Raw genomic sequence first — 50,156 nt, 5'->3', positions numbered from 1 at the left:
AAGAAGGCAGACATAAAGGAAATACGGGTTTAATCCCCCTTCCATTTTTCTTCCTTTTGTCCACGCCTTGAAACCAGCCAATCCTGGAATGGAATCATTGGCTATAATCTCAGGTGGACAAAAGAAGATAAACTGTGAAAATAACGTAATTTTAAGGAAAAGCTAGTTTAAGAGTGTTATTGTCCAAAATTCGGGGTCCGGTAATTGGTTCTTTAATTTAACAATCCAACCTAAAAAGTCGGTTCCTTAGCGTACAGGAATTCGACTTTTTTAGGTTAAGATTCATTCTTTTAACGTACAAAATTTCTGAAATGTGCGGTACCTCTTAAAGTGCAAAATAACACTTAAAACGGGTGCAAAATAACTTTTAAAGTGACAAATGGGCGATCCAACTTAAAAAAAGGATGTCCCACGTTTTGGTCATAGTGATACATTATTGCACTATTCTGATGGATTTTATCTCTGGGTGTTTTCGTGTGTAAAGGCCAATTTAAAATTTTATAATATAGCCGGTTTACTTTTTTAGAGTATAGCCAGAATTTTGGTGAAGGAGGTGGGCTAGCCCACCTCCTTCACCAAAATTTCGCCGCCGGCTGGCGGGGAGGGGTGGCTGTGGGTATATTGATTTATTAAAAGAACCCATCAATATGCTCATCCAGTTCTCTATTTTGTTCTTCTAATACTTCTATTTCTTTTTTCAGTTTTCGTAATCTCCTCCAATAATCTTGCGATCTTTGTTTGATCGTTAATTCCTGACTCATATACGGTTCCTTTCCATTTATACCAGTCGTTAAACCGGTGAAGATCATCCTTTACGACAATTAACTGCATGGCAGCGTCGCGACAAAAATGTAGGCCTTTAATCTCTCTCTCCGGTATCTCGATCAATAATGAAGGCTGTAGAACCCGCCCAATCAACTTCCATGATCTCACCAGGTTTTCTTCGAATGCGTAATGTAGCCTTATATTTATCCGCATATTTACTGTAGTGACGAACAAAGCTACAATAGGAATATGGAATTTTATGATTCGCACGGCATTCAATTTCATATTCATGATGAAGCAGCGATAGGGTCACATTGGGCTTCGCTAACTCTTTATGAATATATTCGAAATCTAATGGCTTTCGTCCTGATGCCTCCAACGTTGTCTCTGGATAAAGGAATTCCTCCAACCATTGATCTGACATTTCTTCTTCTAAATAACTTCTGTTACCTTCTGGCGAGAGTTGCCTGTACTTACTGAAATGCCTCTAAGGCTAATGCCTTCATCGTGCAATTCCAGTACCTTTCGATAGTGAATCATTAAAAAATACCTCCTATAATCATGTTACACCAAAGGCATGCTCATTAATTATATAGAAGGTATCGCGTAAGTGCTGCATTTATTTTCATTTGATGGTACATTTCTTGTCATTCGGTGGTAAATAACATATCACTAGTGGTACATTTTGTTGGCCGTAATCAATATTTTAATGTGAAACCTGGATTCCCGAAATGTATAACGAGACAGTCTACAATTGCTGACACAGCAACATTTTTACCTCGTTACACAAAAATTATATGTAACGAGGATCTGTATGTCTAAATCCCATTGCTATCCCATTCCTCGTTATAAAATAGTGTTTTTTCCGGGAATCCAGGGTGAAAGCGAAAAATATTATGTTGAAGATTGATTCTTTGTAATATTTTACAATAAAATTGATGCTTTCATGAATCAAAATTCAAATACTAGACCCTTGATATATAAGGAATATTATTTGTTCAGTAGTCCTATATAGCGAGCGTGATAACAATCTAAGAAACAGATTGAAGTGTTTACAAGAAGAAATGGAAATAAAACTACAACAAATTCACGTATTACATCAGCATCGTCGTAATAAAGGAGATAGTTCATTTAGACCGAAGGTGGACATATAAAAGGCTTTGTTAATGCATCTGGTAAAAAAGAGATTGCTCTATAATGGAAGGAAGTAATGTACTATGGAAATCCATTGTGGAAAGTGTCACTTACCATTGTGGCTGAATGATAATGTTGTAAGGATGTGTATAATACTTTGATCCATTGGTATTACTACGAGAAATGATATCATTGAAAATCGTATCCTTCAAAACACCATAAAATCAACTTTTTGCATAAAAATGATATCAAATGAAAAGGGAAAATGTTTAAGTTTGAGATGGAAGGTTCTATTTGTAAATCATTTAAAACTTTGTCACAACAATGTTTGTGACGAGGGTTTTTTCTTTAAAAAATTGTTTGTACCTATTCATCCCGATTCTTCCATTCTTTATCCAATAATTGTGTGTTTTTAGTATTACTTTGACTGTTTAACTTACAAATGCGTGGTCTAACTCGGAGCAGCCGTCAAGGCTGAGAATCTAATGGAGTGAAAGTCTCCTGTCATCAATTGATCGGTTCGGATGACCAGCATATCCAATGCGTGGGGAGGTAACAAACCACGTTCTGCTTGGAAGTAAAAGTCACTGCGGCTTAACTCTACACAGAGAGAGTAAGAGTCGGAATAGTTAGAGTGGCGAGCAAATCTGGGGGCCAAAAGGCTTTAACGAATACTGTAGCCCCGAAAACACGTACCTTTTAAAACTGTTTATAAGGGAGAATGTGAAGCGCCGACCTAGTGAGTTAGTGGGGAAGGCCGATGTTCTATGGGAAGAAACGGTCAAGTGCACCATAGAAGCTGCAGGGGTAGGGGTTTTGGCATCTAGAGAAAGATTTTCAGAGATAACGACGGGAAGGTCCTACTTCCAGCTGGGACGGCAACAACCAGCAAAGATCAACCATATAAGCTACCAGCGAAAGTGGTATGGAGGATTTAGGATTGACGCATGAGGTTGTAGTAGCGAAGAGGGAAGGGTAATGCCTTTCTAAATTTATGGAAAATAAACTTCTATAACGGTAACACCGGAATAGAGCAAAGAACCTCTGGGCGTCTGGGGCGCCATCGAGAAGCAATAGAACACCGAGTCTATAAAAAGTTAAAATCTTTTCCGATGGCTAGCGCATAAGTAAACTGACAAAATAATGGGTGAATATGTGTGTCGACATTTAAACCTGTGTTATGTGAGGAAAACTTATGTAGCGACAGTAATCCAGGGTCAGAACCGGACTCGGGAAATCCGACCGTCCGGGATCGTAGGGGGGCTACAGGAAACGTGGTTCAATGTTTGAATGCGCGCGCCTGTTTTCTACCCGACCACCGTCTTTAGACGGTATCCGCTTTTAGCCTTATCTTTATATGTTCATACTAAGGGTGAGGTGAAGGTATGGACGGATATAGAAAAAGTAGCCATGCAGTTTATGATATAAAGTATCACGTTATATGGGTAACAAAATACAGGTATAAGATGTTACAAGGCCCAATTGCAAGGAGAGCAAGGGATTTGATCAGGCAGGGATGTGAAGCAAGAAATGTAACAATCTTACAGGGCAGCGTGGGTAAGGATCATATTCATTTATTGCTGTCATGCCCACCAAGTATAGCCCCAAGTAAAATTTTGCAATATCTAAAAGGGCGTTCATCGAGGTTATTACAGGATGAATTCCCAGAACTAAAGAAAAGGTATTGGGGACAGCACTTATGGGCGAGAGGATACTTTTGTGCCACAGTTGGAACAGTGACTGAGGAAATAATAAGGAACTATATAGCTAATCAATTCAATGAAAGTAAGGATGAAATATTCAAGATTGAAGAATGAGTTTAGTCTAATTTTGAGTATGCTTCAGCTTATGGACTTTGAGCAGGTCTTCAGCCTGAAGAGCGACTTTAGTCGCCGACATTTATGTCAAAATCCACCTGCTTTAGCAGGTGGTCGTTTAAGTAGATGGATATTTTTTCTAGTTCGTGTGATTCATATTGTGGTGTTACATCTAAATAAGTGTCAGATCTTGTTTTAATTGTGCCAGTTCACATCTCTGCGATTGGTATTCCTTAATGTATTACCTTACCGTTTTACGGTCAACGCCAGTCCTTTTGGCTATTTCCCTATGTACCTTCCCTCCCTTAAATGCATTAATAAGACCTTTTGTTTCTTTTTCAAATCTATCATCTCCCCAGTCCCCCCACGTTGAAAATAATATTTTCCTTCATAGGTTATTATAAACTAGTGAGGGACTTCTCAATGACTATTGTGGTCCACTTTTAAGTTATCACCTACACTTCCATATGGAAATTTGTTCATATAATTAGTTTTCTGTTTTTAGAGTAATTTGTAAAAAAGTCAATTATATATTGCCGGAAACTGTTAGCTGCTTCGGAAAAATAATGGTTTTGTTTATAAGCTATCCCAATCGTTCGTTTACAGTTGGGAAAACTAATTGGAATAGGAGTAACCCCTGGAGGATCAGATAGAAATGACGTTTCGGGTGCAAAAGAAATTCCATATTTCGCTCTAACTAGTTTGAAAATTGCGCCCGAATCTTCCACCTCGATTAAGTAATTTGCCTTCATGCCGGCCCGCCTGCAAAAGCTCTCTGTAATATCTCGAAATCCGTATCCTGATACTAAACCGATAAACCTTTCATTTTCTAATTCTTTTAATGAAACGTTTTTTCGATTAGATAAATGATGGTTCTTCGGTACCGTTAAAAAGATTTCTTCATCTAATAATGGGATCCATTCAATATCTTGTTCGATGATTGGAGCAGTAGAAATACCAAAATCAATTTTATTGTTTTGTATCAATTGTTTCATATTTATAGAAGAAGCTTGAACTTGTTTTATTTTTACATTTGGATATTCCTTCAGATAATCACTCATTAAAGATGGAAAAAAATGCGGGAAAGTAGCTGCTACGGTAACATTTCCCTTTTCTAATCCAGCTAATTCCTTAATGATCTTTTCTCCTTGCTCTATCTCTAAAAAAGCACGATCAATATGTTCGAGCAAAACTTTTCCAAATTGATTTAATTCTATTTCTCTTCCTTTTCGATTAAATAATTTAATCCCCAAATTTTCTTCTAATTGGTTAATTGCTTTACTTAATGCGGGTTGAGATATATTTAGATCGTTGGCTGCTTTTGTCATATGACCCATATGAGCAACTGTCTGAAAATACTTTAATTTAAGAGTTTCCACTTAAAATCGCCTCCTATAGATAACTTATAGTTATCAATTTATAATTAATAGATATTATACATTATTAGTAGTGCCTGGTACAATTAAGACAATAGTTAATATTTAGATATTAACAGAAATAACGGTGGTGGTAATGTTAAAACTACCAGGCACCAATGCTCGTTGCTATCACCGGTCACGTATTGACTGGAGGGAAATGTTAGCGATTTATGTGACTTCGTATAATAATAATTTTCTCTAGGGAAAAGAGATTGTTAGAAAATAAGGCAGATAACCTTAAACTTGGTATCACAAAAAAGAATGATTTGGAAATGGCGGATGCAAAGGATATTAAAATGGTATCCAATTAAGTGAAGGCGGTTTCATTTATATCCCCACTTGCCAGAAAAGCAAAGGTGTAAAGGAAAATATCATTATACTTGTGAGTGTAAACAGGAGGACAATGTAATGAAGCTTATCTCCTATTATAATGGAAATCAAATACGTGCTGGAGTAATTCAAGATAACACCGTAATTGATATTGGTGATGAATTTAGCGATGTACTATCAGTTATAAAAGCTGGGAACTTAGGGCTTGAGAGGATTAATAAAATCCTTCATTCTGATGTTGATCGCAGGGAGATAAAAAGAGAGCGGCTAGTGTCTCCAATCCCAAAATTAGAACGCAACATTTTGTGTGTAGGATGGAATTATTTAGAACATTTTAATGAGAGAGAGCAGCAAGATATTGATTTACCGTCAAAACCAACTATCTTTACAAAAGCCACAGGTACAATAGCCGGACCTTATGAAAGGATTCCGCTACCGAATAACTATACAAATAAATTCGATTATGAAGCAGAGCTAGCTGTTGTTATAGGGTGGAAAGGTAAAAAGATTACAGAAGAAGAAGCCTTCGATTATATTTTTGGATTTATGTGTGCAAATGATCTATCTGCCAGGGATGTACAGCAGGCTCATGGCGGCCAATGGTTTATGGGGAAAAGTATAGATAAGTCTTGTCCAACAGGTCCTTGGTTAGTTACGAAAGATGAAATAGCAGATGTTCAAAACTTAGATATAATTTGTAAAGTGAACGGGAATATGGTTCAGTCCAGTAACACAAATCTGATGATGTTTTCTATTAAGCAAATTATTTCTGAAATTTCACAGGCCATGACACTTATGCCTGGGGATATCATTCTAACAGGAACACCACCAGGAATTGGTGCAAAACGTAATCCACCTATATTGTTAAAAAGTGGAGACGTTGTAGAAGTAGAAATTGATGGAATTGGAAGTATTAAAAATCATATCATTTCCGACATGCCCTGAGAATGACGGATGGATCATATTAGAATTTACCATAACTATTGATGGAGGGGAATGTATGTTTGAAAGAAAGGTGGATAACAGTAAACCTGGTAAGGTAAAAAAGAATGAGTTAAAAATTGTGGATAAAAAACAAAAAAAGCTTAAGTGGAAAGAGGGGGTATCTGGAGAGAAGATCTGGATGGGAGCGTTGACAGCTGAACCAAATGCCAAGTCGAATGCACAGCATCACGAGCAATCTGATACAGTTCACTATATTTTAAGCGGGGAAGCTATGTTCTTTTATGGTGAAGGATATAAAAATTCTGTACAGCTTAATGAAGGCGATTTTATTTACATCCCACCTTATCAGCCATATATGTATCAAAATAAGAGTGGTTCAGAAACGCTTCACATTATTACAACAATGGCACCATCTTACCAAGTAATATACGTGGACCCAAGTGAAACGGTTGTGAATCCGGAAGCTACCAACGTTCAAGAAGAAATTTCAGTTGTGAAAGCCTCCGATTTAGATAATTCAACCGATCAAACGATGAATATGCCAAGAAGAACCGCAGTTCAAGCACCAAATCTTTGGATTGGCCGTGTAACCGGTGAACCTGCCAAGGATTCAGGAGAGCATCATCACGGGGAAGCCGAAACAGCTGGATTTATTATTTGTGGTACTACGGAACTTTTATATGACAAAGGATACAAATCCTATGTTGACTTCTATCCAGGAGATTTCCTGCGGGTTCCAGCTTATTTGCCACATATCGAGCGTAACCCTAGCAAAACGGAACCAATTGAGTTTTTAACTGCACGTAACCCAAGAAACATTGTAGTTAATTTAGATTAAATTAAATTACAAATCAAATATAAAGAGGGTAAAAAGAAAAAAGGATGGTATTTCAGCTAAATATGGCAGCATACACTCCTTGGCAATACCGACGCAATACTGAATATTATGTATTTAGGAATTGAGAACAAGTGATTACATTTTAAGGGGGGGTAATATGACATTTCCTAAGAAGGTAATGATACGTGAAGTAGGACCTAGGGAGGGGATGCAGATTGAAAAGATACCTGTATCTACGGAGGATAAAATTCGAATCGTGGATATGCTTTCAGAATGCAATTTCCCTGTCATTGAAGTTACATCTTTTGTTAGTCCGAAATGGGTGCCTGAAATGGCGGATGCAGAAGAGGTGGCGAAGGGATTTACAAGGTATCCAGGAACAGAATACCAGTGTGTATATCTTAATGCGAAAGGGATTGAAAGGGCTCAAGCGACTGGGAAATTTGATTTGGAAGGTGTGCTAAGTATAACTGCAAGCGAAACCTTTTCCAAAAGGAATACAAATTTATTGATCGAAGGGACATTTGCAAAAATGGATGATCGTATGGATACACTGCATGCATTTAATATTCCTGTCCATACGATTGCGGTAATGACAGCTTTTGGCTGTACATATGAGGGGGATACCGATCCGGATCATGTGATTCGATTGATTGATCGATCGATGGAAAAAGCAAAAAGCTTTGGTGAAAACCCTGACCGTATTTTGCTCGGTGATACAGTTGGATGGGCAAACCCGGTTTCCACAGAGAAACTTGTTGGGAAGGTACAGGACAGGTGGCCGGATAAAGACATCATCTTACATTTACATGATACTCGAGGAATGGGAATGGCTAACGCGTATATTGGATTGAAAATGGGAGTCACACATTATGATTCTTCCGTTGGCGGACTTGGTGGCTGTCCATTTAGTGGAGCTGGTAGGGCTGCCGGAAATATAGCAACAGAAGATTTAGTTCATATGTGCAATGAACTCGGAATTCCGACTGGCATTGATCTCGAAAAACTATTGGAAGTAACGGAGGAAATTGAGCGAATTCTTGGTCGTTTACTTCCAAGTAAGGTATCTAAAGGGGGAAGTTTGAATTCCTACCGATTAACAATGAGTTAAATTGCTTGAGATAGTCCTTATTCATAAGTAATTATTGTAAGCGATTAACGAGAAAAATAAAACAATAAGGAAGTGATGGGTCATGAAACAGGATGTATTGTATAAAAAGAATGAACTGGATCAACAAGTATACGAAAAACTAGAAGAAATAAAAACAAAGTCAAATCGCCCTTACTACAGCAAATTAAAAGTACAGAATAAGATGTTCGTACGTGATAGAATTGAATATTTGATTGACGAGGGAAGTATTGAGATTGAAGATGGTGTGTTTGCGCGTGAAAATGATGAGCAATTTTTGCCTGCTGATGCGGTTGTAACCCTAGTTGCGAAAATCAATGGGCGTAAAGTGGCAATCATTGCTAATGATTTAACCGTAAAAGCTGGAACTTGGGGAGTTAAAACGATAGAAAAAATTATACGAATGCAAGAATTGGCGGAGAAGCGGAAAATACCTTTAATCTACATGATCGATTCTGCCGGAGCACGTTTAAATGAACAATTCGATACATTTATCGATCGTCGCCATGCTGGGAAAATCTTTTATAATACTGCACGGATTTCAGGGAATATTCCACAAATTTCACTTGTTTTTGGTGCGTCACCAGCTGGCAGTGCATACCTTCCTGCTCTATGTGACTTTGTTGTCATGGTGGATAAAAATGCAAGTGTATATCTTGGTTCCCCACGGATGGCAGAAATGGCAACAGGAGAGAAAGTTACCATGGAAGAAATGGGCGGGGCCCGTTTGCATAACGAAATTAGCGGATTAGGTGACATGCTGGCAGAAACAGAAGAAGAAGCTTTAGATGCTGCAAAACGTTTCCTGGATTTCATGCCGCAAAACTGGAAAGAGACCGTTCCTCTAGCTGAATCTGTGGAACCATTGCCAGGGAAAGATATTGTAGAGCTTGTACCAGCAAACCAGCGTGTGCCACTCGATATGCATGCAGTCATTAACCGGCTGGTAGATGCGGATTCTTTCTTTGAGTTTAAAAAGCTCTATGCCAAAGAAATGATTACAGGTTTTTCTAGACTTGGTGGAAGGGCAATCGGAATTGTAGCAAACCAATCCAAAGTTAAGGGAGGCGTACTTTTCCCTGAGTCAGCGGAAAAGGCGGCACATTTTATATCCTTATGCGATGCATATAATGTTCCAATCCTATTCCTGGTTGACTTACCTGGATTTATGGTTGGAAGCAAAGTGGAAAAAGAAGCAATTATTCGTAGAGGTGCAAGGATGCTATCTACCGTAGCAAATGCAACTGTACCGCGAATTTCAGTCATTGTGAGAAAAGCTTACGGTGCTGGGTATGTGGTAATGTCCGGTGCTTCGATGCAACCTGATGCATGTATAGCACTACCACAAGCACAACCAGCAGTAATGGGTCCTGAGGCAGCCGTTAACGCGATGTATTTTAATAAAATTCAATCCATCGAAGATCCACAGGAAAGACAAAAATATATTGTCGAACAGCGAGAAAAATATAACAAAGATATTAATGTGTGGAGTCCAGCATCACAATTATTTATTGATGATGTGGTACCAGGTGATCGACTACGAAATGATCTAATAAATCGCTTCGAGCTTTACAGTGAAAATCGGGATATTTTAGAGGGAATTGCCAATAAGAAAACAGTAGTGAGAAGGGGATAAGAAGTGCTATCAGATGGAGGAAGGAGGTTTACATTAAAAGTGGTCACTCTAAACGAGCGAAGAAAAACATTTGAACTAAAAAATAAAGAATGGACGCCGGAACCTGTTCACGAACTTTTCTTTCGGATGGCCAAGCAATATCAAAATAAAGCATTCATCATTTCCGATCAAAAAAAATGGTCTTATGCAGATACGGAAGATTTAAGCAAGAAATTTTCGACAGGCTTAATGGATCTTGGAATAAAACAGCATGATCATGTGGCATTAATTTTCCCGAATTATCCTGAATTTATTTTCACAAAATTTGGTGTAGCTGCCGCTGGTGGAATTACCGTTCCGCTCAATTACCGGTTAAAAAAAGAAGAATTTGCCTATTTAATCAAGCAGTCCGATTCTTCATTTATCGTTACGGTAGATGAGTGGAATGACATTAATTATGTTTCCATGCTGAAGGAATTATGCCCGGAAGTCTTCAAACGGAATCAGTCAGAGCAATTTCCCAATTTAAAAGGGATTATTGTTTTCTCTCCACAGGGGAAAAATTATCCGGGAACCACAGATTTTTATGATCTGGTATTCTCGATAGAAAGAGGACGAGCAGAGTCTGTCATGAATCGTATACCAAAGGCTCAAGCTTCAGATGTGACGGACATTATGTACACATCTGGAACGACCTCAATGCCAAAAGGTGTCCTTGTTACACATGATATGATTTGGCGTAGTGCATTTGGCAGTTGTATCAACCGTGGCTATCAAGAAGGAAGAAGTATTTTCATTCCGATTCCATTTTATCATTGCTTTGGTTACATTGAAGGGATTATTGCTGGAAGTATGGTCGGTGGAATTTTAATTCTTCAAATCAATTTCAATGAATCAGAGGCATTGGACTTAATGGAACAGCACCAGGCAACAGATATCCTCTGTGTCCCAACAATTGGATTAAAATTGGTGGATGTTCAGCAGCAACAACCACGTGATTTGTCTAAATTACAATCCATGTATTGTGCAGGGGCTGAGGTTTCCAATCAGATGTGGAAAGATATAAAGCACGAATTGAAAATCAAAGAATTAAATACAGGTTATGGGATGACAGAGTGTGCAGCTGGAGTATTGCAAACTGACCCAAATGATCCTATTTCTTATCTTTCAAAATATGTCGGGTGCGTCATTCCAGGAGGACATGTGGGGCCCGATGAATTAGACGGAAAAAATATTACATTCAAAGTCAGGGATATAGACACTGGAGAAGATCTCCCACTTGGAAAAGAAGGAGAATTGGTTTGCAGAGGGCCTTTAGTCACCGGTGGATATTACAACAAAGAAAAAGAAACCGCTGAAACGATTGACCATGACGGCTGGTTAAAAACAGGTGACTTAGCAGTAATAGATGAAAATGGATATATTTCTTTAACTGGAAGAATTAAAGAAATATACCGAATGGGTGCAGAAAATGTAGCACCTAAGGAGATTGAGGATGTATTAACAAGTCATGAACTGATTAATCAAGCATATGTGACAGGTGTACCCGATCCCGTAATGGGTGAAGTAGGGTTAGCCTGGATCGTACTTGAGCAAGAAGCGTCATTAAGTGAAAAGAAAATATTTGAATATGCTTCTAAACGTCTTGCTAGATATAAAGTTCCAAAGTATATAAAAGTTGTTGAAAAACATGAACTTCCAATGACACCTGTTGGAAAAGTGTTAAAACGACAGTTAAAAGATTGGTTTATTGATGAACAAGGGAAAGTGGAATCCCACTTTTAATATTTATAAAAAATTACTTTATGAGGTGATCATCATGGATGTAACTTCCAACATGACGGGAAACGTGTGGAAAATTGTAGTAAGTAATGGAGATAAGGTAACTGCTGGGCAGGAGGTTGCTATTTTAGAATCTATGAAAATGGAAATACCTATCTCAGCAGAAGTTTATGGAGAAGTGGAAGAAATTATTGTTAATGAAGGTGACTTTGTAAACGATGGAGATGTCATTTTGAAGTTAAAATAAGCTATTACGACAATCTTTAATTTAGAAAGGTAGATTATTTTGTTCAAAAAAATACTGATTGCTAATCGGGGCGAGATTGCAGTGCGAGTGATTCGTTCCTGTCATTCGATGGGAATTAAAGCAGTTGCCATTTACTCAGAAGCTGATGAAAATGCTCCTCACGTCAAAATGGCGGATGAAGCTTACTTAGTTGGTGGACCACGTGTGAATGAAAGCTATTTAAATGTAGATAAAATTATCGAACTAGCGAAGGAAGCTAAAGCGGATGCGATTCATCCTGGCTATGGATTGCTATCCGAGAACGCCAATTTTGCAAAGGAATCGAAGCGTAATGGAATAACTTTTATCGGGCCAACTCCTGAAGTGATGGAAAAAATGGGAAGCAAAATTGAAGCGAGAAAAACAATGGAAGCGGCAGGGGTTCCGATTGTTCCTGGTAATAGTACACCTTTATTACACTTAGAGGAAGCCGAGATAGTAGCAGGCCAAATTGGGTACCCACTTATGCTTAAAGCATCCGCAGGTGGTGGTGGCATTGGAATGCAAATTATTCATGATCTAGATGAATTGAGGAAAGCATTTAGTGGAAATCAAAAACGGGCAACAGATTTCTTCAGAGATGGTGCCATGTTTATCGAAAAGTTAGTTCAAAATCCACGACATATAGAAATTCAAATTCTAGCAGATCATGAGGGCAATACGATTTTTCTTGGGGAAAGAGAGTGCTCTATTCAAAGACGTCATCAAAAGGTCGTGGAAGAGGCGCCGTCACCGTTTTTAGATGAGCAAAACAGAAAAGAAATGGGTGAGACGGCAGTCCAAGCTGCTAAGGCCATTGGTTACAGAAACGCAGGAACCGTTGAGTTTATCATGGATGAAAATAAAAATTATTATTTTTTAGAAATGAATACTAGGTTACAAGTGGAACATCCAATTACAGAAGAAATAACCGGTTTAGATCTAGTAGAGCAACAAATTAAAATTGCTACTGGAGATGCCCTTACGTTAGATCAAACAGATATTGAATTAAATGGTCATGCGATTGAAGTAAGAATTTATGCGGAGGATCCGAAGACATTTTTCCCTTCTCCTGGAAAAATCACTAAGTTCAATATTCCAACTGGAGAACATATTCGCCATGAATTAGCTGTGGAGGAAGAGTCAACTGTAACACCATTTTATGATCCAATGATTGGAAAACTGATTGTAAAAGGGAAGGATCGCGAGGAAACGATTGGGAATTTAGTTTTGGCTTTAGAAGATTATGAAGTGGAAGGTATTAAAACAAATATACCAGTCCTGCTAGAGATTCTGACACATTTTGAATTTAAACGAGGAAATACGACAACGAATTTCATTAATGATTATTTATCCCATTCAAAGGTATAAAAATAGGCTTGTTTCATCTTTGGAAGCTTATTTCCAAGATGAAACAAGATACACATATATTTAACATGAAAGGGTGATGTTAAAATGACAGGTGAAGGAATTATCATCGAAAAACGTAATGGCGTGGCTACCTTACTGCTAAATCGACCTAAAGTTCATAATGCACTTTCAGGCGAAATGATGGAAAAGTTTATCCAAGCATGTGAAGAATTGTCCAACGATCCAGAGATAATTGTTGTCGTTTTAAAAGGAGCAGGTGAAAAGTCTTTCTGTTCCGGGGCTGACCTTGGAGGAATGAGTGATAATAACAGTGTTATAGAATTTAAAGGTCACGTTACGAAATATAGAGATTGTTTATTAGCTTTACGTAAAATGAAAAAACCTGTAATTGGTGCCATCAATGGTTATGCGTTAGCCGGTGGACTTGGACTCGCAGTTTCTTGCGATTTAGCATATGCAAAAGAGTCGGCTCAATTTGGAGCACCAGAAATTAATGTAGGTTTATGGGGAATGATGATCAGCTCTTCTTTAGTAAACAGCATCGGTTCCAAAAAGACGTTTGAGCTGATGTATACCGGAGATCGTATAAATGCAGAGAAGGCAAAGGAAATGGGATTGGTTAATGACGTATTTTCCGCAGAAGAATTTGAAGAAAAAATATATGAAATCGCAGAAAAATTAAGTGCCAAAAACCCTGTTGCTCTCAATCAAGGTAGGGAATCCTTGTATATGATTCAAAATATGGATTATGAAAGTTCTTTAACATACTTAAGAGACCAGGTAGTTGTGTTAAGCAGAACAGAGGATTACAACGAGGGCATGATAGCGTTTAAAGAAAAGAGAGAACCGGTTTGGACGGGGCGTTAATAAATAATGAAAGGATGAATTTAATGACGATGTACTTTGATGATTTTTCAGTTGGAGAAGAAATGCTATCTCCTCGTCGCACGATTACAGAAACAGATGTCGTACAATTCACAGGTCTGTCCGGTGATTTTAATGCCTTGCATATTGATGAGGAGTTTGCTAAATCAACTCCATTTAAGACAAGAGTCGCCCATGGATTGTTATCCGTTTCCGTTGTTACTGGATTGCAAGCGATGATGGGTGATGTGAACGATTCTACGCTTGGCTTACTAGAGATCAATTGGCGATTCAAAAATGGGGTTATTCCCGGGGACACAATCCATGCAAAATTTGTTGTAAAAGAAATGAAAGAGACTTCCAAAAAAGATCGAGGTGTCTTAACCCGTAGTGTCTATGTTTACAATCAGCGGGAAGAAATTGTTTCAGAAGGGGAAATTGTTTTATTGATGAAGAAGAAGGCATTTTCACTTCAGGAGAATTGAAGGTGGTGTGCTGAATAAAAAATGAGTAAATTATTTTCTTCTTATGAGATGAAAGGGCTTACTTTAAGTGGAGGTATGAAAGGATGCGATTAGAAAATAAGGTAGTCATTATAACAGGGGCTGCTAGTGGTCAAGGGAAAGCAGAAGCATTATTATTTTCCAAACATGGAGCGAAAGTTGTCATATCAGATATAAATGAAGATGCTCTTTATGAAACAGAAACAGAAATAAAAAATCAAGGGGGAGAAGTAATTTCTGTAAAACATAATATCTCCTTGGAAGAAGAATGGGAGAATGTGATAGCTATTACAGAAGATAGATTCGGAATACTAGATATACTCATAAATAATGCAGGTATCTTATCAAGAAAGGGATTACAGTCAACCTCCCTTGAAGAATTTAATCAAATTCAAACGGTAAATACACAAGGAACCTTTCTCGGTATGAAATATGCAGCACCACTAATGGAAAAATCCGGTGGAGGATCCATTGTCAACATTTCTTCCATTTATGGTCTTGTTGGCAGTGAAGGTTCCATATCCTATCATGCTTCCAAAGGAGCAATCAGATTAATGACTAAATCTGCTGCCGTTCAATTGAGCAAGGATTTTATAAGAGTGAACTCGATTCACCCGGGTGTCATCGAAACACCGATGTCAAACACAATAGCTACAAGTGATGGCCATCCCCTTGAAAGTAAATTTCCATGGCCAAAGTTAGGTCAGCCTGAAGATATTGCTTATGGTGCTCTGTATTTAGCGTCAGATGAATCTAAATTTGTAACAGGAAGTGAGTTAGTTATTGATGGAGGATATACGGCGCAATAGTAAACAAAAAGTTAGGAGAGGAAAGTAAATGATCGTAAGAATGGGTATTTTGCAAAGACCGGACCACATGACCATGGAGGACTTTCGCAAGTATTGGCTTGAAGTTCACGGTCCAATTGCTTCCAGGATTCCAAAGCTACGTAGATACCTTCAAAATCATGTTATAAATTCTGATCAGCTAGGGATTAGCTATCCTCGGGGGACTCAAGCTATTGATGGTTTTTCTCAACTTTGGTTTGATGACAACGCTTCTATGAAACAAAGCTCGACTCCAGATGTTATAAACATGCTTGCAAAAGACGAAGAGCAGTTCATTGGAAATATGCAATTGATTGTAGCGGAACAAAATGAGGTGATCCCAGTTTCTGATGACGGACCACTTCTAAAGCGGATGTCACTGCTTAAACGCCGACCGGATGTAGATATAGAGGTGTTTAAACGCGAGTGGAGAGAGGTGCATTCAGAACTTTTAAAAGCTATGCCAAGTGTGAAAGGTTATACACAAAACCTTGTAATGGACCGCAGCATGAATAGAGAGCCGGCTGTATATGAAGATGTGCCAATTGATGGCATTGTTGAACTTTGGTTTAAAGATACAGTCAGTTTGAAGGCTTCCTTCGCCTCTGAAGCAGGGAAGAAAGCAATGGAACATGCGAAAACATTTATTGAAGAAATTACTACCTTTATTGTGGAAACGCATGAGATTGTTGATGACAATTGAAAAGAGACCCGGAAACCGTTCTAAACAAATGCTAATCTATTTTGGGTTTTAACATGAAGGCATATACATTATTCTTCAACTAGACATTAATCCATGATGCTTCAAACACTGTGGGAGGGGATGTGGAAAAAGAATTAAGTAGATCAAAATCAGTATTTTACTTTTCACTGATTAACTATAGCTTGTATTGCAACTAAACGTTCATTATGAAACTATGCCCTTCACCAGCTAGTAATGGAAGGGTAAGCAACTAATCCATTTTCAAGGAACAAATTTACTTCTACAAGTCTTTAAGATTAGATTCATAAAAGGAGGAAGAATGTATATGAAAAGGAGATCATTTTTTATAACGACCATAACCTTAGTAGTCTTGTTATTATTGTCGGGATGTTTAAGTGAACAAACAAGCTCAAAAGAAAGCGGAAATGAGGAAGGCTCTGAAACTTTTAACTGGAAAATGTCAAGTACTTACACATCTGGATCCATTCAATTTGATCGTGACGAAAGATTTGTTGAGCTTGTTAATGAGTTAAGTGGTGGGCGTTTAAACATTACCCTTCATCAGGCTGGTGAATTGACAAAGGCTGGTCAACTAATGGATACCGTTAGTGATGGAACCATTGAAATTGGTGGGGATTGGCCTGGAACATGGGCTGGTAAAAACCCTGCATTTAGTTTGTTAGGAACGAGTGCTGCTGGTTTTAGTGCATTTGATTATGGCATGTGGATTCAGTCAGCTGAAGGGCAAAAAATGTACAATGAAATTTATGGTCAATTTGGACTTGTCTACTTTCCATACAACCTTATCGGTACGGAATCTGGAATTAGATCGAATGAGCCAATAGATAGTATCGAAGATTTGGAAGGTCTGAACATTCGATTTGTAGGTACTGTGCAGTCACGGTTAATGCAGGAGTTTGGGGGTAACCCAGTAAATATACCATCGGGTGAACTTTACCAAGGAATGCAGCGTGGTGTTATCGATGCATTTGAATTTAGTGGACCTGCCGGGGATAAGGCGATGAATCTTGATGAAGTGGCAAAATATGTGGCGACACCTTCATGGCATCAAACAGCTTCGGTTACTGGTGTGATGATTAACAAAGAAGCATGGGAATCATTGCCTAAAGATTTACAGAAAGTTGTTAAAGTTGCAGCGAAGACAACAATGCTAGAGACAACATTTGATGAAATGTATAAAGATGCAACGGTTACAAATGAAATGGTTGAAAGCGGAGATATTACCGTAACCGAATTTTCTGAGAAGGATGTACAGAAGATAATAGAAGTAACGAAACAAATACAAAATGATGTAGCAAAAGAAAATTTAAATTTTGCTAAAGTATTAGAAAGTCAAAAGAAATTTATGGAAACGTATGAACGTTATCGAGAAATACAAGGTGATTGGGGATTTGGCTCAAACGCAGAAACTTTATTAGATTAATAATCAGCTGAAATACAAAATTAAACTAGGTGAGTTAGAATACTCGCCTAGTTTAACGATATAATCATACGATCACTGACAGGGTGGGGTATTTATGGAAAATATCAGCAAAATAATTAAAGTAATCGATTCCATTAACTCTTGGGTAGGTAAAATAGGAGCCTGGTCTATTGTTGCATTAACATTGTTAATTGTTTTTGAAGTAATTAGTCGAAGGGTCTTCAACTCTCCTACAATATGGACATATGAAATGATTACAATGACTTTCAGTTTTCACTTTATGATTGTGGGTGGCTATGCTCTTCTTCAAAAGAGTCTTGTTTCTGTTGATGTATTATACAACCGGCTCTCATTGAAGGTACAAGCCATCATGGATATAATTACTTATTTTATATTGTTTTTCCCGTTTATTTTAGGTGTATTTTTTGTAAGCATTGGGAATGCTCAAGAGTCTTGGGCTGTTATGGAAACTTCTTCCTCATTATTTGGAGCCCCTGTATATTTGACAAAAACCGTTATACCAGTAGCGTTTGGGTTACTTTCCCTACAAGGAATTTCAGAAGTATTAAAAAGGGTGCTTGTACTAATGAAGGGGGAAACATATAATGGCTGAAATTCTAGCAATATTACTATTTGTTGGTTTAATCGTAGGACTTGCCACAGGACATCCAGTAGCCTTTGTGTTAGGTGGACTTGCTTTAATTTTTGGTGTTATTGGCTGGGGATTTGAAACGATTAATATATTTGTTAATGGCATACTCGGAATTATGGATAATTACACATTGGTGGCGATACCTTTATTTGTCTTTATGGCAAATCTATTAGGTGGTTCCAAAATTGCGGAGGGGTTATTTGAGTCATTACGTTATCTTTTTGGAAGAATGCGTGGTGGAATTGCTTTTTCCATCGTTATTGTTTCTACGATTCTAGCAGCTACGACAGGTGTAGTTGGAGCCTCAGTTGTCACAATGGGTGTACTAGGTATGCCAGTATTGATGAAATATGGATATGACAAAAGCTTATCAACGGGGGTTATTGCGTCTGGTGGTACACTCGGTATATTAATTCCGCCAAGTATCATGTTAATTGTTATGGGTGCCCAAGCACAGGTGTCTGTGGGTGACTTATTCAAATCATCCCTCATACCAGGACTACTTTTGGCATTTTTATATTGTGTCTATGTTCTATTTATTTGTTGGAAAAATCCTGAAAAAGGCCCAGCATTAACAGCCGAGGAAGCTGCTGAGATGCCTGTAAGAAAAAGAATTACAGGTAGTTTGGTAAATTTGGTTCCGCCACTTATCCTAATTATGGCCGTACTTGGTACAATCTATATGGGGATAGCTACCCCGACGGAGGCATCTGGTGTTGGAGCTTTTGTGGCCTTTTTAATGACAATTGGGTATGGTAAATTCAGTTTTAAAATGTTGAGTAATGCAGTTTATGATACAGCAAAAACGACTGCGATGGTTTTAATTATTATGATTGGGGCTACAGCATTCGCTTCGATGTTTTTAGGTTTAAATGGGGATAAGGTTATTCAAAACTTTGTTGAAGCTTTTGGACTTGGTCAATGGGGTATTTTTACCTTCATGATGATACTCGTATTCATTTTGGGTATGTTTATTGATTGGGTGGGTATCGTAATGATCGTTTTCCCTATCTTTATGCCAATAATAAGGACGTACGATTTTGATATGATCTGGGTTGTAACATGTATTGCGCTACTTTTACAAACATCTTTTTTGACCCCACCATTTGGTCACGCCCTTTTTTATACCAAAGGGGTGGTAGGTGATGAAATTCCAACGGTAACTATTTATCGTGGGGTTATACCATTTATCATTATTATCATTCTAGTACTTATACTTGCTGCCATTTTCCCGCAGCTAATATTATGGCTGCCAAGTGTATTTTGACTTTAATAATAAAAACCAGTAAAAATTGTGGGAAATCAATTAATACTTTTTAATAGAATCGAATTTTTAGAGGATGTGGTAATTAAATGAGTATGTTATTTACACCCTATCACTTAAAAAATATGACATTGAAAAACAGGATCGTAATGTCCCCGATGTGTATGTATGCTTCGAGTAACAGGGACGGAATGGTAACTGATTTTCATAAAATTCATTATGCAAGTCGAGCTGTTGGTCAAGTTGGATTAATCTTCTTAGAATCAACAGCGGTTAACCCACAGGGTAGAATTTCCGATGTCGATTTAGGCATATGGGATGATGAACATGTGGTTGGGTTAAAATCAATTGTCAATTCAGTTCATGCGTGTGGTTCTAAAATAGGAATTCAACTTGCCCATGCTGGGAGAAAGGCTATAGTGGGTGGCGAAATTGTTGCACCTTCACCTATTCCTTATAGGGAAGGTGTGAAAATGCCTCAAGAATTGGGAAAACAAGATATTAAAAATACAATTGAAGAATTTAAGGATGCAGCTCGTAGATCCAAGAAAGCAGGATTTGATGTGATCGAAATACATGGTGCACATGGATACTTAATTAATGAATTCTTATCCCCGTTGACCAATAAAAGAAAAGATGAATATGGCGGATCTCGAGAAAATCGCTATCGTTTTCTAGGAGAAGTAATAAATGGGATAAAGAGCGTTTGGGATGGGCCTTTATTTGTACGCATTTCAGCATGTGAATATCACCCAGAGGGCAATACAATTGATGATTTTATCTTTTATTCACTGCAAATGAAGGCACAGGGAGTAGATCTAGTAGATTGTAGCTCGGGTGCAGTGGTACCTGCAAAGATAGATGTGTTCCCTGGTTACCAGGTTCCTTTTGCAGAAAAAATAAAAGCACATGCCAATATAGATACTGGAGCAGTTGGATTAATCACCCACGCTAATCAAGCTGAGGAAATATTAAAAAATAAAAGAGGAGGTTTAATCTTTATAGCAAGAGAACTATTACGTGATCCTTATTGGCCCTTAAGAGCTGCCATAGAATTAGGAGAATCTATCGAAGGACCGAAACATTATGAAAAAGCGTGGAGTGAGGTAATGCCAAAGGATAATAATCAAGTTTCAGAAAAGTGGTACCCAGGAAAAGAACCAGTTTCTCGCAGCTAATTGGTGTTAAATGGATGTATGAAGGAATTCGATTAGAAAATAAATGAAGAAGCTCTGCATAAACAGAAATAGAAATAAAATAGACTCTCGAAATTCTAGAGCGGAAATGATATATTTTCCAAAAAATTACTGGGAATTAAGTGGAGTTGAGGCTATACTCAATCATTTTCATACGTTTTTCAAAAAAGGGCATGCCAAATAAGCCTAATGATATAGTTTTTTAAAAAATCAGTTAACTAGGCAGCGCTTGAAAAAATATGTCCCTTAAGAAAAACCAATTCTTGCTTTTGATGACTGTACCAAGCATCGATGTGTTGGCACATCATAATGCCGTAGATACGAACGTACCACATCATGGTTGAACGATGATGGCCTGCTTCCAGATGATAATCCACTTTTTCACGCTTGTTGGATCGTTCAATGGATGTACGGCGTTTATAAATTATTTTCCATCGATCCGTTTCCCTGGATAGTTTGGGAAACAAACGCTTATTCTCTTTCGTGTAGGTGTGGTAGGTTCGACCGTATTTGGCAGTCGAACAGGGTGTCTTGCAGGTATTTTTTGTCCCGCATGCCAATGGACATCTCCATTTTTGCCGATGTTGTGTATTGTCGTAGCCGTTTGGTTTCATGTTCTTTCCGATCGGGCAAATAGGGACACCCTGTGGGGATATCCTTATATCACCATCTGTTTTGACATCATTTTTGGCACGCTTGTTCAGATCAATAATTGGCTCCACTTGATTATGTTCCATGAGTTCATAAATGGAATAAGCGTCATGCGCGGCATCCAGAAGTACCCTTTCTACCGCGCCCAAGTTGAACCGTTGTGAAAATTCAGCCCAACTGACAACCAAGCTGACGGAATCATGGTTGGAAGCCGGATTCAAACGCGGAAACAAAGGTAAGTCATACGGGCTATCGCAAGCATTGATCATATAGAGATGGTATCCGTTGAAATACTTCTCTCGATGACTGTCCCACCCACTATCACAGTCGGGCTGGGAATAAATACGACCATGCTTGCAATTCGCTATACCTTGGGCGCGACATTTACAGGTGGATTTGCTTCGGGTGTGGGATGCGGTGACGATGGGTGTACCGTCACCGGCAACGTTCAAATTTTCCACATCCCCAAGCAGCCCCAATTTGGCTGAAACAGTAAGAATTTCCGATTGAAAAAATGCAAATAAACGATCCGATGGCATTTCCCTTTTTTGATCCAGTTTTGGGATCATCCACTCGACTAGCCGTTTGACCCGGCCAGGCTTGGATACAGGTGCTTTTTCACCTTTTTTGCCTTTTTTCGGTTTTCGTTTACGCGCCTTTTTACTTTTCTTTTTATGGGTGACATGCTTCTTTTCACCGCCCCACAGCCGAGTGAAAAAGTCATGGTAGGTACCGACGCCAGGGGTGTCACCGGGTTCAAATCCGCTCAGAATCGCGTAAAGGGGAACCCGGCGAAGTTCATCGACCCAGTCATCGATACTCATGGTTGGATTTGTTAGAAGCATAAGCAAGTATGACCGCATCATGGATGCAGGATCCCGCGGTGCAGGTCCTTTCTTGCCATAGAAAGGCGCAAGCATCGTTGTAATTTTTGATAGATCTGTCATCCAAAGTTTTGTAATAACGGGCCAATCGCCGTTTACGAGTGTCAGAACACCGCCAGAATAGTGTTGCTGCAGGTGATCCATCACAAACTGCTGGTAAGCTTCGTGTGAGATAAAAACTGGTTTCACTTTCAACACCTCAATTAGGGTTAGTAAGGGAAAAATCTCCCTTCAACCGCGATTATTGGGGCGTTTTCCAAAAGTCAAGGGGTTTTTGACCTATTTTTGAAAATAATGTGACTTGCAAATTTCCAGTTCACATTATTTGAAATAAAAAATCCTCCTGCAAAAAATAGGAGGAAATAAAAAATGACGGATCAAGAAAAACCTTGAACCGTCTGACTCGGCGAATGCCAAGAGTCTATTCATTAGAAAAGGAGGATAGTAATTTGGTTAATAACTCAACTTTCGCAGCACAAATTAGGCAGGTAATCCCTGATATATTTAGGCAGACCCGCAACCCTTTGTCCTAATTGACTTTTGATATAAGATGTGATTTTACGGTTTGTTTATTTCATGACGTCTTCAATTAATTCAACTAATTGTTGTAAAGCAACAGTTAACGTACAATCAGTGCTTAAGATGGCTAACCATTGTTTCTGTTTAGATCTGTGTTCTACAAATACAACCTTAATGGAAAGACCGTTGGATAGATGAGTATGGATGGAGCGAATAATCCCATTATGTCCCTGTACAGGAGTGGCATGGAAATACAACTCCTTTAGAGATCCCATTCTGTTTCCAACAATATAGTTTTGTTTGGTCGCTTTAACCATTCCAATTACATCGAGGCCACGCTCAGTATGCTCTGTCACAAGATCTTGATGAGTGAACCAGGAATCCATTAAAACATAAGGAGCATGAATTCCTTTCTTTAAAGCACGATCAATCATTTTCACAACTTGTTCAGGTCCTTTCTCCAATGCATCCAGACGCCGTTTATAGCCAGATGTTCTTTTGTCAATTTTGGCGATAATCCCGTTAATATGGGCTTTTACAGAGCTTAATAATGCAAAGTCAACGGGAATGAATGTATGACCATCAGACCAACCTAGAGTAAGCATGGGAAATCCTTTATAATAACGGATTCGGTTGGAAGCATGATCCTTACATCGTGCTAGTAATTCCACTTTTTTACTACGGTTACGATCGTATTTCGAGTCATCAATGATAAATGCTTTCACACGAGAAGTTGATGTGAGCACAGTAACTTTATTGATTACATTGGCACTTAATGAAAGTAAGAACTGACGCCAAGAAAATTTAGGGTTGTTTAAGAAGCGATGAACGGAGTCCTTTTTGGAACAATCTTCACCTTTCTTGCTGTCTAAGTATTGAAACAGATTTTTGCCATGAAATACGAGACTGACTGAATACAAATATGAAAAGATAAGATGTAGAGAAGCCTTTGGTCTTGTTAATCCCGGCTTTATACAAATGCTTGATAACATTTAATTCCGCAAAAACAGATTTTACTTCATTTGGTAGTTGCTCATTTTGTGTGTTTTGTTCTATCATAGTAGGAGACACCTCTTCTATTTGGTAGTTTATTCCTCGAATTTACTATAAAAATGTGGAGGTGTTTTTCTGTTCTAACTATTGTTTCAAGTGCTATTTTTGAATTCATATAGGTGCTTTTGGGACAGTAAGTTAGACTGGTTTCTCAAGTGCGAAAGTTGAGTTAATAACTTAAAAGTATTAATTACTTGGGATATAACGGATTATTACCTAAACAAATTGAGAGGGTACTTTAACAAAATAGAATTTTTTATATTGAAAAAATCACACCCAAAAACTAGGGTTTAATGAATTAAAATGGCAGGTGGGCTAGAAAAGATTTTTAGTACCTTGGTTGGTGCATTGATTATACGTGTGTTGCGTTAAGAAACGGATTAAGTCTTTTGGATGTGCCATCTTACACCCAACAAATTGGTATTGGTTCTGTAATAATTTTGGGTAGTTTGTTTTATAGTAAATAATTTTGTGGGTCGAATTTTGAACACGGAAAGAAGGAAAATTCAAGTCCTTCTTTCTGTGTTTTTGTCCAGCTTCTCTCTTTTAGATAGAATTTAGTGTTGATTTTTTTTACACTGTTTAAAGTAATGGAAGGGGGGTTGTTGTTTTCAACACTCTTTCCACACTTTTTTCCGATCACCAAAGTATATGTCTTACCCAACAACCCATTGTACGTTTAAAGAATATCTCCGTTACTTTCAATAACACGTCTATACCACTCAAATGATTTTTTCTTCACTCGGTCTCCAGTACCGTTACCGTTGTCGTCAAGATCAACATAGATAATACCGTAACGTTTCGACATTTGGCCGGTGCCGTTACTTACAATATCAATCGGTCCCCACATTGTATAGCCTTTTAAGTCTACTCCATCAGCAACAGCTTCTCTCATTGCCTTGATATGACCAGCTAAGTAATCAATACGATAATCATCATTAATTAAACCATCTTCCTCGACTTTATCTTTTGCGCCCAAACCGTTCTCAACAACGAAGAGTGGTAACTGGTAACGATCGTAAAGTTCATTCAAGGCAAGCCTTAATCCATCTGGGTCAATTGTCCAACCCCAATCAGTCTTTGGCAAATGTGGATTAACTAGGCCTTCAAGGGAGTCACTTGTTTTTTCAGCTGGTTCCTCATAGTCTGCAGATACAACTCTAGAACGATAGTAACTGAATGTGAGAAAGTCAACAGTGTGTTGTCTAATGATTTCCTCATCGCCTGTTTCCATTTTTACATGTATATTATTTTCTTCAAAATATCTCCAAATATAAGAAGGATAATATCCTCTAGCCTGTACATCTGAGAAAAAGTATTCTTTTCTCTTGCTCGCTTCAGCCGCTTTTACATCTTCGACTTTACATGTATATGGATAAACGGTTTTGTATGCTATCATTGCGCCGACTTTGGCATTTGGATCGATCTCGTGAATCATCTTTGTAGCTAAAGAACTTGCAACGAATTGATGGTGTGCCGCCTGATACATTCTTTGTTGTAGATTATCACTATTTGGATCAATGCCGGCAGCGTCCCAACAAATTGGAACAACTGAGGCATTCCCGATTTCGTTAAATGTTAGCCAAAATTTTACGAGACCTTTGTATCTAGTAACGATTGTTTTAACAAATTTGAGATAAAAATTAAGGAATTTTCTATTGTCCCAACCACCATATTTATCAATAAGAGCAAGTGGTGTTTCATAATGCGAGATTGTAATCATCATTGTAATACCATTTTTTTGAGCTTCTTTAAATAAATCTTCGTAATATTTTAATCCTGCTTCATTCGGGTTATCCTCTTCTCCAGTAGGATAAATCCTTGTCCAGTTGATCGATGTTCTAAAAATGTTAAAGTTCGCTTCTTGGAATAGTTTGAGATCTTCTTTATAGCGGTGGTAAAAATCAATAGCCTTATGTGTTGGGTAATAATCAGCATCTCTCCTAAGACCTCCGAAGAAACCCCTTGATTTAATGTCTGCAGTAGAAGGTTGTTTACCATCCTCTAAATAAGCACCTTCTGCTTGATTTGCGGCAATAGCACCACCCCAGTAAAATCCTTTTGGAAATTGACTCCTTGTTTGTTTTTTTCCCATTTTAATTCCTCCTCGTAAGATTGTTTACACTTCTTAGTTGTCGATGGTTGCAACAACAGTTTTGCCTCCAGAAGCATTGCCTTGGGTCTGATATGATATTTTAAAACCCTTATCGTCAACAACAATCATCATCGTTGTTAAATCGAATCCGTTTTTCTCTATTAAAGCGCGATCCACTTTAATAATTGGCTTTCCTTTTTTTACTTGAGAATTTTCGTTTATTAGTTTCTTAAAACCTTTACCCTTAAGTTCTACTGTATCAAGGCCAATGTGAATAAGAATTTCAATTCCGTTGGTCAACATCATGCTAAATGCATGTAATGTTGGAAAAATTGAAGTAATAACCCCATCCGTAGGTGAGACTATCGTATCATTTGAAATTCTGATTGCCATACCTTCTCCCATCATCTGATTAGAAAAAACATCGTCTGGGACCTCTTTAAGTGGAATAAGTTTTCCATCTGCAAAGGCAACTAAATCGTTTGTAGATACTGCGCTTTTGCTTATCTTCTTTAAAAGATGTAACATTTATCTCATCACCTCCCATCAGCTAGTTCATTTTCTTTACCTGTACTGAAAGCAGGAGCATTACCAACTGGAGTCTCATTTTGTTTACTTGTACTAGAAGTTGGAACATCACCAACAGGTGCTTCATTTTGTTTCATTGTACTGATTGATTGAGCATCATCAAATCCTAACACCATAGTGATCATACCTGATAAAACTATCGTTATAACAACAGCTACAATTATTGCTATGATTGTACCTTCAAATATTGGGAGCGCAAGAATACTTGAGTACCCCATTTCAAATGCCTTTGCTCCTAAAAACCCAGCAACTCCTCCACCAATAGCGCCGCTAATCATTACTGCCAATAAAGGTTTTTTAAGTCTTAAGTTAATTCCGTAAAGAGCAGGTTCTGTTACTCCAGATACAATACATCCAATTGCACAACCAATTGCCTCTGTTTTAAGTTCTTTGTTTTTTGTCTTCAGAGCAACTCCAAGACATGCTCCTCCTTCCGCCATGTTATGCAAAAGTAGTGCTGGTCGGAATAATGCGTCAAATCCTGATGATGCAAGGCTTTGTACCATAACTGGTGCAAACATCATGTTCATACCAGACATAATTATAAATGGAAAGACAGCCGCCAAGAGCCCCACCGTTAAACCACCTGTTATACTGTAGACCCAAACAAATGCATGAACAACCCATTGTCCAACGACGGCTCCGATTGGTGCAAGAAATAAAACAACTATTGGCATAGACACCGCTAAAATGAACATTGGGGCGAAAACGGCTCTAAGTAAACCTGGAATTACTTTGTAGAAAAACTTTTCTAGTTTTGAAATCAAATATGCTGATAATAGGGCCGGAAGTAGTGTTTGTGAGTAATCAGTCAGAACAACCGGTATACTGAACATAGACATATCCGCGTGTCCTTCAACCAATTCTACAAAGTCTGGGTAAAGAAGCATTGCTACAATTGTTATCACAAACGCTGGATTCGATTTTAACTGTTTAGCAGCTCCATAAGCGATTAAGATTGGCATAAAATAAAATGCTGACAATGCTAAGAAATTAAACATCATATATGTTGGGCTATTTGCAGCCGATGGCCATATTGATGTGATGACTGACAAAACAACCCGAATCATGCCTGCCCCATATACAACTGTAATAAAAGGCGTAACAGATCCAATGATATAAGCCAAGATGTTTTGAAATACATTTTTTATTCCATTTTTTTCTCTTTTAGTCGTATTATCCGTTAGTTCTTCAGAATGGTTTTCATTTGAATTATCATCCGTTTTAATACTGTAATTGTTTTCAATTTTATTAAAAACAGTAAAAACGTTTTTACCCAGAATGATCTGGTATTGTTGCATACCATATGTCACACCTAAGACGCCTGGCATCTTTTTTATGGCTTCAGTATCAGCTTTATCTTTGTCTACTAAATGAAACCGCAGACGTGTTACACAGTGAGTAACTGATGAAATGTTTTCTAAACCACCAACGTTTTCGATAATAGCGGCCGTGAGTTGATCAAAATCGAGTGCCATGTTAATCCCCCTTTTTTATTGTATCGAGTTCAAATTTATACAAATATAATTCACGACAAAAGGTAGTGTTTAACAAGCCTAATGATGTGGATTTTTAAATAGAGCTTATCGTCGCCCGTTAGTTGATAATTATGTTTCTTCGAAGTGTATTTGTTAACTTTGCCAATACATTCATCTATATCTGCATACTTTTGTTCGTTAAGCTGTAATGTAAAGCTACTGTAACTGGAGCTATTTTTATTATCTTCTAGATATATCTTCTTCATAAAAAACTGTAAATGAATGATAAATCGTGAATAATCTAATGAGTTTTCATCAAAGGATAGGTTGAGATGGTGTTCAATGATTTCAACAATGTCATTAACTCCAGTAATAATCTTAAATGTATCTTCTGTAGTACTATTGCCCATTGCGTCAATAATGTGAAATGCAATTGAAGCTGCTTCATCACCATTCATGTTAACGTGATAAAAATCATTAATCATTTTAACTGCGTGAACACCAACACTGTATACATCTGAGTAAAATCTTTTAATATCCTCGGTAAAGATGTTTGAAAGATCCATACCTTCTTTGAATTTACGAATTGAAAAATTAATGTGATCAGCTAGGTTGATTATTAAATTTTGGTTCAACGTTACTTTCAAGGTTTTTTCGGCATAGTCAATTATTTTTTCTGTTAGCGTTATACAATCAAATGGGATTTCTTCTAGTAGCGGTATTATCTTCTCACGATAGCTACTATTCATAGGAACATAGACCTTAATTGCATCTGCCTCGTCAAGCCAATCATTGGAATGATATTTAAATCCAATCCCTTTTCCTATGGCAATTACTTCTTTTTGATTTTTATCAGTTGCGATAACGGCATTGTTATTTAAGATTTGCTTGATTTTCATTTTTGAGTTTTTCACTAAGTTTCACACATCCTTTCATATCGATTCCACAGAAGTTAAAGGAATACGGTCTAATCATCAAAAGCAAAGAAATTTTGTCCTTTGGAATATAGCATTGAATAAAAAATTGGTGGAAAATGATTTGATTATAAAAAAACAGGCAAAACCAAATCCTATAATTGATATAGGATAATGGTTTTGCCTGAAATAACTATACTTATTCAGTAACAAGCCCAATTTTTATTTTGATGTAAAGCCTTTCATTCTGTGTGTTAATAATGTAACACGTTAAGTAACTAATGTCAATAAGTTCTGATTTTTTAAGTTTACCCTTTTTCCATCTTCCCAAAGAAGTATACATTACAAGACGTTCTATTCTTAACTTTGCCTCGGCTGTATTCTACACTATTATACAAAAGTTGATGAAGAAATTCAATTTCTGTTCGCTTTGTCATCAGGCCGGATTAGGAACAAGGGTACCCGATTACGGATATTTTGTCTTTAATGCTCTGATTTCCTCTCTATGCCTATGAGTTAACTCCCTTTATAAAAGTAATTATGAAACAATGAAGAGATGAAGAAGGATGCATTTTATCTTGTAAAAAACAACCCTCGCCTACGCGTGGTTTGCTACTTCGTGTAGCGAAACAGCTTCAAAAACTGGTTAACCCCAAAAAGAAAGTATAACCAAATTCAGCTTTTATTTTTGACGATACGATAGACACTCGTACAGGAAAAAGATTGAAAAAATTTCTTATGTCAACGGCCATGTTGCCGGTCGTCGCAAAGGGAAAAGTACGCTTGGGTTTAAGAATCTGACAATGGGTTTGTTTGATGGCACAAGCTTTCACCCCTCCTTGATCTCAGCCTTCATTCGGAGCAGGAACTAAAACGAAAAGACAAGAAAAAGCAATACAAAAAAGAACGAAACCCGAAAACAAATGGAGCCAAACGGATAAAGGAATGTGATATCGACAAAATCACAATTGCACTAAGTATGTTGAAAAGAGCTGTCAAACATGGATTCAAGGCAAAGTACGTCCTGGTAGACAGTTGGTTTCCAAGTAAAGGTTTCCTATCCACTGTCAGGGCAACCAAGGAAGGCCTAATGCACGTGATTTGTGCCGTGAGAAAAGATACAAGGAAGTACATGTATAACAGCGAAGAACGGAATGCCAAAGAACCTTTGAAAGTGCTAAAAAAAGAAGGGAAAGAAAAAGGTTGTCGCAAAAAGAATGTGCGTTATTTCGAAGTAGTTGTCTATTATCCCGGTATTGACGAAACGGTGAAGCTTTATTTTTGTCGATGACCTTACCAAAAGGACTGGAAACTATACTTTTTTACAGATCAATACCTGACACTTGTGGACATGCTTGAAACCTCGCTGTTCGTTGGTCCATCGAGGTTTTCTTCAAGGAATCCAAACAGTTGCTTCGGCTGGGAAAATACCAATCCTGTAACTTTGATGCGAGCCCATGTTACCACTACATATATTCTGTATATCTTTTTATCTTATTTCCTCAGAATCAATGATTACGAGACGATTGGTGGGCTTTTCGCGGATATACGAGATGAAATGACGCAAAAAAAAATGTGGAACAGCTATGGGATATGTTTGATGAACTTTTGAATGCCGTTATAACAGCAATTTCGGAATCCGGAACTATTGATATCCGATTCTTTAAAATATCACCGGAATACGCCTATTTAGAAGAACCCTTTGAGGCATCTTTTTTGGGAAATCAGTTTTTGGTAGAGATAATGCTGCTTAATTTGCCGAAATAGAACATACATAAAACATAACAGGGACAAGGGAAATCAGGATATTTAACAGCTGAATCCCCTGTATTTTGGGGTGCAAAACTTAAGTTATTATATTTGATCGACACCCCGAGTACAAGGCAAGAGGAAGGAAATAGACATTTTTGCGGAAGGGGATATTACGTGGATACTGTTGAAGAAATGAGACAGTTATTAAAAAGTATATAAAGCATCAAACTGAAGCGGACATGATAGAGGATAAAATATACTTTGTAATCGGCTTGCGAAGCACGCCTTTAAGGCAGAGCAAGTACTATCCCTTATAGGACTAAATCAAACCACCTATCAAACAGGTAGTTTGTGTTTCACATTTACTTGGATATGGACTATTTTATTCAGTTGAAAAATGATAATTCCAAATATTAATTAAAAAATAAAATTCTTAGACTCCATCTTGATTATTATGAAAACTCATGTTACATTAAGTTATGACAACGATTACAAAACTGAGTTTAATATACTAAACCAAAGAGGGATAAAAGTGGAAGTTAAATATTGGGTACCTGCAATCGAAAGAGCGAACACCGTAATGACAGTAATTGCAAAAGAGTCAAGAAAATTAAAGTTAATGGAAATTGCAAAAAAGAGCAATATCAATAAGAGTTCACTTTTTTCAATTTTAAATACGCTAGAAGAATTAGGATGGGTTTATAAAGAAACTGATCAAACATACTCATTAGGCCCTAAATTAGGATTTTTAAGTGCTCAATATATCCAACAGTTTGATTTAACGAGATTTTTTGATCGTGAAGCTGAGAAAACAGTGAGGATAATTGAAGAAACGATTCAACTTTCAATTCTAGAAGGAAATGAAATTATATATATCGCAAAAAAACAAGGTCCACAAAGGGTAAGAATTGTGTCCGAACCAGGAATGAGGTTACCAGCGCATGCTACAGCAATGGGAAAAGTAATGTTGTCTACTTTTTCAATAGACAAGCTATCCGAAATGTACAAAGCTAGCGGCTTTGAAAAATTAACTGATAGGACTGTTGATAACTTAGATGAATTACTGGATCAAATAAACGAAATGGAGGAAAAAGGTTATATTGTTGAAAATCAAGAGGCTGTAAAAGGGTTTACTTGTATTGCAGCACCGGTGTGGAATGAACGAAATGAAATTATAGCTGCTGTAAGTTTTACAATGACCCTTGATAATTGGGAAATGAAAAGTGAAATTTGCAAAGAAGAGATAATTTCTCTGGCAAAAAGAATTTCTATTAATAGCCATGAGTGATTAATAGATGTTTTCATCGCCTGGATATTTGAATTAAATGTCCTTAGATTCTTACACAGATTTTTATGCTTTATTTTAAAAGGAGGTGATTTTATACAACTAATTGGAAATCCTACAAGTATTCTTTTTCCTTGAGTTCATTGCTTAAGCTTAAACATTGTTGATGAGAAGAAACGAAAACCGTATATGTAGAAGTCAATAAGAAATTAAGAAAGTTATGCATTAATAATTCGGAATCTATTTATTATTCAAATATAGAGTGAAGGAGAAATGGTGATGGGAAAGTACATGAAGATGGAAATCAGTTTATTGGCAATTCTGTTACTAATCTTTACTGCTGCATGCTCTTCAGAAACAGGTACAAGCAAATCGGAATCTGGTGGGGATGGTTCATCAGATAAAGACAAAACGTATACAATTAACATTGCTTTTGGAAATCAAACCGACGAGCCAATCGGTAAACTAGCTTCCAAATGGAAAGAACTCGCTGAAGAAAAAAGTGATGGCCGACTAGAATTAAAACTTTACCCAAGTTCACAATTAGGTGCCGAGAAAGATGTTGTTGAACAGGCGGTGATGGGAAACAATGTTATTGTTATGGCTGGATTTGATTTCTTAATGGACTACGTCCCAGATGCTGGTATTTTAACCGCACCTTATCTGGTTGAAGATTTTGATGATTTGCTGTATCTAACAGAAACTGACTGGTTTGAAGGAATTAGGACTGATTTACGTGAGCAAAATATCGAAGTTATCAATGCCACTACTGTTTACGGGGAACGTCACCTTTTGACAAATGAAAAGGTGACGTCACCGGAAGATTTAGAAGGATTAAAGGTTCGCGTTCCAGATAACCAAATGTCAATCAAAACATTCAATTCTATGGGAGCTGCTGCGACTCCGTATCCATTAGGAGAGTTATATACTGCACTTCAACAAGGACTTGTAAATGGGGCTGAAAACCCACTTCCAGTTCTACAGGGGGTTAAAGCGCATGAGGTTTCTAAGCATCTCTCTTTAACAGGACATCAAAAGTTTATTACCTCTTGGATTGCAGGAACCGAATTTATAGAAACGCTGCCCGATGATTTAGTTCAAATTTTAAGAGAAACGGGTGAAGAGGCTGCCGAATATGCACGAGGAGTCTTAGAAGAAGAGACTGCAGCAGTATTAGGTGAGTTTAAAGCGGCAGGTGTAAAAGTACACGAAGTTGATACAGAGCCATTTAAAGAAAAGGTACAAAGCGTATATGACGAATTTCCTGAATGGACACCAGGTCTATATGATAAAATTCAAGAATTGTTGAAGGACCGTTAGTAATTAGTTGTTTAATAGAGTTTTGGGGCATGTATGCTATATAGATTCCGTTAAGCTGCTTGCCCTATAAGCTCTATGTAACAGTAAGGTTTTACTGTAAAAGGAGTGAAACGTAGTGATTAAAAGAGGACTTAATGCTATCGATGATGTAGTGTCGACAATCGCTCTCGTTGGCGTAATTCTACTAACGGGCTTAAATGTTCTGTTACGGTATATATTTAATTCACCGATTGCGTGGACTATGGAAGTCGCACTTGGATTATTCATATGGTTTGTATTTATAGGTATAAGTTCGGCAATGAAACGTGATGGCCACATAGGTGTGGATTTCCTTGTCAAAAAGCTACCGAAACCTCTTCGGATTGTGAGTGAATTTATTCGGGCAGCCGCCGTTTATTTTGTGCTCATTTACGTTTTTATTTATCTTGGATCCAATTTAACCTTGTCGGCAACAGGTAAATTAACACCAATTCTTGGTATGAGTTACCAATTGATTGATGTAGCCGTTCCAATCGGTGGTGCAATAACAGCTATTCATTTTACGAAGAAATTTATTTTGTCTTTACGAGCCGAATGTAGAAACGAAGGAGGGGAAGCTTAAAATGGCTTTCACTGTCGCACTAGTTATCTTACTAGGGTTATTCTTGCTAAATGTTCCAATAGCGTTCGCTTTAATCATAAGTTCGGTTGTTTACGTTTTATTTAATGATGGCTATTCATCTGAAATTATAGTCCAACGAATGATTGGTGGACTGGAGTCAGTTCCTCTACTTGCAATAATCTTCTTTATTACAGCAGGTATTTTAATGAACTATACAGGAATAACTAGCAGAATGCTTCGATTTGCTCAAATGATTACAAAACGTCTTCCTGGTTCACTAGCCCAAGTTAACGTTGTTCTTAGTACACTGATGGGTGGACTTTCTGGTTCAAATATCGCAGATGCAGCGATGCAATCAAAAATACTAGTTCCCGAAATGGAAAAAAGAGGCTATAGTCGCGCCTTTTCAACAGCCTTAACAGCTGGTACATCTTTAATTACACCAATTATCCCACCAGGAATTGCGTTAATTTTATATGGGTTTATTGGAAATGTGTCTATTGGAAGTATGTTCTTAGCAGGAATTATTCCGGGAGCTATACTCTGTATAAGCTTCATGGTTTACGTTCATTTTTATGCGAAGAAACATAAACTAGAAACGGAAAAACAAGAGAAAACAACACTGAAAGATTTTCTTTTAACATCAAAAGATGCATTTCTTGCGTTATTATTGCCTGTTATTATTATTGGTGGTATTCGCTTTGGAGTTTTTAGTGCAACTGAAGCTGGTGCTATAGCGGTTTTTTATGCTTTATTTTTAGGATTAATTGTCTATCGAGAAATGAAACTATCACAGCTAATTAGTGCTCTTATTGAAACGGTACATACCGCGGCTTCGATATTGATCATTATTGCAGCAGGATCGGCATTTGCTTGGGTGTTAACATTAGAGCAAGTACCACAGAGAATGACTATGTTTATGACTGCATATGTATCCTCACCAACGACGTTTTTACTTGTTGTTCTCGTATTCCTACTAATTATTGGAATGTTTATTGAAGGGAATGTAACCATTATTATATTAACCCCTTTGTTTATGCCAATGCTCCTTCAATACGGAATAGATCCAGTCCATTTCGGGATTTTCTTTATTGTATGTATAAGTATTGGTACATTGACGCCTCCACTTGGGACGGTTATGTATACAACATGCTCCATAACCAACACAAAGGTCGAGAAATTTGTAGTTGCTAGTCTACCATTTTTAGTTTTGCTAGTTGTTGTTGCATTGTTGATAGCATTTATCCCAAGCTTATCCATGTGGATGCCTAATACTTTTTAATAAAGGAGATAACGAATGAGATTAAAAGATAAAGTTGTAATTATTACTGGTGCAGGATCTGGAATTGGAAAAGAAACCGCCATATTATTCGCAAAAGAAGGTGCCACCATTGTTGTCAATGATTTGAATGAAGATTCTGGTCAACAAACAATAGACGAGATTCACTCAAACAATGGTAAAGCACTTTTTATCCAAGGGAATGTCACGAAAACCGAAGATGTAAAGTACCTAGTGAATGAGGTTATTAAAAAGTTTGGGAGAATTGATATTCTTTTCAATAACGCTGGAATTAGTGGAGTTGGTCAGCTTCACGAAATAGAACCGGAGACATGGGAACAAGTATTTAAAGTAAATGTATATGGGATATTCCTCGTTTCAAAATATGTGATTCCCCATATGATGGAACAACGGTCGGGAACAATCATTAATATGTCTTCTTGTATAGCTGAAATAGGATTAGCTAATCGTGCTTCCTATGCAGCAACAAAAGGTGCAGTTTTGTCATTAACAAAATCTATGCAAGTTGATTATGCTAAATATAATTTACGGATAAATGCTTTAATGCCAGGTACGATTTACACTCCTTTCGTGGAAGACTATATATCAAAGTCTTCAGATCCCGAAACAACAATATCCACTATTAAAAAACGTCAGTTAGGCGATGAGCTTGGAAAACCAATCGACGTGGCTTATGCAGCGTTATATTTAGCATCGGATGAGTCAAAGTTCATGATGGGGTCTCCTATGTATATTGATGGGGGTGTAGTAAATGGAAAATAAGGTGTTGATAAATATGTGACTTAGAAAATTTATGATGCTCAGTATTTTGGTAGTTGGTTAAAAGGGATTTTGGATGGTAGAATTATTAACTTTTGATAAACAAAACTAGGAGGAATATTAAATGACTGCAACTGATGTGAAACTAAAAACATACTTAAACTATATTAACGGAGAATGGAGTGCTTCTGAAACTGAAGAAACGGGTACGAGTTATAATCCAGCAAATAAGGATGAAATTGTAGGATTCTATCAACTTTCATCAAGCAATGACTTTGATCAAGCGGCAACTTCGGCGCGTGCTGCTCAAAAAGAATGGCAAAAGCTTTCGGGAAATGTGAAAGGAGACTATTTCCTTAAGGCTGCATCCATATTAGAGGAACGAATTGATGATGTAGCTACTACTATGACAAAAGAGATGGGAAAAACATTTCCTGAAGCAAAAGGAGAAACTGCAAGAGGTGTGGCAATTTTAAGGTATTATGCTGGTGAAGGAATGAGATCCAATGGTGACGTGATACCTTCTTCTGATTCCGGTGCACTTATGTTTACGTCAAGAGCTCCGGTGGGTGTAGTCGGTATTGTTACTCCTTGGAACTTCCCGGTAGCAATTCCGCTTTGGAAGATGGCACCTGCCCTTATTTATGGAAATACAGTTGTAATTAAACCGGCAAGTGAAACTGCTATTACGTGTGCGAAAGTGATTGAATGTTTACATGATGCAGGTATTCCATCGGGCGTAGTCAATATGGTTACAGGAAAGGGCTCGGTTATCGGACAAGATATTGTGGAGCATCCGGAAATCAACGGAATTTCTTTTACGGGATCAAATGCTGTCGGAAAACAATTGGCCCACACTGCAGTATCAAGAGGCATCAAGTATCAGCTTGAAATGGGTGGGAAAAATCCAGTAATCGTTGCAAATGATGCTAATCTTGATTTGGCAGTTGAAGCTACAATTAGTGGAGGTTTAAAGTCAACAGGGCAAAAATGTACAGCTACTAGTCGCGTGATTGTACAAAATGATGTTTACGACAAGTTTAAAGAGAAGCTCTTGAAGAAAGTAGAAGAAATCACAGTTGGAGATGGCCTGGAAGAAGGAACTTGGATGGGGCCTTTAGTAAGTGAAAAACAGTTAAATACGGTTCTGGACTATATTGAAATAGGAAAAGAAGAAGGAGCAAAATTATTGTTTGGTGGAAATAAGCCTTCATCTTCTAATGCCGCAATCGGTCATTATGTAGAACCAACCGTATTTGAAGATGTATCCCCGAATATGCGTATTGCACGAGAGGAAATATTTGGTCCAGTTCTTGCTCTAATGAAGGTGGATACGTTGGAAGAGGCACTTAATATGGCAAATGATTCGGAATATGGTTTAAGTGCATCTATATTCACAACCAAAATAAGTAATATGCTTTCATTTATGGAAGACATGGATGCGGGAATGGTTCGTATAAACGCTGAAAGTGCTGGTGTGGAACTACAAGCACCGTTTGGTGGAATGAAACAATCAAGTTCACACTCCAGAGAGCAAGGAAGAGCAGCGATGGAATTCTATACAAATACAAAAACAGTATTTGTAAAGGGATAGACACGTATAACCTAGCAAATTCGATTAAATATGTAGGTGATAGTAACTAGTAGTTACTATCACCTAATATAAAAGCGCTGTCTTTTTAAGAAACTAACTACGAAAAGTAATAGCCTTGATTGAATCAAGTTAATTAAACTGGAGGCGTTTACAAAATGAATTATTCTTTTGAGGGATTTAAGAGGGATGATGGAACGGCAGGAACAAGAAACTACGTTGGTATTGTTTCTTCCGTAATATGTTCTAGCGCTGTAGTACATGAAATATCCCAAAAGGTAAGTGGGACTATTCCAATTGTCCATGCAAATGGCTGCGCCCAACTTGGTGATGATTTTAAATTAACAAGAAATACGCTTGTTGGTATCTCTTCAAACCCAAATATTCACTCTGCATTGCTTGTTGGATTAGGTTGTGAAACCAATCAAGTAAGTGGGTTACTGAATCGTACCCCGAAAACAAAACCAATCAAAGGGATTGGCATTCAACAACTTTCCGGAGGTACAAATACCATCCAAAAAGGGGTTTCGATTGCCGAAACGTGGGCCAAAGAAGCAACGGAGCAAAAAAGAACAACACTTCCCTTATCACGGTTAACGGTAGGGATTCTAAACGTTGATACGGATCATGATTCATTAAGAAAAACTGGTCCAGTAATAGGAGGCATTGTTGATAAATTAGTTGAAAAAGATGCAAAGGTAGTTATGGGACTTTCTAAAACACTAGAACCTGCTGGGGATTTATTGTCGGAACGAATAGTTAATCCAACCGAAAAGGAAAAGGTAATAAAATCTAGTAAGGGGTTACATCGTTTGCGTTGGAAAGATCCAGTTGTAATAACAAAGAGCAGCGAATTTACTGAAGAGGAAACAAAACTGGCGGCACTTGAATCGAAAATGACAGGATCAGTTTCGATAAATAGTGTACTAGATTACGGTGAGATTCCAAAAGAAAATGGTCTCTATATGATGAACATTTCTAGCAATGTTGTGGAATCGTTATCAAAAATGGCTTCAAGTGGTTGTAATGTTGTGTTGATCGTAAGTAATAGGGGAGTGTTGACAGGGTCGATTGCTTTGCCTTGTATGACGGTAACACCTCAACGTGACGAAAGCTCATTTGACGAGCTTATTGATTATACAATTAAAGGAAGTAACATCCACGAAGAAAGTGAAAGGATTATCGAAGAAATGTTGAAAGTATGTTCAGGAAAGCAAACACAGCTAGAGATGTTGGAGTTAGGCGAGTTTTCTATACCACACTTAGGAACTACCTATTAGGGAGGGATATCGATGATTCAACAAGTCAATGCCCTTAAGTTAGATGAAAAGGATAATGTTGCGGTAGCACTTGAAACTTTAAAAGCTGGAGAACTTTTATCTCTCCAAGATGAGACAAAAAAAATCAACGTGTCAAAAACGATACCTTATGGACACAAAGTAGCACTTGCTCCAATTCCTAAAGGTAAAAAAGTTATCAAGTATGGGGAGTGCATGGGGATTGCAACAAAGGATATAGCAGTAGGTGATCATGTTCATGTATCCAATGTTCGCGGATTAACCGAGGAGGATAAAAGTTCTAAAAAGGAGGGGATTAACTTTGAAAACATTTGAAGGTTATCGTAGGGCAAATGGAAACATCGGGGTTAGGAATCATACTATTGTTATCAATACAGTTGGCGAACTATCAGGACTTACCAAAAAGTTGGCTAATCTCGTTCCAGGTGTTATTCCAGTCGTTCACCAGGCAGGTCAATCCCAATACTCCGAGGACAGTGACCAAACCATTAAAACGTTAACTGGAACAGCTGGACATCCAAATGTTAGTGCTGCATTATTTTTAGGAATGGGAACGGAAGACCCTGCTGAAGGAATTGTAGAAACGCTAAAAAAGGATGGCCATCATGTCCACTCCATTATATTTGATAAGGATAAGTCGATTACCGAATGCCTGAAAGAAGGGAAAGACTGGCTTGAAAATGCATTGGAGCGAAGTAAGCAACAAACAACGGAGAAAGCTGATGTTTCCGAATTAACAATTGGACTCGAATGTGGCGGTTCAGATGCATGGTCGGGAATCACTGCTAATCCTTCGATTGGAGCCTTTTCGGATTCGATCGTTGCGGATGGTGGAACCAGTATTCTGGCTGAGACAACGGAAGCGGTTGGTGCAGTACATATTTTGGCAAATCGAGCGGTTAATTCAGAAGTAGGTAACAGATTTCTGGAAATAGTGAAAAGGTATGAACAACGAGCAAAAGCTGTGGGAGAAGATATTAAAGCTGCAAATCCTTCACCTGGTAACAAAACAGGTGGTTTAACGACACTAGAAGAAAAGTCTCTTGGGTGTATCAAAAAGGGAGGCAATTCTACGTTAATGGAAGTAATTGATTACGCTCATTCGCCAACGGAAAAAGGATTTGTATTTATGGATACACCAGGCTATGATGTTGAATCTGTGGTAGGACTAGTGGCCGGCGGAGCACAAATTGTTTTATTTTCAACTGGCAAAGGTTCGCCAACCGGGTCTCCAATAGCTCCAGTAATAAAAATTGGAACGAATCCTAAATTATATGAAAACATGCCCGAACATATTGATGTGAATGCTGGAAAGATAATTGATCAAAATTATACGATTGACCAAATTGGAGAAGAAATTTATTCAAAAGTTTTACAAATAGCTAATGGCGAAATTACTGCTTCCGAAAAATATAATAACCAAGAATTTAGTATTTGGCGGTTAGCGGAAACACAGTAATATCGGAACGATCAAATGGAATTTTACAGGGAGGATTTTAATTGCGGATTATTCGTTTCTTAAATAATAATGAAAAGCCAACTTTAGGTGTTTTAACTAGTCAGCAGCAAGTTTCCCTTTTGCCTTATTCTGATTTTATGGAGTTAGTAAATGATGCGGAAAATAAGAAATGTACCCCTTTGAAGCTGGTTCAACAAATAATCGATAAAACTGGAACCACGGAGGTATTTATATATGATGAATTGAACCTATTAACCCCTATTGCAGCCCCCGAAGTGTGGGCTTCAGGAGTAACTTATTTCAAAAGTCGCCAAGCGAGAAATTATGAAGCGTCTAATGGGAATAGTGACAGTTCGCAAACATTTTATGACAAAGTGTATGATGCTGAACGTCCTGAGCTTTTCATGAAGTCAACTGAGGCAAGAACTATTGGGCCAAATAAACATTTGAATATTAGAAGTGATTCAAAATGGCAAATTCCAGAGCCGGAAGTTGGCGTTGTAATAAATAAAAAAGGTAGGATTTTAGGTTATACAATAGGCAACGATATGAGTTCGCGGGATATTGAAGGGGAAAATCCTTTATATTTACCTCAAGCAAAGATTTGGAAAAACTCTTGCTCAATTGGCCCCGCAATAGTATTAGCTGAATCGGTACCAGATCCTTATAATTTAGAAATTAGATTGTGTATTTATCGTGAAGGTATGAAAATAGTCGAGGAAAGTGCAAATACAAATCAATTGAAACGAAAGTATGAAGAACTTGTTACCTACTTAACGAAAGATAACCTCATTTTTGATGGAACAGTTTTATTAACAGGTACGTCTATTGTACCACCTAATGAATTTACACTGCAGGATGGAGACCGTATCGAAATTGAAGTTCCAGAGATCGGTGTATTAGCTAACCCTGTTAAGAAATTAATTTCAAAGGAAAGTCGTTTGATTAATAATTAATCATTCCCGATAATTAATAGTGCTTAATAGTAGATTTTTTGGGAGGTAATTCACTATGAAATTAGTTACATTTATGAAAGATAATAGTCCATCATTAGGTGTTAAAGTTGAAGAAGGAATAATAGATGTTGCATCGGCATTATCCAGTCTGCCTATGCAACACGTACCCACAGAAGTAATGGATGTAATTAACGGTGGATATAAAACGCTATCTGTTTTAAGGAACTATATTAGTACCCTTGATACTAGTTCTGATTCTTCTTATGTGCTTAATGATAAAGAATTGGATTGGGGACCATGTGTTACAAATCCAAGTAAAATAATTTGCATTGGTTTAAACTACCGAAAACATGCTGAGGAAACGAATGCAGCTTATCCTGAAACTCCAATTTTATTTAATAAATATAATAACACGCTGACAGGCAATTTTTGTGATATTGCAGTACCTAAAGTAACAAAGCAGTTAGACTATGAAGTGGAATTAGGGATTGTAATTGGAAAATCGGCAAAAGATATTTCAAAAGAAAACGCCTTGCATCATGTTTTTGGATATTTTACTGCAAACGATTTATCAGCAAGAGATTTGCAATTTAGAACAAATCAGTGGTTACTAGGTAAGACGTGTGATGGTTTTAGCCCTATTGGCCCGTATTTAGTTATAGCAGATGATGTAGGAAATCCAAATAACTTATCGTTAAAAACAACAGTGAATGGAGAAGTGCGCCAAAACTCGAATACATCAGATATGATATTCTATTGTGACGAAATTATTAGCTATATTTCCCAATATATGACACTCAATCCGGGAGATGTAATTTTGTCTGGAACTCCTGAAGGCGTAGTCCTTGGGTTGCCAGAAGAAGAACGTGTGTATTTGCAACCGGGTGACGAGGTTACAGTCGAAATTGAGAAGTTAGGTAAATTAACCAATACATTTGTATCGGAATGATTGGTATCTACGCGAAGCATATAGTTCGTAATATTTTATAAACGAAAACGAATGGAAGCAAGTAATGATTGATATTACTTGCTTTCGCTTTCATAAATTTATAATATTTGGATAGCCAAATGGAATTTCTGCTCGATGTAAAATGACAAAAGGTACTTTATCGCCATCGCTTGTCATGGTATAACGGTTAAGGCATCCAAATCATCCTTTCGTTGGTATTTGTGTGGTTACTTAACCAATACGACAGGTGGTTTGGATTTTCCTTTTTTTATCATCAAATTTGTCGGATTATGTTCCCCGTAAATTATTACTGAACCATTTTAAAATGTATGTGTGATATTCAGTGCGTTTTTGTATGGAAATTTCCACCCAATTAATTGGTGCCTAAGATAAATACCTTTTCTAAAGGAGTAGTGGAATCTATGGATATTTCAACAAAATTAGCTCAAACAATTGTTTTGGACATGAAGAAAATTATTAATCAGGATATCAACTATATTAATACCGATGGAATGATAATCGCAAGTACAGATACTAGTCGTATAGGTTTATTTCATGGAGGAGCGAAAAAGGTTAGCTATACAAGAGACAATCTTATAATCCGGTATGATGGTGAGTATACAGGTGCACGAAAGGGTATTAATTTGCCTATATATTTTGAAAATACTATAGTAGGAGTAGTTGGTATTACTGGAGAAAAACAGGAGGTGGAAAAATACGGGGAAATCATCAAACGAATGACTGAACTGCTGATTAAAGATGCGTATATAAACAATTTAAGAAATAAGGAAAAAGAAAATCAGCGAATGATTATCGAAGAACTTTTATTCAATGATGAGAAAAAGTATGACAATGGTTTCTTGAGTCGAATAAAAGTTTTTAATATAAAAGAAAATGTTCCAAGGGTAGTAGTTATTTCAGAGGTCTTAGGTGAAAGTTATAATATAATTGAAGAGAAAGATAAGATTTTGAATCTATTTAATTATAAAGTGATAAAGTGCACTGAGAATCTAATGATGCAAAATAAGAATAATATTATCATGATATTAAAAAAAGTTTCCCGGGAAAGTATAGAACCCACGTTTAGAGAGATTGCTTATACCGCCCAAAAAGAATATGGATTAAGGCTTAAATTTGGGATAGGAATCGTTGCGGAGGAACTTCATAAGATAAGAGAATCTTATGAAAAGGCACGTATTGCTCTAAATTGGGGTATATCGTCGAAAGATGAAGATATCAACTACTATAGTGACATGGATATTGAATTGATAGTAGAAAATGTAGATAAAAATGTAGAAAACGAATTTTGTAAAAAGATAATGGGAAATTTAGATGGCAAGGATATCAGTGAGTATAGTGAAATTATCCATCTTTTTGAAAAGTTTAACGGGTCCATTAAACAAATATCCGATTCATTGTTCATTCACAAAAATACCTTACAGTACAAATTAAATAGATTGTGTCATAAAACAGGATATGACATGAGAAAATATAAGGACTTTGTTGTACTAAGAATAGCTTTCTTGTTGATGGAATAGTTAATGGTAGTTCATAAAAGCGATATATTTGTTATGCATAACAAATATATCGCTTTTATGATGTTTCTTTTTTGGCTTACAGTACATAGAAAATGAATTAAATTAAAATTATAATATTTATATTAGTAGGAAAGCGTTTTCTTATCGTGTTGAGAAAAGTTATGGTCGACTGGTTTTAACTGATTTTTTTGTTTGAATGGTATTGAAATTATTAAAATGGGAGGAAAAAATGAATATGAAATGGAAAGCTAGAGCCTTAAGAATGGGCGAGTTATATGTTGAAAAATCTTCTTTGACCTATCAAAACAACGTAGGAGAACATTTATGGATTCCAATGTGGGCAACGGCCTTATCTGGAGGTGGGTATAATATTTTAATAGATACTGGGATTCATGATCTGAAATGGGTAAAAGAAAATATTTGTCCTTGCAGACAGCAATCAGATGAAATAATAACAGAAGCATTAAGACAAGGGGTGGGCTGGACTCCAGAAGATGTTGACATTGTAATCAATACGCATCTTCATTATGATCATACCGGAAATAATAACCTTTTTTCAAACGCACGTTTTATTGTCCAGAAAAAAGAATGGGAAGCGGCAAATAATCCTATACCTTGTCAAGAATCTATCTACTTAAAAAAACTGTTTGATTCCTCTGCTGTCAATTATTTTAATTGGAGATTTGTAGATGGTGAGGAAGAGATTGTACCAGGCGTAAAGGTATTTTTAACCCCGGGACATTCAGATGGGCATCAATCTGTCTTGGTAAATACTGAAGAGGGAAATCTTTGCGTATCGGGAGACGTTGCAAATCTGCTTGAAAACATACATGAAAATATTCCGGCTGGGATTTTAACATGTACGAAAGAAATGTATGGAAGTATGGAGGAAGTTCGAAAAAGGGCGGAATTTATTCTTCCTGGGCACGAATATTCTATAGAAAAATATCAGAATTGTAACTTCCCTTTAATCAAGAGCTGATGGGAAGGTCTGTACTGGGTTGAAGACAATCTTTTAAAAAGGCTATAAAAAGAATGCTTACAATGGTAGACTTTATTCCGGTTTTTGAGATTCAAATCATCGTAATACGAGGGGGAAAACTTATGAAAAATACTGCTTCAAAACTTGAGATTTCAAAAGAACCAGAAATAGGCTTATTGCCGCGTGCCCCATCCTATTCTTGGATAGCTTTAGTTTTTTTATGGCTCATTTTTGCTATGAACGCAACAAGTAGAGAAATTATGAATCGGGTCATGCCGGCTATCGTCGATGAATATGAACTTTCTGCGAATGTTGTAGGGCAAATGGTTTCATTAATTATGTTATCTACTGGTGTTTTATCCATTTGGGGTGCATCTTGGTCGGATAAAAAAGGTTTAGGTTGGGCACGAAAATATAGCGGGGTTTGGATAGCATTAGCATATACATTCTTCTCCGTTTTGACCGGCGTTTCTCCTTTAACTTCGGCTGCAGTAGGATTTGTGATCTTTCAGGTGATTAAGAATATGTTTGGAGGTATAGGAGAGTCAATTGAAGTTAGTACAGTTGCGGAATGGTGGCCTAAAGAGCGTAGAGGCTTTGCCTTAGGAGCTCATCATTCAGCATATCCTTGGGGAACGTTACTAAGTGGATTATTAATCTCAGTTATTCTTGTAAATACCGATGGGAACTGGAGAATGCCGTTCCTTCTTGTTCCACTATTAATCGTCCCTATTTATGTAGCTTACTGGTTCTTTTCAACTCCAAAAAACTTTAAAAAATATGAAAAAAATGCTATTAATATGAATTTGACTCCTACCTTAGATTCAGTAGAGGTTCAAGAAAATAAAAAGGGTGCTATTTTAGAATCCCTAAAGAATCCTAATATTTTAGTGGGAACGCTTTGTGCACTATTAGGACAAGCAGCATTTACGGGATTAAACTTTTGGTTATCACCTTATTTGGCCTTTGTTGGTAACTTTGATTATGCAGCCGCTGCAGCATGGTCAGTTATTTTTACAATTACGGGGGGGCTCGGTCAGATTTTTTGGGGAAGTATATCTGATACGATAGGCCGTAAAAGAACAATGCTGATTTCTTTTGCATGGTTAACAGTTGCTTTAGTTCTTTTTCAATTTAGTGCACAAAGTATATTATTGTTAGTTTGCATTCAACTTTTTGCAGGTATTTGTACAAACGCAATTTTCCCAGTTATTTTCTCATTAATTACAGATTCTGCTAAAAGTGGATACACTGGTACTGCGATGGGAATTGCAATGACAGGGATGTATATTGGTGGTATTTCACCAACTGCTTTAGGATTCTTTATTAATACGGGTGGTGGATGGGATTCCCAAACAGGTTATATTACTGGTTTGTATTTCTTAGCTAGCTGTATGATTGTTGCATTTCTTTTGACTTTACTCTTTACAAGGGAGACTGTGGGAAATAAGCGAGGAAAAGATTGGTCCCTTGTAAGTAAAAAATCTTGCGGTATAGAATAAGACGATTTTTTAGTTTATAACTGAGTAAAAAACTTCTGATCACGATTAATTTCCTTAATATTAAAACAAATAATATGTTAGCTCATTTTGTCTGGGGTTATGCTTAGACGAAATGAGCAAAAGTAATAGCGGCATTTAAAAAGAGGTGCTTTAATCATATGAAAAAGTTCAATAATCAAATTGCTCCATCTACGTTTAGAGGTAGTTATTATAGCTTTATACCAATTATGTTTCCAGGTTTATTGCTTTTTATTTTTTCCCAAAGTATGGGTCCTGCTAATTTGGTTCTTGGCGTATCTATAGGATCATTTTATGTCGCTTTAATTGTCTTTATCTTTTTTATTAAACCTCAAGTTACGATAACAGATAACATAATCATTACAAAATGGTTTTATAGCGAAAAGTTGTTGAAAGCAGACCTTATCAAAAAAATAGTATTTGTCAATTCCAATTCCATTCATATTTACAAAAAAAATAAAAAACTTCCAATTCAATTATCATTTATGTATGGCTTTATGACTAAATTGCTATTTTCTAAATTGGAAGCATATGCAAAAAGGAATAAGATTATTCTCGAGCAAAGAGCAATAGTTCATACACAAAATTAGAATATATGTAATTTCATTCAATCGAAAATTTGTTATGTGTAATAAATGTTTCGATTATAAACCTACGTGTTTCTGGTATACAGAACGTAGAAGATAGGAAGTATTGCAGTTATAATGAATAGTAACTTTAGAGAAAACGCTTTCCGTCATAATGTATAGAATGGACGTGGTGAATTGAATATTATTATTGCTGCAGATTCGTTCAAAGGTAGTGCAACTACTTTTGAAGTAGCAGATTTTATCGAAAAGGGAATAAAAAGAGTCGAGCCATCAGCAGCTGTCACAAAGCTTCCACTTGCCGATGGTGGAGAAGGAACCGTTGAAGCATTAGTCACAGCATTAAACGGTAGATATATTGAAAAAGAAGTAACTGGTCCATTGGGTAAAAAAGTTACAGCTAAGTTTGGGCTAATAGATAATGATATCGCAGTTATCGCTATGGCAGAAGCATCAGGACTTACACTTATAAAAAAGGAAGATAGAAATCCTTTTAAAACAACAACCTATGGGACGGGGGAGTTAATTAAAGTGGCTTTCGATTATGGTGTAAAGGAAATTCTTGTTGGAATCGGTGGTAGTGCTACTAACGACGCTGGAGTCGGAATGGCACAGGCCTTAGGTGTCACTTTTAAAGACAGGTATAACAAAGAAATTGGATTTGGGGCCGAAGCTCTAGAAAATATGGAATATATAGATACCTCAAATATAGACAGTAGAGTGAAGAATACGAAAATAACTGTATTTTCAGATGTGACAAATCCCTTGTGTGGAAAAAATGGAGCTTCCTACGTATATGGGCCGCAGAAAGGCGCTTCAATCAAAGATGTTGAAAGATTAGATCAATTATTAGATAGATATGGGAAAAAATTAGAGGAACAATTAAACATTCACATTATGAATAAGGAAGGTGCAGGCGCTGCTGGTGGACTTGGAGCAGGGTTGTTAGCTTTTTGCAATGCAGAAATATATTCTGGTATAGATAAAATATTGGAAAAGATTAAATTGGAAGATCACATGAAAAATGCAGATTTAGTAATAACTGGTGAAGGAAAACTGGACTTTCAATCCGTATATGGAAAGGCACCTATAGGAGTTGCAAAGATCGCTAAACAATATAATATCCCTGTTATTGCTGTAGTGGGAAGTGAAGAAACCAGTATTATTGATGTATATTATCATGGAATTGATCTAGTTATAGACATCATCAATAAACCAATGAGTCTGAACGAAGCGATGGAAAATGCATATGAACTAATTGAAAATGCAGGAGAAAAAGTAATAAGGGCTTTTAAATTGACCAATAAAAAATTTACGATTGAGGAGGAAATGTTATGAGTATGAAATCAAAAGTACTCTTTGTTTTCTTTAACGTTGTTTATTTTACATTTGATTGGATTTTATTACCCTATGTACCAAATCCGATACTTTTTGGGTGGATCCCTTTGCAATTATTCCTATTATTTGTAATACCGTTGGTAGCAGCATTTGTTTGGGGCCTTTATTTCAATAACTTTTTCAAAACGCAAAGACATGTGAAGTACGATGAATAAAGGAGGTGCAGTTAAATGAATGCAAATGTATTAATAATAATCGGAATATTAATTTATGGAACTATACTTGTATATCATGGATTTAGATCCTTTAAAGCAACGAGTAAATCGTCAGAGGCCTTTTTTACAGCTGATCGTGGAATAAACCCATTTGTACTATTGGCTACTACAGCAATTTCTGTGTTTTCTGCGTTAGCGTTTTATGGTGTTCCTGCAGCTATTTACAGGGAAGGAATAGGATATCTTTCAAATACTGGTGGGATGATTGCAGGGCTACTATTTGTTGTTATAGGTTATCGCCTTTGGATTTTAGGAAAAGAATACGGTTTCGTTACCCCCGTTGATTTCCTTAGATCACGATATAATTCCAATGGTTATGGGTTACTGGTAGCAGCTATTTTAGTTTTATTTATTGTGCCATACGTTGCAATGCAGCTTATAGCTATTGGTGATGCTGCAGTTGTAACAACAAACGGGATGTTGCCTTATATTCTAGCCGTTGGATTTGCGACGATCGTTGTTTCATTGCATATTATTGGCGGGGGATTGAAATCGGTAGCATGGATGGACGCCTTTCACTTTATGTTAGGTACTGGTACGTTAATCGTTTTAGTTGTTTATTTAACGATAACTTATTTTCCTAACGGTGGTTTGGCCCAGGCGGTGAGTACAATCCTAAATGATCCTAAATTGACACCTATATTATCCCATCCTGGACCAAACGGAACATTTAACTGGCAAGGAACTTTATCTAATGTATTAACCGGTGCGGTAGCGACTGTAGTTTGGCCACACATTTTTATGAGAATGTATGTTGCAGCAAATAAGGATACATTCAGAACCATGTCATGGTCTTTACCTGTAGCTTACGTTTTCGTTTATTTCCTAATTGCAATTCTTGGTGCAATCTTAGCCCCAGCTATTTTAGGACCAGATTTTGCTGATACAGACAGTATTATATCTGTGTTGTCAACTGAATATGCACCACCAATTATTTCGTTTATATCATTATTGTGTTTGTTTGCATTTGGTGTTTCAACAGCCGATTCACTACTTTTATCAGCAAGTGCTATTGGCTCACGGGATATCTATGTTCATCATGCTTACGAATTAAAAGGAAAGAATATCGAACCTAAAAAAGTCGTTTATTTTGGGCGAGTCTTGCTTGTTATTTTAATGATTTTAACATTAGTGGTTGTTGCCCTGAGACCAGCATATATAGTTGATTACGCTTATGCTTTATCTTCGCCATTCTTTGCTCAAATTCTACCAGCTACAATAGGCGGATTATTTTGGAAAAGAGGAACAAAGGAAGGGGCATTTGCAGGTACTGTTTTAGGATTAATCGTTACAACTGTATTTACATTCTTTGTTGCACCTCCTTTTGGTTTCTCTGCGTTGGCATGGGCTTTACTTGTTAACACAGTTGCATATATTGGTGTAAGCTTAGTAACTAAAGCTCCAGAAGAATTAATTAATAAGTATATTGTAAGGGTAGATTCCATTATTAATGCTGGTTCTGAAATGAATTCTGCAGTAGATTCTTCTCTATCAGCGTTAAATAATAAAAAGCATTCCTGTAATGAAGAAATTTGAGGGAAAACAAGCGTAGAATCGATTTTACGAAAAAGGATCCCACTTGGTAGTATAGAGAGTGTCATC

41 protein-coding genes and 3 pseudogenes are annotated in these 50,156 nt (G+C 37.1%); 35 read left to right on the top strand and 9 right to left on the bottom strand.

What is annotated here, in order from left to right; genetic code table 11:
- Positions 1 to 629: 629 nt before the first annotated feature.
- Positions 630 to 761, bottom strand: coding sequence for a hypothetical protein (locus tag IEX12_RS23515; RefSeq protein WP_286171225.1), 132 nt, complete (start codon positions 759 to 761; stop codon positions 630 to 632).
- A 98-nt stretch (positions 762 to 859) separates the two neighbouring features.
- Positions 860 to 1,189, bottom strand: a complete 330-nt coding sequence (locus tag IEX12_RS16775; protein ID WP_286171223.1) for a hypothetical protein — start codon at positions 1,187 to 1,189, stop codon at positions 860 to 862.
- A 2,095-nt stretch (positions 1,190 to 3,284) separates the two neighbouring features.
- On the opposite strand from IEX12_RS16775, the gene tnpA reads away from it, so the two are divergent.
- Positions 3,285 to 3,716, top strand: a complete 432-nt coding sequence (gene tnpA / locus IEX12_RS16770) for an IS200/IS605 family transposase (protein ID WP_188725552.1) — start codon at positions 3,285 to 3,287, stop codon at positions 3,714 to 3,716.
- A 479-nt stretch (positions 3,717 to 4,195) separates the two neighbouring features.
- Here the strand turns inward: tnpA and IEX12_RS16765 are convergent, their stop codons facing one another.
- On the bottom strand, positions 4,196 to 5,095 hold the full coding sequence (locus IEX12_RS16765) for a LysR family transcriptional regulator (RefSeq protein WP_188725551.1): 900 nt from the start codon (positions 5,093 to 5,095) through the stop codon (positions 4,196 to 4,198).
- Positions 5,096 to 5,542: 447 nt separating this feature from the next.
- On the opposite strand from IEX12_RS16765, the gene IEX12_RS16760 reads away from it, so the two are divergent.
- The 15 genes and pseudogenes from IEX12_RS16760 to namA form a co-directional block, all read left to right on the top strand.
- Positions 5,543 to 6,409, top strand: coding sequence for a fumarylacetoacetate hydrolase family protein (locus tag IEX12_RS16760; protein WP_188725550.1), 867 nt, complete (start codon positions 5,543 to 5,545; stop codon positions 6,407 to 6,409).
- A 55-nt stretch (positions 6,410 to 6,464) separates the two neighbouring features.
- Positions 6,465 to 7,247, top strand: a complete 783-nt coding sequence (locus IEX12_RS16755; RefSeq protein WP_188725549.1) for a cupin domain-containing protein — start codon at positions 6,465 to 6,467, stop codon at positions 7,245 to 7,247.
- 157 nt (positions 7,248 to 7,404) lie between these two features.
- Complete coding sequence (locus tag IEX12_RS16750) at positions 7,405 to 8,358, top strand: hydroxymethylglutaryl-CoA lyase (RefSeq protein ID WP_188725548.1); 954 nt, start codon at positions 7,405 to 7,407, stop codon at positions 8,356 to 8,358.
- An 82-nt stretch (positions 8,359 to 8,440) separates the two neighbouring features.
- Positions 8,441 to 10,012: an acyl-CoA carboxylase subunit beta gene (locus IEX12_RS16745; RefSeq protein ID WP_188725547.1), complete on the top strand. Its 1,572-nt coding sequence runs from the start codon at positions 8,441 to 8,443 to the stop codon at positions 10,010 to 10,012.
- Between the two features lie 39 nt (positions 10,013 to 10,051).
- Positions 10,052 to 11,776 carry a class I adenylate-forming enzyme family protein gene (locus tag IEX12_RS16740; protein WP_188725546.1) on the top strand — a complete coding sequence of 575 codons (1,725 nt, stop codon included), beginning with the start codon at positions 10,052 to 10,054 and terminating at the stop codon, positions 11,774 to 11,776.
- 31 nt (positions 11,777 to 11,807) lie between these two features.
- A complete protein-coding gene (locus tag IEX12_RS16735; RefSeq protein WP_188725555.1) occupies positions 11,808 to 12,020 on the top strand; it encodes an acetyl-CoA carboxylase biotin carboxyl carrier protein subunit in 213 nt (70 codons plus the stop codon).
- A 39-nt stretch (positions 12,021 to 12,059) separates the two neighbouring features.
- Positions 12,060 to 13,409 (top strand): acetyl-CoA carboxylase biotin carboxylase subunit, encoded by a 1,350-nt coding sequence (locus tag IEX12_RS16730; protein ID WP_188725545.1) that lies wholly within the window; start codon positions 12,060 to 12,062, stop codon positions 13,407 to 13,409.
- A gap of 84 nt (positions 13,410 to 13,493) precedes the next feature.
- Positions 13,494 to 14,276, top strand: a complete 783-nt coding sequence (locus tag IEX12_RS16725) for an enoyl-CoA hydratase/isomerase family protein (protein ID WP_188725544.1) — start codon at positions 13,494 to 13,496, stop codon at positions 14,274 to 14,276.
- 23 nt (positions 14,277 to 14,299) lie between these two features.
- Complete coding sequence (locus tag IEX12_RS16720; protein WP_188725543.1) at positions 14,300 to 14,758, top strand: MaoC/PaaZ C-terminal domain-containing protein; 459 nt, start codon at positions 14,300 to 14,302, stop codon at positions 14,756 to 14,758.
- 83 nt (positions 14,759 to 14,841) lie between these two features.
- Entirely contained in the window at positions 14,842 to 15,585 is a 744-nt protein-coding gene (locus IEX12_RS16715; protein ID WP_188725542.1) for an SDR family NAD(P)-dependent oxidoreductase, read from the top strand.
- A gap of 28 nt (positions 15,586 to 15,613) precedes the next feature.
- Complete coding sequence (locus IEX12_RS16710) at positions 15,614 to 16,306, top strand: EthD family reductase (protein WP_188725541.1); 693 nt, start codon at positions 15,614 to 15,616, stop codon at positions 16,304 to 16,306.
- Between the two features lie 325 nt (positions 16,307 to 16,631).
- Entirely contained in the window at positions 16,632 to 17,750 is a 1,119-nt protein-coding gene (locus IEX12_RS16705; RefSeq protein WP_188725540.1) for a TRAP transporter substrate-binding protein, read from the top strand.
- A 94-nt stretch (positions 17,751 to 17,844) separates the two neighbouring features.
- Positions 17,845 to 18,363, top strand: a complete 519-nt coding sequence (locus IEX12_RS16700; RefSeq protein ID WP_188725539.1) for a TRAP transporter small permease subunit — start codon at positions 17,845 to 17,847, stop codon at positions 18,361 to 18,363.
- On the top strand, positions 18,356 to 19,669 hold the full coding sequence (locus tag IEX12_RS16695) for a TRAP transporter large permease (RefSeq protein ID WP_188725538.1): 1,314 nt from the start codon (positions 18,356 to 18,358) through the stop codon (positions 19,667 to 19,669). The genes IEX12_RS16700 and IEX12_RS16695 overlap by 8 nt, the downstream gene beginning before the upstream one ends.
- A gap of 86 nt (positions 19,670 to 19,755) precedes the next feature.
- Positions 19,756 to 20,766, top strand: a pseudogene (gene namA, locus IEX12_RS16690) (NADPH dehydrogenase NamA); the annotation flags it as partial.
- Positions 20,767 to 21,080: 314 nt separating this feature from the next.
- Here namA and IEX12_RS16685 read toward each other — a convergent pair.
- The 6 genes and pseudogenes from IEX12_RS16685 to IEX12_RS16660 form a co-directional block, all read right to left on the bottom strand.
- On the bottom strand, positions 21,081 to 22,586 hold the full coding sequence (locus IEX12_RS16685) for a transposase (protein WP_188725537.1): 1,506 nt from the start codon (positions 22,584 to 22,586) through the stop codon (positions 21,081 to 21,083).
- A 272-nt stretch (positions 22,587 to 22,858) separates the two neighbouring features.
- Positions 22,859 to 23,975, bottom strand: a pseudogene (locus IEX12_RS16680) (IS4 family transposase).
- A gap of 673 nt (positions 23,976 to 24,648) precedes the next feature.
- Positions 24,649 to 26,064: a glycoside hydrolase family 1 protein gene (locus IEX12_RS16675; protein ID WP_188725536.1), complete on the bottom strand. Its 1,416-nt coding sequence runs from the start codon at positions 26,062 to 26,064 to the stop codon at positions 24,649 to 24,651.
- 33 nt (positions 26,065 to 26,097) lie between these two features.
- Complete coding sequence (locus IEX12_RS16670; protein WP_188725535.1) at positions 26,098 to 26,592, bottom strand: PTS sugar transporter subunit IIA; 495 nt, start codon at positions 26,590 to 26,592, stop codon at positions 26,098 to 26,100.
- A gap of 8 nt (positions 26,593 to 26,600) precedes the next feature.
- Complete coding sequence (locus tag IEX12_RS16665; protein ID WP_188725534.1) at positions 26,601 to 28,130, bottom strand: PTS transporter subunit EIIC; 1,530 nt, start codon at positions 28,128 to 28,130, stop codon at positions 26,601 to 26,603.
- Between the two features lie 50 nt (positions 28,131 to 28,180).
- Positions 28,181 to 29,044 carry a PRD domain-containing protein gene (locus IEX12_RS16660; protein WP_188725533.1) on the bottom strand — a complete coding sequence of 288 codons (864 nt, stop codon included), beginning with the start codon at positions 29,042 to 29,044 and terminating at the stop codon, positions 28,181 to 28,183.
- A gap of 341 nt (positions 29,045 to 29,385) precedes the next feature.
- Between IEX12_RS16660 and IEX12_RS24010 the strand changes: the two are divergent.
- The 19 genes and pseudogenes from IEX12_RS24010 (at position 29,386) to IEX12_RS16570 (ending at position 50,090) form a co-directional block, all read left to right on the top strand.
- Positions 29,386 to 30,811, top strand: a pseudogene (locus IEX12_RS24010) (IS4 family transposase).
- A gap of 517 nt (positions 30,812 to 31,328) precedes the next feature.
- The gene (locus IEX12_RS16655; RefSeq protein ID WP_188725532.1) at positions 31,329 to 32,084 is read left to right on the top strand and encodes an IclR family transcriptional regulator; all 756 of its coding nucleotides are present in this window, start codon (positions 31,329 to 31,331) and stop codon (positions 32,082 to 32,084) included.
- Positions 32,085 to 32,360: 276 nt separating this feature from the next.
- On the top strand, positions 32,361 to 33,401 hold the full coding sequence (locus IEX12_RS16650; protein WP_286171222.1) for a C4-dicarboxylate TRAP transporter substrate-binding protein: 1,041 nt from the start codon (positions 32,361 to 32,363) through the stop codon (positions 33,399 to 33,401).
- A 115-nt stretch (positions 33,402 to 33,516) separates the two neighbouring features.
- Positions 33,517 to 34,002 carry a TRAP transporter small permease gene (locus IEX12_RS16645; RefSeq protein ID WP_188725531.1) on the top strand — a complete coding sequence of 162 codons (486 nt, stop codon included), beginning with the start codon at positions 33,517 to 33,519 and terminating at the stop codon, positions 34,000 to 34,002.
- 1 nt (position 34,003) lies between these two features.
- Positions 34,004 to 35,284, top strand: a complete 1,281-nt coding sequence (locus tag IEX12_RS16640; protein ID WP_188725530.1) for a TRAP transporter large permease — start codon at positions 34,004 to 34,006, stop codon at positions 35,282 to 35,284.
- A 15-nt stretch (positions 35,285 to 35,299) separates the two neighbouring features.
- The gene (locus tag IEX12_RS16635) at positions 35,300 to 36,064 is read left to right on the top strand and encodes an SDR family NAD(P)-dependent oxidoreductase (RefSeq protein ID WP_188725529.1); all 765 of its coding nucleotides are present in this window, start codon (positions 35,300 to 35,302) and stop codon (positions 36,062 to 36,064) included.
- A 121-nt stretch (positions 36,065 to 36,185) separates the two neighbouring features.
- Entirely contained in the window at positions 36,186 to 37,655 is a 1,470-nt protein-coding gene (gene gucD, locus IEX12_RS16630; protein WP_188725528.1) for an alpha-ketoglutaric semialdehyde dehydrogenase GucD, read from the top strand.
- 155 nt (positions 37,656 to 37,810) lie between these two features.
- A complete protein-coding gene (locus IEX12_RS16625) occupies positions 37,811 to 38,932 on the top strand; it encodes a UxaA family hydrolase (RefSeq protein ID WP_188725527.1) in 1,122 nt (373 codons plus the stop codon).
- Between the two features lie 12 nt (positions 38,933 to 38,944).
- Positions 38,945 to 39,265, top strand: coding sequence for a UxaA family hydrolase (locus IEX12_RS16620; protein ID WP_188725526.1), 321 nt, complete (start codon positions 38,945 to 38,947; stop codon positions 39,263 to 39,265).
- Positions 39,252 to 40,409: a UxaA family hydrolase gene (locus IEX12_RS16615; RefSeq protein WP_188725525.1), complete on the top strand. Its 1,158-nt coding sequence runs from the start codon at positions 39,252 to 39,254 to the stop codon at positions 40,407 to 40,409. Before IEX12_RS16620 ends, IEX12_RS16615 begins: the two co-directional genes overlap by 14 nt.
- A 41-nt stretch (positions 40,410 to 40,450) precedes the next feature.
- Entirely contained in the window at positions 40,451 to 41,365 is a 915-nt protein-coding gene (locus tag IEX12_RS16610) for a fumarylacetoacetate hydrolase family protein (RefSeq protein WP_188725524.1), read from the top strand.
- A gap of 55 nt (positions 41,366 to 41,420) precedes the next feature.
- Positions 41,421 to 42,314: a fumarylacetoacetate hydrolase family protein gene (locus IEX12_RS16605; protein ID WP_188725523.1), complete on the top strand. Its 894-nt coding sequence runs from the start codon at positions 41,421 to 41,423 to the stop codon at positions 42,312 to 42,314.
- A gap of 422 nt (positions 42,315 to 42,736) precedes the next feature.
- Positions 42,737 to 43,852, top strand: coding sequence for a CdaR family transcriptional regulator (locus IEX12_RS16600; RefSeq protein WP_188725522.1), 1,116 nt, complete (start codon positions 42,737 to 42,739; stop codon positions 43,850 to 43,852).
- A gap of 229 nt (positions 43,853 to 44,081) precedes the next feature.
- Positions 44,082 to 44,834 carry an N-acyl homoserine lactonase family protein gene (locus IEX12_RS16595; protein WP_188725521.1) on the top strand — a complete coding sequence of 251 codons (753 nt, stop codon included), beginning with the start codon at positions 44,082 to 44,084 and terminating at the stop codon, positions 44,832 to 44,834.
- Between the two features lie 122 nt (positions 44,835 to 44,956).
- Complete coding sequence (locus IEX12_RS16590) at positions 44,957 to 46,336, top strand: MFS transporter (RefSeq protein ID WP_188725520.1); 1,380 nt, start codon at positions 44,957 to 44,959, stop codon at positions 46,334 to 46,336.
- Positions 46,337 to 46,494: 158 nt separating this feature from the next.
- Positions 46,495 to 46,944, top strand: a complete 450-nt coding sequence (locus IEX12_RS16585) for a hypothetical protein (protein ID WP_188725519.1) — start codon at positions 46,495 to 46,497, stop codon at positions 46,942 to 46,944.
- A 174-nt stretch (positions 46,945 to 47,118) separates the two neighbouring features.
- Positions 47,119 to 48,279, top strand: coding sequence for a glycerate kinase family protein (locus tag IEX12_RS16580; RefSeq protein WP_188725518.1), 1,161 nt, complete (start codon positions 47,119 to 47,121; stop codon positions 48,277 to 48,279).
- Positions 48,276 to 48,494 (top strand): hypothetical protein, encoded by a 219-nt coding sequence (locus IEX12_RS16575; RefSeq protein WP_188725517.1) that lies wholly within the window; start codon positions 48,276 to 48,278, stop codon positions 48,492 to 48,494. Before IEX12_RS16580 ends, IEX12_RS16575 begins: the two co-directional genes overlap by 4 nt.
- A gap of 15 nt (positions 48,495 to 48,509) precedes the next feature.
- Complete coding sequence (locus tag IEX12_RS16570; RefSeq protein WP_188725516.1) at positions 48,510 to 50,090, top strand: sodium:solute symporter family protein; 1,581 nt, start codon at positions 48,510 to 48,512, stop codon at positions 50,088 to 50,090.
- The last annotated feature ends 66 nt before the right edge of the window (positions 50,091 to 50,156 follow it).

Origin of the sequence: Lentibacillus populi, assembly GCA_014642895.1 — a bacterium.
Classification (GTDB): Bacteria; Bacillota; Bacilli; order Bacillales; family Amphibacillaceae; genus Lentibacillus_C; species Lentibacillus_C populi.
Note: the sequence above shows the minus strand (reverse complement) of the source record. Positions and strands in the feature narration are given on the sequence as shown.

What these genes read in the sequence shown, in the direction of transcription:
- tnpA (WP_188725552.1), top strand. Translation starts at nt 3,285, where the DNA reads ATGGACGGATATAGAAAAAGTAGCCATGCAGTTTATGATATAAAGTAT.
- IEX12_RS16700 (WP_188725539.1), top strand. Translation starts at nt 17,845, where the DNA reads ATGGAAAATATCAGCAAAATAATTAAAGTAATCGATTCCATTAACTCT.
- IEX12_RS16635 (WP_188725529.1), top strand. Translation starts at nt 35,300, where the DNA reads ATGAGATTAAAAGATAAAGTTGTAATTATTACTGGTGCAGGATCTGGA.
- IEX12_RS16620 (WP_188725526.1), top strand. Translation starts at nt 38,945, where the DNA reads ATGATTCAACAAGTCAATGCCCTTAAGTTAGATGAAAAGGATAATGTT.
- IEX12_RS16695 (WP_188725538.1), top strand. Translation starts at nt 18,356, where the DNA reads ATGGCTGAAATTCTAGCAATATTACTATTTGTTGGTTTAATCGTAGGA.
- IEX12_RS16760 (WP_188725550.1), top strand. Translation starts at nt 5,543, where the DNA reads ATGAAGCTTATCTCCTATTATAATGGAAATCAAATACGTGCTGGAGTA.
- IEX12_RS16665 (WP_188725534.1), bottom strand. Translation starts at nt 28,130, where the DNA reads ATGGCACTCGATTTTGATCAACTCACGGCCGCTATTATCGAAAACGTT.
- IEX12_RS16775 (WP_286171223.1), bottom strand. Translation starts at nt 1,189, where the DNA reads ATGTCAGATCAATGGTTGGAGGAATTCCTTTATCCAGAGACAACGTTG.
- IEX12_RS16650 (WP_286171222.1), top strand. Translation starts at nt 32,361, where the DNA reads ATGGGAAAGTACATGAAGATGGAAATCAGTTTATTGGCAATTCTGTTA.
- IEX12_RS16710 (WP_188725541.1), top strand. Translation starts at nt 15,614, where the DNA reads ATGATCGTAAGAATGGGTATTTTGCAAAGACCGGACCACATGACCATG.
- IEX12_RS23515 (WP_286171225.1), bottom strand. Translation starts at nt 761, where the DNA reads ATGAGTCAGGAATTAACGATCAAACAAAGATCGCAAGATTATTGGAGG.
- IEX12_RS16715 (WP_188725542.1), top strand. Translation starts at nt 14,842, where the DNA reads ATGCGATTAGAAAATAAGGTAGTCATTATAACAGGGGCTGCTAGTGGT.
- IEX12_RS16755 (WP_188725549.1), top strand. Translation starts at nt 6,465, where the DNA reads ATGTTTGAAAGAAAGGTGGATAACAGTAAACCTGGTAAGGTAAAAAAG.
- IEX12_RS16570 (WP_188725516.1), top strand. Translation starts at nt 48,510, where the DNA reads ATGAATGCAAATGTATTAATAATAATCGGAATATTAATTTATGGAACT.
- IEX12_RS16595 (WP_188725521.1), top strand. Translation starts at nt 44,082, where the DNA reads ATGAATATGAAATGGAAAGCTAGAGCCTTAAGAATGGGCGAGTTATAT.
- IEX12_RS16640 (WP_188725530.1), top strand. Translation starts at nt 34,004, where the DNA reads ATGGCTTTCACTGTCGCACTAGTTATCTTACTAGGGTTATTCTTGCTA.
- IEX12_RS16750 (WP_188725548.1), top strand. Translation starts at nt 7,405, where the DNA reads ATGACATTTCCTAAGAAGGTAATGATACGTGAAGTAGGACCTAGGGAG.
- IEX12_RS16590 (WP_188725520.1), top strand. Translation starts at nt 44,957, where the DNA reads ATGAAAAATACTGCTTCAAAACTTGAGATTTCAAAAGAACCAGAAATA.
- IEX12_RS16600 (WP_188725522.1), top strand. Translation starts at nt 42,737, where the DNA reads ATGGATATTTCAACAAAATTAGCTCAAACAATTGTTTTGGACATGAAG.
- IEX12_RS16745 (WP_188725547.1), top strand. Translation starts at nt 8,441, where the DNA reads ATGAAACAGGATGTATTGTATAAAAAGAATGAACTGGATCAACAAGTA.
- IEX12_RS16585 (WP_188725519.1), top strand. Translation starts at nt 46,495, where the DNA reads ATGAAAAAGTTCAATAATCAAATTGCTCCATCTACGTTTAGAGGTAGT.
- IEX12_RS16725 (WP_188725544.1), top strand. Translation starts at nt 13,494, where the DNA reads ATGACAGGTGAAGGAATTATCATCGAAAAACGTAATGGCGTGGCTACC.
- IEX12_RS16575 (WP_188725517.1), top strand. Translation starts at nt 48,276, where the DNA reads ATGAGTATGAAATCAAAAGTACTCTTTGTTTTCTTTAACGTTGTTTAT.
- IEX12_RS16720 (WP_188725543.1), top strand. Translation starts at nt 14,300, where the DNA reads ATGACGATGTACTTTGATGATTTTTCAGTTGGAGAAGAAATGCTATCT.
- IEX12_RS16670 (WP_188725535.1), bottom strand. Translation starts at nt 26,592, where the DNA reads ATGTTACATCTTTTAAAGAAGATAAGCAAAAGCGCAGTATCTACAAAC.
- IEX12_RS16625 (WP_188725527.1), top strand. Translation starts at nt 37,811, where the DNA reads ATGAATTATTCTTTTGAGGGATTTAAGAGGGATGATGGAACGGCAGGA.
- IEX12_RS16675 (WP_188725536.1), bottom strand. Translation starts at nt 26,064, where the DNA reads ATGGGAAAAAAACAAACAAGGAGTCAATTTCCAAAAGGATTTTACTGG.
- IEX12_RS16705 (WP_188725540.1), top strand. Translation starts at nt 16,632, where the DNA reads ATGAAAAGGAGATCATTTTTTATAACGACCATAACCTTAGTAGTCTTG.
- gucD (WP_188725528.1), top strand. Translation starts at nt 36,186, where the DNA reads ATGACTGCAACTGATGTGAAACTAAAAACATACTTAAACTATATTAAC.
- IEX12_RS16605 (WP_188725523.1), top strand. Translation starts at nt 41,421, where the DNA reads ATGAAATTAGTTACATTTATGAAAGATAATAGTCCATCATTAGGTGTT.